A 57671-nucleotide genomic window follows, 5' to 3' on the forward strand; every position below is an offset into this window, starting at 1 on the left:
TGTTCGTATATAGTCTTGATTTACAACCTCTAACATACTAGAGCGAGTCATACGAGCGACGATAGCAGCTCCACCAGCACCAAGTGTGATAGCTGGTAGAATAATATGTTTGGCACTATCCCAGCCTGCTACAGGAAGCCAGTGTAACTGTACAGAGAATACATACATTAATAAAATTCCTAACCAGAAACTTGGAAGGGAAATTCCTAATAAAGCGACAACCATTAAGCCTACATCCATAAACGAATAAGGACGGATAGCAGAGATAATACCAGCAATAAGCCCCAGAACAATGGTAATTAAAATACTATAAAAGGCTAGCTCTATTGTAATTGGTAATCGGGAGGTGATTTCCTCGAATACTGGTTGATTATTTTTTAAAGAGTTACCCATATCTCCTTGTAGAAGATTTTTAATATAGTCTGTATATTGAACTGCTAATGGTTTATTGAGCCCTAAATTCTCGCGTAATTCTGCAACTGTTTCTTGAGAAGCTCCTTCTCCTGCTAAAATAATCGCTGGGTCCCCAGGAATCATCTGCATAATTAGAAAAACAACAAGCGTTACACCAAGTGTCACAGGAATAATTTGAGCTAGTCGTTTTAAGATAAATAATGTCATGTGTCTTCTCTCCTTTAATTTTTCATTCTTGGATCTAGTGCATCGCGTAAACCATCACCAAATAAGTTAAAGCCTAATACGAGTATAGAAATCATAATACCTGGGAATAGCGCCATATAAGGAGCAGTAAATAGGAAATCACGTCCGTTCGAAAGCATAGCACCCCATTCAGGAGATGGTGGCTGAGCACCTAAACCTAAGAATGATAGACCTGCTGCAGATAGAATAGCTGTTGCTAAGCGCATGGATGCTTGTACAATAATGGGTGATAAAATATTTGGAAAAATATGCTTTATTAGAATCGTCATATCATTTGCTCCAAGAGTTTTGACTGCATCGATATATTCTAATTTTTTAACTTCCATTGTTGAGCCACGTACAATACGAGCAAACATAGGAATAGAGAAAAAACCAACAGCAATTGTGACATTGATAAGGCTTGGCCCCAATGCACTGACAATAGCTAAAGCTAGTAAAATACCCGGGAAGGCAAGCATGATATCTAAAATTCGACTAATAATAGAATCAACCCATTTGCCATAATAGCCAGAAATAAGGCCTAAGAAGGTACCGATTGTACCACCGAATAAAACAGCTGAAATACCAACACCAATGGATAAACGTGATCCATATAAAATACGGCTTAAAATATCTCGCCCTTTGTCGTCTGTTCCCATTAGATGATCAAAACTTGGCCCTTGTAATTTTTGATCTAACTGTACGTCGTATGGATCATAAGGGGCTAATATGGGCCCAATCAGAAACATCAATATATATAGAAGAATGATGATGCCTCCTGCGACAGCTGCTTTATTTTTCTTGATTTTGTTTAGGAAAGAAACAAGATTCTTTTTTCTAGATGCCTTGCGTGCATTCACTAAAACAGAATGATCGATAGTAGTTGTTACTTTATTCATATCGAATACTCCTTTTCTATTTGATTTGATTTCAATTTAGTGAAAAGCGTAAAGAATGTAAATATTTTATGGCTTATTAGTCAGAAAATTTAAAAAACACGTAAATATTTTAAAAAACAAGTGAATTTTATTTCTTTATAATTCGAAATGTAAGGAACAAATCACACAAGGAGGAAATGTTGATGAAGAAAATGAAGTTGTTTTTATTCCTAGCACTAATGACTGTACTTATCCTGCAAGCATGCTCTACCGCTAGCAATAATAGTACGGAGGGTTCCAAAGAGGGATCAAAAGGCGTAGGAGGAGAATTAGTCGTTCTAAGAGCAGCAGATGCGACAAGTCTTGACCCTCATTTTATTACAGATATTCCATCAGCGAATATTATTCATGGCAAGGTATATGAAACACTTGTCGCTTTTGATAGAGATCGTAAAATTGTTCCATTACTCGCAAAAGAGTGGGAGCAAAAAGATGAAGTCACATGGACATTTACATTGAATGAAGGCATTAAATTCCATGATGGAGCAGATTTTAATGCAGAAGCTGTAAAAGCGACATTTGACCGAATTCTAGATCCTGCAACTGGATCACCACAGCGTGATAAATTATCGATGATTAATGAAGTAGTAGTAGATGATGAGTATGTTGTAACGTTGAGGTTAAAAGAACCGTATGCTCCACTTCTTTCTATTTTAGCAAGTCAAGAGGGTAGTATGATGAGCCCTAAAGCAATTGCTGAAGCAGCGGACGAATTAGCAACACACCCAGTAGGGACAGGCCCATTTGTATTTGAATCTTGGAAATCTGGTCAAGAAATTACATTAATTTCGAATAAAGACTATTGGGGAACTGTACCGAAAGTAGATAAAGTAACATTTAAAGTTGTACCAGAGGATTCTACTCGTCTAGCAATGATTGAAAGCGGAGAAGCGCATATTGCTGAACAAGTACCTGTAACAGAGATTGATCGTATTGAAAATTCTTCAACGATGAACTTATTCCGTGCAGAAGGACTAGCAGTAGAATTTATCGGCTTCAACGTGAAAGATAAATTATTATCGGATGTAAAAGTACGTCAAGCTATTAGCTATGCTGTTGACCGTGAAGCGATTATCAGCGGTATTTATGATAACGTAGGAACACTTGCAAATTCTGCAATGAGTCCAAAAATTATTGGATATTCTAGTGAAACGAAACCGTATGACTACGATGTAGTGAAGGCAAAAGATTTATTAAAAGAAGCTGGTGTTCAAGAGGGAACAAAAGTTAAATTACTGACAAGTGATCGTAAAGAGCGTATCAATATGGCGGAGGTTATTCAATCTCAATTAAAAGGAATCGGATTAGATGTTGAAATTCAAGTAATGGAGTATGGTGCATTTATTTCTGAAATTACGAAAGAACAGCACCAAATCTTTATTAGTGGCTGGGGTAATGCTACTGGTGATGCTGATTATAACCAATATAATCTATTCCACACTGCTTCTATGGGGCCTCCAGGAAACCATTTCTACTATTCAAATCCAGAAGTAGACAAGCTAATTGAGCAAGGACGTTCTGAAGCAAACCAAGAGGCACGTAATGAAATCTACAAAAAAGCAATGCAAATCGAGTTAGATGAGGCTGTGTATATTCCAGTACGTAACTACGAGCATTTAGCGGTTTATAGTAATGCTGTAAAAGGTTTCTGGTTAGATGCATCTAACTACACAATGATCAGTGGCGTTGAAATTGTAGAGTAATCAAATTTGGTGATAGACGGAAAATACCAATTGGGAGGAAACTATGAGTAAACTATTGCTGAAAAATGTGAGATTAGAAGAAGCATATGAGCGCGAAAATGAACACATTGTTGCTACTCGTACAGGTATTTATGATGTTCTAATAGAAAATGGGCATGTTCAACAAGTAGATAAGGATATAGTGGTTGATGGAGATGTAGAAGTGATAGATGCGCAACAGCAGCTATTAGTCCCTTCATTCCGAGAGATGCATATTCATATCGATAAAACGTATTTTGGCGGGGAATGGCAGGCACCGAGGCCCATTACTAAAGGGATTTTAACACGTATTGAAGAGGAAAGAACTCTATTACCACAACAATTGCCGACAGCTGCTTATCGAGCAGAGGAAATGGTGAAGTGGCTCATTTCACAAGGGCACACACATATTCGTTCTCATTGTAATGTGGACCCACAAATTGGGACAAAGCATATTGAAATTACAAAACAGGTTTTAGCAAACTTTCAAGATCAAATCACATATGAGATTGTGGCCTTCCCACAGCATGGCTTATTACGCTCCAATGTGGAGGGACTGATGCGTGAGGCAATGGCAATGGGGGCAACGCTTGTTGGTGGCGTTGATCCATCCATTGTAGATCGCAATATCGAAAAGTCATTACAAACAACAATGGGTATTGCACAAGACTATCATGCAGGGATCGATATTCATATTCACACCGCTAACACACTAGGCGAATTTGAATTTTATAAACTGATAGAGTTAACGAAACAAGCGAAAAAAGAAGGACAAGTCACGATTAGCCATGCAATGGCACTTGCTGATTTAGAACAGTCACGCTTAGAAAATTTAGTTCAAGCGATGGCTGAGGTGCAAATGGATGTTACGACAACTGTCCCAATCGATTTGAATCGTTCGACAATACCAATTCCTTATCTTTATAACAATGGTGTAAAGGTATCTGTAGGACATGATAGCTTAACAGATCATTGGTCTCCATATGGTACTGGTAATACGATTATGAAATTAAATGTCATGGCGGAGAGATTCCGTTTTATTGATGAATATTCATTAAGTCGCGCTTGGAAATATGCTTCTGGTGGTATCACACCATTGAATGATGCTGGAGAACGGGTTTGGCCTCAAGTTGGTGATAAAGCCAATATGCTGTTAGTGGATGGCGTGAGTACTGCCCATGTGATAGCAAGAAGATGTCCAATTACTACCGTCATTTCACGAGGTAAAATGATTCATCAACAGGATGTAGGAGAGTTGAAAGGAGAATTCAGATGAAGCACTGGCTTACAAATGTTCTACTTGAAACAGGAGAATATCTAAAGGAAAATGATACAGTTGGAACGAAAGTGGAGCTTTTTCACCTTGAAATTACAGATGGCTTCATTTCCCAAATTGTACCTGCAACAGAGGCAATCGATTCTCCAAATGAAGTCACAGATATGAAAGGAAAGCTGCTATTACCTGCCTTTAAGGAAATGCATAATCATTTAGATAAAACATACTTATCTTTACCGTGGAAGGCTTGTGTGCCCGTAAAGAATTTAAAGGAACGACTTGATCGGGAAGCACAAGAGCTAACCGTTCTTGCTACAACAGGTAAACAACGTGCGGCTGCAATGATTGAAAAAATCCTTAAGAACGGTGCGAATCACATTCGTACACATGTCAATATCGATCCATACATTGGATTAAAAAATTTAGAATGTGTACTAGCGGCATTGGACGATTATAAAGATGTCGTGACATCCGAAATCATTGCCTTTCCACAGCATGGTCTATTAAGAGATGATGTCCCTAAATTATTGCGTGAAGCTTTACGCAATGGAGCGACGATGATTGGTGGCCTAGATCCAGCGGGCATCGATAACTCGATTGAGCCTTCTCTTTATGAAGTGATGGATATTGCACAGGAATTTAATGTTGATGTCGATATTCATTTACATGATGGTGGCCATGTTGGGTTTTATACAATCGATAAATGGATAGATATTGTGGAGGAAGCCAAATATCAAGGAAGAACGGCGATAAGTCATGCCTTTTCACTTGGTGATGTATCAGTCATGGAACAACATAAAATTGCAGATCGTTTAGCGCAACAACAAGTAAAAATAATGTCAACAGTGCCATTTGATTTGCGACGATTAATTCCACCGATTGAATTACTATCAGAGCACGGCGTGGATGTCCACTTTGGTTGTGACGGCTTTTATGATTCTTGGAGTCCTAATGGCTCAGGAGATATTTTAGAAAAAGCGACTACTTTTGCAGACATTTCTCGTAAACTTGACGAACGCTCTATTCGACAAACATTAAAATATATTACAAGTGGTGTCACGCCATTAGATGCAAATGGTCAGAAGGTCTGGCCGAATGTGAAAGATGAAGCAAGTTTTGTATTCTTTGACGCAGTTTCAAGCGCTGAAGTTATTGCACGTAAACCATCCAACCGAGTGGTTATGTCTAAAGGTAAGTTTATTAACTAAGTATCAATCTAAATCCCCCTTATTTAGATAACATAGCAAACTAGAAAATTTCTAGTTTGCTATACTTATGTTTTAATAGAAAAGATGAATAAAGGAAAGGAAAGTAGATTTGTCATTACTTATGTAGAAATCTCTTTATATGCAGGTGCGATAAAATATGAAGCAATTAACAATCTATATGATTTTATTTAGCTGTGTATTTTTTTGGGCCAGTAATTTCATTATTGGCTCTATTTTAATTGAACATTGGGATCCTTTAACGGTCGCCGTTTTTAGATTAATTGTCATTGTTCTATTTTTAGGGGGGATTAGTTGGAAAGCAATTTGCCAAACAACATTTACGAGAAATGATCTATTGTTATTGATCCTTGCAGGAATATTGGGCGTTTCTATTAATCACTATAGCTTTTATGCTAGTCTCCAGCATACTTCTCCTATCACTGCTGCCTTAATCTTAGCCTGTGCACCGATTGTCACATCTCTACTGAATAAAATGATTTATCATGAATCACGTAACGGCATATTTTGGCTAGGTGCGATACTTTCATTTGTTGGTGTTGGCCTCATCATTACAAAGGGGGCACTTATCACCATTTCAATCGGTAAGGGTGAGGTGCTGAGCTTAATTACAATGCTAAGCTTTGCTTTGTTCCTCATTATTGTCAATCATCTTAGTCTGAAAATGTCTGCCCAGTCGATAACGTTCTATACAAATTTAATAGGTTTACTGGTGCTTGTGCCATTTTCATTTACTATTTTGCCGCAGACGAATTGGCAAGTTGCAATGCCCTACTGGTTATTGCTCATTTTATCAGCAATTATTATTCACGGGGTGAGTAATTTAATGTGGAATCAGCAAATGAAGGAGATTGGCTCAACGAATGCGTCACTGTTGTTAAACTTTGAGCCAGCTATAGCTATGCTATTAAGTGCATTATTTTTAAAACAATTCCCTACAAGTGTTCAAATATATGGTTCTTTATTAATTTTAGTAGGAATTTTGTTGTGTATTTATTATAAAGAAATTAAAATTTTGCTTTTGCTGAAAAGAAAAGCAAATTAAAAAATGCACTTTTCTGTACAGCATGTTAGAAATGATTTCTAGCATGCTGTTTTTCTGTAGATTGTATGTATTGTTTTTGTGCAAAAATAATATTACTTCAAAAAAATCCTCTTTTAGAATATTTCCATCATGTAGAAGCAATTGATACCGAGTTAACAGAATTTTATCTCTTATTCTTTGTATAAAAAATATATATTTGGATAATAAAAATCTTGTTGTATTGAAAGCATTTTATAAAATATTCATCCGCTGTATTGTGAATAATTTGTTATTTTATTAATTTAAGTAAAATTAAATTTTTTTATAAAAAATTCTGACCATTACTAAATAGAAAAATTTTGTCTATTACATTTATAAAATGCTCTTTTGTTCTATAAATTTCTATATACTACATATTTACTGTGCTTCTTTTTATGAGAGATACACATAATAATACTCCTGGTAAAATAAGACGTATACATTTATTGAATGTGAAAATATGCACAAATTTCATTATCTTAATATAATTAAATATTGTTTGAGGAATAGATCAGAAAAGTAATATTAGCTAAATGGTGTTATGTTTTTTGTAAAATAAACGTAGTTATACTTAGAGACTGTAAGGTTTGTGGGATATAACATATTAATAAAAAAGAGAAAAACTTTTTGGAGAAATAATATTTTTTAGAAAAACATCTTGCATTTGAATAATTCTAAGTGGTAAATTGTTTTACATGGACGTTCATAGAATTTTCACAGGTAGCAAAAGAGGGGAGAAATGAGAATTTATGAATAAAAATAGATGGTTAATTGCATTATCTGCAATCGCTATTCACCTTTCGATCGGTGGAGCCTATGCATACAGTGTATACAAGCTACCGATTGTCACAGAAATGGGATGGAGTGAAACAAAGGTAACGATTGCCTTTACCATTATGATGGGATTAGCTGGTTTCTCAGCTGCATTATTTGGTAGTTTAGTAGAAAAAATGGGACCACGTAAATCGGCGATGGTAGCAGCTGTCTTATTTGGAGCAGGACAAGCTGGGGCAGGTGTAGCCATTTCAATGGATTCTGTTGTTATGTATTGGTTAACGTATGGTGTTCTTAGTGGATTAGGAATGGGGATTGGCTATATTGCACCGGTATCAACACTTGTAAAATGGTTCCCAGACCGTCGTGGTCTAGCAACAGGTATGGCCGTACTTGGTTTTGGATCGGGTGCACTTATTACAGCACCAGTCGCAGCCAACTTAATGGAGGCAGTTGGCATTTCTACAACATACTTTATTCTAGGAGCAAGTTACTTCACGTTAATGATTTTAGGGGCTTCATATATAGCACCACCTAAGCCAGGTTATATGCCTGCTAATATGAAAGCGGCTGCTAATAATGGCAAGGATGTAGTTAAGAAAGATTTAGCTGTTATGTCAGCACGAGAAGCTGTTAAAACAAAGCATTTCTGGATGCTTTGGTCCATGCATTTAGTCAATGTAACGGCAGGGATTATGATGATTTCTGTTGCTTCACCAATGGCACAAGAAATTGTTGGTCTATCTGTTGCAGGTGCTGCCGCAATGGTAGGAATTATGGGGTTATTTAATGGTGGTGGCCGTTTAATTTGGGCTGCTGTGTCTGATTATATCGGACGTTCAAACGTTTTCGTTATTTTCTTTACAGCACAGCTAATCACATTTATCGTTTTACCACATACAACTAACGTAATTATTTTCCAAGCACTTATCTTCTTAGTTGTTAGTTGCTATGGTGGTGGGTTCTCAAATCTACCTGCATTTGCAAGTGATTTATTTGGAACAAAGCAACTTGGTGTGATTCATGGTTATTTATTAACAACGTGGTCATTGGGTGGAGTTTTTGGACCATTGTTAGTAAGTGCAATCAAAAATGCGTATGGAAGCTATATTCCTGTATTCTATGTATTCGCAGGTTTAATCGCTGCTTCGTTAATTATTTCCTTAACGTTACGTGCAGATGTTCGTAAGCAAACAGCTTTAAAAGCAGCGCAAAATGTTGGAGATGTTTCTGCTACACAATAATATGAACTTTCTTACTATATAGGTGTCATTTCGTGAATGGCACTTATATAGTTATTTTTTTGAAGTGATTGTTATATAACAATCATTATTTCTTTGTTTAATGTATAACAGCACATGTCTGATGTCAATAACATTACTGGAAATAAAGTGATTTCGTTATTAAAAGAGAAATTTTGTAACGAAATGCACAATGAGGGACAATCCGTTAAAAATTGAATCTTTTCTCAAAGATCAACGTATATAAAGTAATTAGGGAGGGATCAATCATGGGGAAATTTTCTTTAGATGAATTTGTTCATAAAACACAGCAGGACGATAATGACAATGATTATTTTGAATTGGAAACTGAACGTGTATTAGAGGTTAATCTCAACGGTGAAGTGTGGTCAAAAATGGGCGCTATGATTTCCTATACAGGTGATATTAAATTTGAACGTGAGCGCGTCTTGGAGCATGGTCTTGGCAAAATGTTTAAAAAGGCTTTAACGGGTGAAGGTACGCAATTGATGAAAGCTAGCGGAAAGGGCAGACTCTATTTAGCAGACCAAGGAAAGAAAGTAACTGTTTTTGATTTGAAAAACGACAGTATTTGTGTCAATGGCAATGATTTACTTGCCTTTGAGCCTAGCATCGAATGGGATATACGTTTGATGCGTAAAATGGCTGGCATCATGTCAGGTGGTTTATTTAATGTCACACTTCAAGGAACAGGGAAGGTTGCGATTACAACTCATTTTGAACCACTGACATTATTAGTGAAACCAGGTGAAACCGTATATACTGATCCACATGCTACTGTCGCATGGTCAGGCAACCTATCACCTGAATTTAAAACAGATATTAGCTTCCGTACATTTATCGGCCGAGGCAGTGGAGAATCCATCCAGATGGCGTTTTCTGGTGAGGGCTTTGTTATTATTCAACCATTTGAAGAAGTGTATATGGCTAGTGAAAGCTAAAAAAGCGCGTCCGTTTTCCACGGACACGCTTTTTCTTCTATTATAATGCCGCATGCATTCCTGCAATACGTCCTGTTACGAGGGCTGAAGTGATGTTATAGCCGCCTGTATAGCCATGAATATCAAGAATTTCTCCACAAAAGAACAGTCCCTCTTTTTTCTTTGAGGCCATTGTTTTTGGCTCGATTTCTTTTACAGAGACACCGCCACCTGTTACAAATGCCTTATCAAGTGACTGTGTGCCACTCACTGTTAACGTGAAGTTTACTAGTAAACGTGCTAGCTGACGAATTTTCTCTTGGGATAATTCAGCGCCCGTCAATTGAACATCAATATGTGCTCGTTCACATAAGAACAAGAGCCATCGTTCAGGTGCTATGCCTTTCCAAACATTTTTCACAGCTTTTTTCGGATCTTCTTTTATTAATTTATTTAAATATTGTAGACATGTTTCTTCATTATCATGTACCAGTGTTTGAATACGCATTGTCACGGGTTCATAGCCTGTTTTCATTAATTCTTTCACAACGAATTGACTACAACGCAAAATAGCAGGACCACTTAAACCAAAATGGGTAAAGAGCATGTCCATTTGATGGGTGACGAGTGTCTTGCCTTTTTTATTTAGCACGGAGACAGCAACATCACGCAGTGCTAGTCCTTGTAGCTCACGCGCTTGAATAAAATCTTCTTTTGAAATAATAGGGACTTCTGTTGGGAATAAGGTTGTGATTGTATGACCCGCACGTTCAGCCCAAGGATAGCCATCACCTGTTGAGCCTGTTTGTGGAACCGCCTTGCCACCAACGGCTACAACGACTGCTTGACTACGGACTTCGGTGCCGTCAGCAAGACGTACACCCAAAATTTTATCTTCATCCATTAGAAGCTTACTGACAGCTGTGTGTAAACGAACTTCAATATGAAGGCGTTGTAGCTGTCTAATCAGCGCATCCACGACATCTTGTGCGCGATTGGATACAGGGAACATTCTACCGTGGTCCTCTTCCTTTAGGGCGACACCAAGCCCTTCAAAAAATGCAATTATATCTTCATTATTATAAACGGTAAAAGGACTATAGAGAAAACGACCATTACCAGGTATATGCTTCACGATTTCTTCAACAGGCAAACGATTTGTAACATTACAGCGTCCTCCGCCAGAAATGGCCAATTTCTTGCCTAGTTTTGTGCCTTTTTCTAACAATAACACTTTCTTTTTACGCTCTCCAGCAGCAATCGCCGCCATTAAACCAGATGGGCCACCACCGATCACGATTACATCATACATAGTTAGAAACTCACTTTCTGTTCAAATTAGGAATCCTTCCTATTATACATGAAGTCTATATAGAGAGGGACTTTCTTTGACATTGAAAATAATAGAAAAGTGTTTTATAATTCTTTATCTCATCTTTTGAGATGAAGAGCTTATACAGTAGAATGAAACACAATATTCTTTGTTATACAAATGGATGAATGAAAGTTTTCCTTTATTAGCATTGTCAGCATGAAATGTATGTCTTTTCGTGCTATTATGGTAAAGGTTATGCACTAAATTATGAGGTGAAAAATAGAATGTGCGGATTTATAGGTTATATTAATGGAACAAATGTGATTGATCATCATCAGACGATAGAAAATATGATGAATACAATTATTCACCGTGGACCAGATAGCGGTGGTATTCATAGTGACGATAAAGTGACGTTAGGTTTCCGTCGATTAAGTATTATTGACTTATCAGACGTAGCGAATCAACCATTATATAGTGCAGATGGAAATATTGTGCTTGTATTTAATGGAGAAATTTTTAACTTCCAAGAGCTGCGTGCAGATCTTATTGAAAAAGGTCATACGTTTAAAACGCAGTCAGATAGTGAAGTCATTATTTATGGCTATGTAGAATATGGCGTAGATTTTGTGAAGAAACTGCGTGGGATGTTTGCCTTCTGTATTTGGGATAAAAAGAATGATTTACAATTCATTGCGCGCGATGGCTTTGGAATCAAACCATTGTACTACTCTGAGCATACAACAGACGGTACGTTTATTTTTGGCTCTGAAATTAAATCGTTTTTACCACACCCATCATTTATTAAAGAGTTAAATAAACAGGCACTTCGCCCCTATTTAACATTCCAGTATTCATCTATGGATGAAACATTCTTTAAAGGTGTCTTTAAATTACCACCAGCACACTATATGCTGATTCAAAATGGACAAAAGCAAATCGTGCAATATTGGGATAAAAAATTCCATGCAAAAGAAGCACCAATCGAAAAATATATCGAAGAAATTCGTTCAACTGTGAAAGAATCTGTAGAGGCTCATCAAATCAGTGATGTAAAAGTTGGTTCATTCTTATCGGGTGGTATTGACTCTAGTTATATTACGTCTTTATTACGCCCAGATAAATCCTTCTCAGTCGGGTTTGCGGACTATGAAGATATGTTCAATGAGACAAATCTTGCAAAAGATTTATCAGATACGTTGAATATTCAAAATGAACGTAGATACATTACCGCAGATGAGTGTTTCGAAGCTCTTCCTAAAATTCAATGGCATATGGATGAGCCGCAATCCAATCCATCTTCAGTGCCACTTTACTTCCTTTCAGAGCTTGCTTCAAAAGATGTAACGGTTGTCCTATCAGGTGAAGGTGCCGATGAAATTTTTGGTGGGTATGCTTGGTATCAAAACTCAGGTAGAATGCAAAAATACGAAAAATTACCATTAGGTCTTCGAAAAACATTACGTGGAATGGCAGAAGCCCTACCGAAAAATCAATACACGAATTTCCTTATTAAAGGTGCTCAAACAGTAGAAGAACGGTTTATTGGGGAAGCGGTAGTTTGGGATGAAGTAGATGCTATTAATGTTTTAAAGCCAGCTTATAAAAATGCCCCATCTGTAAAATCGATTACAAAACGTATTTATGATGAAGTACCTGGCGATGATGATGTGACAAAAATGCAGTATCTAGATCTAAATCTTTGGATGCCTGGTGATATTTTATTAAAGGCAGATAAAATGAGTATGGCGCACTCAATTGAATTACGTGTACCATTTTTAGATAAAGAAGTAATGGAGTTAGCTAAAAATATTCCATCAAGATACCGTGTGAATGATATCGATACAAAGTATGTTCTACGTCAAGCCGCACATCAGGAATTGCCAGAAGAATGGGCAAAGCGTCCGAAACTTGGATTCCCAGTGCCAATCCGTCACTGGTTACGTGAAGAAAAGTATTACAACATGGTAAAAGAAATGTTTACAACTGACTTTGCAAATGAATTTTTTGATACCAAACAATTAGTTGGCTATCTAGATGAGCATTACGAAGGGAAAGCAAATCGTGGTCGCTATATTTGGACGGCTTATGTATTCCTAGTATGGTATAAAAAGTTCTTTGTGGACATGGTATAAAGAAATACCTTAATCGGTGGGGATGTTCAATTCCTCACCGATTATTTTAAGGTCTTTTTTCATCAGATTTTCTTTGGAATGAACTTTTTGATGTATTTATGCGTCTCATTTCCTATAAATATGTTAAGATTACAGTTGGTTTACTTTTATTGCTCTTAGAGTGACAGCGCTTGCATAGGTGTTGTTTCAAAAGAAAAAGTTTTATAAGTATTCTTTGAAGTGTTACGATAATAATATTGATTTTACAATGAATGGATGGGTATGATGTCCAATTTAATGAAAGGTACTGCGATATTAACAATGGGGATGTTTTTATCGAAGGTACTCGGATTAATTTATATTTTTCCGTTTTATGCAATTGTTGGCGAGAAGAACATTGCGCTTTACCAATATGCATATATTCCCTATTCAATTATGTTGGCAATCGCCATTTCAGGTGCGCCAATAGCCGTCTCTAAATTTGTTTCCAAATATAATGCCATGGGGGATTATCAATCAGGTCGCAAGCTGATGAAATCCGGCATTCTAATTATGATGGTGACAGGTTTCGCAGCATTTATTGCCCTCTTTCTACTTGCAACGCCAATAGCAGGGCTTGTTATTAAGAGTGAGGAACAGGTCTTTACTGTTGAACAGATTGCTTCCGTAATACGATGGGTTAGTTTTGCACTAATCGTAGTACCATTTATGAGTCTATGGCGTGGCTTCTTCCAAGGCTACGACAAAATGGAACCTACCGCCGTTTCACAATTGGTGGAACAAATTGTGCGAATTGTTGTGTTACTTGGCGGATCGTTCTTAGTGGTTATTGTGTTTAAAGGGAAACCAGAGACAGCCATCTCCTTTGCTGTGTTTGCTGCATTTATCGGGGCAATCGGTGGATTAGGTGTTCTTTATTATTACTGGAAAAAATATCAGTCTGAATTTAACTTATTACGTAGTCAAAGTGTGACTTCCACACAGCTACCAATGTCCAATATTTATAAAGAAGTGATTACCTATTCCATTCCAATGGTGTTTGTAGGGGTGGCAAATCCGTTATTCCAATTAGTCGACATGCTTACGTTTAATGGAGCAATGACGTCTATTGGTTTAGCAGAAGTAACAGATACTTATTTATCGATGATTAACTTTATGACACATAAAGTGGTTATCATCCCTGTTATGCTAGCGACTGGATTTTCGATGGCGCTTGTACCAACGATTACAAAGTATTTTACACAGGGAGAGTATTTAGCGCTCCGCCATGCAATGGATAAGACCTATCAAATTTTAATCTTTATTACATTGCCAGCTGTTGTTGGTATTTCTCTGTTAGCCAATGAAATTTATTTTATGCTTTATTCGGAAAGTGAAATGGGAGCAACCATTTTAGCGCATTATGCACCTGTTGCGATTTTATTTGCGTTATTCCAAGTCACAGCAGCCTTACTTCAAGGAATTGATTTTCAAAAGTGGATTGTCTTCAGTTTATTATCTGGGATTTTCGTGAAGCTAGCATTAAATATTCCTTTAATTCGCTGGTTAGAGGCAGATGGTGCTATAGTTGCTACAGCTATTGGCTATAGTGTTTCAATTATCATTAATATGCTTGTGTTACGAAAAACGTTAAATTATCGATCAGAAATGGTTGTGCGTCGTGTCATGCTAATTGCTTTATTGACAATGGCGATGGCCATAAGCGTGCTGATTGTGCATAAATTATTAGAATTACTAATGGGTCCAGTTGATAGTAAATTCTCAGCATTACTATTCTCAATTATTTGTGCGGGTGTGGGTGCGGCTGTCTATGGCTTTTTATCATTACGCCTAGGCTTAGCCCAAAAGCTATTAGGTGAACGATTAACCCGTATTATGAGTAAACTGGGATTGAAATAGGAGTGGAACGATGCGTTTAGATAAATTACTAGCAAATATGGGGTATGGCTCTCGCAAGGAAGTGAAGCAGCTACTAAAACAAAAAGCTGTCTCAGTAGACGGTGCTTACGTCAAGGATGCAGCTTTACACGTAGACCCAGAACAGCAAATTGTATCAGTGTTTGGAGAGCGCGTTGTTTATACAGAGTTTGTTTATTTTATGATGAATAAACCGCCTGGTGTTATTTCTGCCACTGAAGATTTAAGAGATGAAACAGTTATTGATTTATTAGAGCCATTACATCAGCATTTTCAGCCGTTTCCTGTTGGTCGACTAGATAAAGACACAGAGGGCTTGCTTTTATTAACTAATGACGGTGTGTTGGCTCACAATTTATTATCTCCTAAAAAACATGTGCCAAAAGTTTATTATGCACAGATTGAAGGCGTTGTGACAGAAGAAGATGCCGAGAAATTTGCAAATGGTGTTGAACTAGATGATGGCTATGTTACAAAGCCTGGAAAGCTTGTGATTTTAAAGTCTGCACAGCAATCTGAAATAGAGCTAACGATTCAAGAAGGCAAGTTTCATCAGGTAAAGCGAATGTTTGAGGCGGTAGGAAAGCGTGTAACATATTTAAAGCGTATTTCTATGGGAAGCCTGACATTAGATGAAAATCTAGCGTTAGGTGAATATCGTGAGCTTACTACTGAAGAGCTAAACGGTTTACAAAACAATGATTAAACATATTAATCCTCGATGCCACACATAGCATCGGGGATTTTTATATACAGTAATAGGACTGTAACTGTATAATATGAAATGAGTTATTGTGATATAGTCATAGAATGTATCATATTTGAAATGTTTCCGAAAAGACGATGGTATAAATAATTAGAGGACAATTAAATGAAGAACCTGCGTATTAAATTATTACTATCTTTAATAGCATTTGCAGTCATACTTGTTGCTGTTATTTCATATGTAAACCGACAAATACTGGTAACAGAGATAGAAAAGCAAGTGAGCATGAATAAAATATTAATTGAAAATCATATTTTGACAGATATGCAAACTGTCGATAATGCCCATTTTTATTTTGATAATAATATTTCAGATAAAATGGAACAGGAGCTTAGACAGTTAAAAAACTATTACCATGAAAATCCTAATATAGCTACTTGGGATTTACAGCAAATGAAAAAGAAACATGGTATGGATATTTACATAGTGGATCAATCTAATACAGTGGTTTACACGACTTTTACCAAAGATATTGGCTTGGATTTCTCGCGTTGCTGTCAACGTTTTTCTGCTTTATTGGATGAACGGCGCGCTAGTGGCGAATTTTTTACAGATGGAATTGATATTTCAACATCAACAGGAGAATATAGAAAATTTGGCTATCTGGCAACACATGATAAGAAATATTTGCTTGAGTTAGGTATAGACCTACTAAATGATCCTGTCTTCCAAACCTTTAATTTTGAGAAAACTGCACAGTACTTAATTGGTAAATATATTGATTTAGTGGATGTGCAAGCAATTAATGCAGGAGGCGTTTTCTTTAATGATTCGAGATCGAAGAGAATCACTGTACAGGAGCAATCTAAGAAATTTCAAAAATACTTCGAGCTGGCAAAGAAAACAATGGAGCCAGTGGAGTATGAAAAGGTTTTAGACAATGGTTATATAGAAACCCATCGTTTTCTGCCCTATGAAGCAGAGACAGTGAGAGGGGAGTCTTCCAAAAGAATTGTCTATGTGAAATTTATCAATATCACTAAAATGGAAGCACTCCAAAAAAATTCAAAACAATTTTGGAGCTTACTGTTCATCGCCTTACTAACATCGTTTATTATGTTGCTAGTCATTAATAAAATTCTATCTAAAACAATACAGCTAGCTACCTTCGATCCGTTAACTGGGGTCTATAATCGTGCTACATATATCAGGAAAATTGATAATTTATTAAGAAAAAGAAAAATAAATGTGCCGGGTTTATTGTTAATTGATTTGGATAACTTTAAACAAGTGAATGATCAATTTGGGCATGTAGAAGGAGATCATATCCTCGTTGAAACAGCGAGAATTTTAAAGCGTGTTGTGAAACAAAGTGGCTTTGTCGTACGCTTCGGTGGGGATGAATTTGCCATTGTTTTATACGATACAACAGAGGAAAAGATGCAGCACATGGCAGAGGCCATTTTGACTCAAATAAGGTCCGTTAAGTATGATGACCATGCTAGCGAGAAATGGTCTGTATTATCTGTAAGCATGGGTGGAGCCATTTATAACCATGCTGAAGATACAGAAATGAGCTTATTTGAACGGGCCGATAAAGCGCTGTATCAATCGAAAAATGCTGGTAAGGATCAATACTCTAGTTATGCAGAGGTCGCTGCTGACGAAGGCTATAATAGTTAAAAAAAACGCCCCATTTTATCGATAGCAGCATTAGCTATTTTGATAGAAATGGGGCGTTTATTAATGAGCTGCTGTTTTGGTTCTATAAAAGATACAACTACATAAAACAAGTACAGCGATGACAGGAAACATCGCATTCATATAATGAGTCAATAGCCAACCGCCTATTATTGGGCCAATAAAGCCACCTAAATTTTTAAATTGCGCAGCGCCTAAATAGGTTGCCTTTTGAGTATCTGGCGCAATTTCATCAATCATGACGTTCATCGTAGGGAAGGCAAAGATTTCACCTATGGTAAATATAATCATGCCAATGATATAGAGCGTATAATTAGTGGAGAATCCAAACATAAATAGTCCAATAGCAAAGAACAGTACACCTACTACTAATGTTGCTGTAGATGAAAAACGCTCTGATATTATACTAATTGGTAATTGTAGTAGTAACACAACTGCTGCATTGAGAGAGATTAATAACGAATAAAGTTTTGCACCCTCATCAATTTTTAATTCGATAATTTGTGGTAGCGTTGAGTCAAATTGCGAGTAACCGATATTGATTAAAATGGCTCCCAATATGAAGCTAAGCAGCACACGATTTGTCAAAAGAATTGTGAATGTACTGAGTATCTTTGTTTGTGTAACCGCTTTGGGTTGCTGCATTTGATAGCGATTTAACACAAAAAATAAAAAAACAGCGTAAATAATATACATAAGCCCTGTCAGCATAAAAGGGATACTTGGACTGGATAGCTGTGAGATATACACGCCAATAATAGGACCAATAACCGCTGCAATATTGATGGCTGTGTAACGTAAGGAAAATAGTCTTTTTCGTTTATCAGCAGGTGTAAAATCAATCATCAATGCCTGTGTAGAAGGTTCAAAAAATGAACGACAAAGTCCATTCAAAGCATTGAATAGGATAAATAGCCAAACAACATGAACCGTTGAGAAGCCAAAGAACACAAGACTCCAAACAATAATTGTTAATAGAATAACGCTTTTTCTACCAAAACGATCGGTTAGATAACCCCCGAAAAATCCACCTACTGTGGAGATGAGTGGCGCGATACCAATTGTCAATCCAATTTGTAATGGAGAGGCTTGAATTTCATTATGTAAATAAATAGCTAAAAAAGGCATTGCCATAAAACTTGCAATACGCGTAAAGATTGTTCCACCTAAAATAATCCAAACTAATGGATGAAACAACTTCGACAAAGTCATAGAAAATCCTCCTCTCAACATTTAGAATGTTTCGAGTTTAACGGATTGTTAAGCAACTGTAAATAGTCAAAATAATCTTGAACGAGAACAACGCAGATAATGGCGCGTATATTTTTGTCGCTCTGCTAAAATGTGAAGCACAGATTGTAGGGCAAAAGTGAATGCTCTGGTAGGTGAGCGGAAGGAATATGTAAATGATCGCTTTATCAGATAGATGAACTCACTCTCCCCCTATAGAAGTCAGTAAGTAAAGTGGGAAAAAATCTAATAATCTTCTAATGACAAAAAAGAATGACCCCGACGAAAAGGTCATTCTTTTTCCATACACAATGCTTTACGTACAAAACGTAAAACTAAGACGTTAATTTTACTTTTTTCTTCGTCGTTGTCCATCTGCCTCGACTTGGACTCGTCACCAAATCGTTAAAGGCTAACACGTTCAAATCTCTTTGAACGGTGCGAGGAGTGATACTAAACTCTTCGACTAAATCCTGTGTAGACACGGTTCCTTTGTCTAAAATAAACATGTACACGTCTTTAATACGATTAAGCATTCGATCAGTAGTTGGTTTCATTAAATGAACCACTCCTTCATCTTAATTCTCTTGGCAAAGACTAGCGGACGACAATATGTGCGGAGTGCACTTAGGCTAATAAGTAGCTGCCTTAGACATCCCCTTTTCTAATTTTATAGTCAGAACAATTATTCTGATAACTTTATTATATAGAAAAACTACTTGATTTTCTAGTGAATGCAAGAGAAATTTACAATTGATATAAAAAATTTATACTGTATTTTGTGGGAATAGGTGAAAAACATGCTATATATGGTAGTGGCAGTAGAAGTGACTGAAAAATAGTTGTCAGAAAGCTGATTGTCATATATGTTGTAAGGTGTAGAATTATGTTAATACTTTGAAGGAGGTACATGGTATGGATTGGTTACAAGCTGCAAGAGAAAGGCAAGATGAATTAATACAAGAGTTACAGGAGCTTGTGCAAATTAATAGTGTGCTCGATGAGAATACAATAACTACTGAAGTACCTTTTGGAGAGGGTCCACTTCAAGCGCTTGAATGGTTACTAGCAAAAGGCCAAAATGAAGGCCTACTCACGAAAAATGTTGATAATTATGCTGGGCATATTGAAATGGGAACTGGTGAAGATTTACTTGGTATTTTATGTCATGTTGATGTTGTTCCGATTGGAGAAGAAGCAGATTGGACATACCCTCCATTCAGCGGAACAGTAGCTGATGGTAAATTATTTGCACGTGGTGCGATTGACGATAAAGGGCCTACGATTGCGGCATGGATGGCCATGAAACTTGTGAAAGATGCAGGTATTCCATTAGAAAAAAGAGTACGAATGATCATTGGGACAGACGAAGAAACAGGATTCCGCTGTGTCGACCACTATTTTAAACAGGAGGAAATGCCGACTATTGGTTTTGCGCCAGATGCGGATTTCCCGCTCATCAATGCAGAAAAAGGCATTGCAGAGCTTGTGTTCTCTCAAAATAAAGTAGGTGATGCAACGAAAGAACAACTACTATTATTTAATGCAGGAAAGCGTCCAAATATGGTACCTGATTTTGCAAAAGCAACGATTCAGCATGTAACAGCATCATTCGAACAGAATTTTCAAACATTTTTAAGCAAAAATCAGCTAGAAGGCTCTTTATTAATGGAGGAGTCTCGCTATATAATAACTATCAAAGGTAAAGCAGCCCATGCAATGGAACCAGATAAAGGTGTCAATGCAGCTGTTTATCTTGCAGCATTTTTACAACAAGAGTTGACGACAGAAGCAAGTAAACAATTTGTCGACTTTATTGCAGATGTTTTTTATCAGGATCATTATGGTAGTCAGCTCGATTTGCAGTTTGAGGATACAATGTCAGGACAAACAACATTAAATCCAGGGATCGTAAGCTATGATGTCCATAAAGGCGGTAGTTTAGTAATTAGTATGCGCTATTCTGTTTCCTATCCATTCGATGAAAAAATAACAGCAGCACAACGCTTAACCGTAGAAAAAGGGTTTTCTCTAGATATACAAGACGATTCTAAGCCTCATTATGTCAGCGAGGATGATCCATTCATCCAGACATTAGTAGCTATCTATAGACGTCAAACGGGAGATACAGAAACACCTTTATTATCAACTGGTGGTGGGACGTATGCACGTGTGATGAAAAAAGGCGTGGCGTTTGGCATGCTGTTCCCAGGGGAGCCAGATGTAGCGCATCGAGCAGATGAGTTTGTTGTCGTTGAAAACCTCGTAAAGGCAGCGGCAATTTATGCTGAAGCAATTGTTGAACTTGCAGGAAAAAAATAACTCAAAGACGAAAAGGATGAACAAAACATGGCATATTCATTATGGAATGATCAAATTGTTGAAGAAGGATCCATTGCGGTATCACCCGAAGATAGAGGCTATCAATTTGGTGACGGCATTTATGAAGTAATCAAAGTTTATAACGGAAATATGTTTACAGCACAAGAGCATATTGATCGTTTCTATGCAAGCGCCGAAAAAATTCGTCTTGTTATTCCTTATACAAAAGACGTTTTACACAAATTATTACATGAGCTCATTGAAAAAAATAATCTAGACACAGGGCATGTTTATTTCCAAATCACACGTGGTGCCAATTCACGTAATCACGTTTTCCCGGATGCAAGTGTTCCAGCTGTATTAACGGGTAATGTAAAAGCTGGTGAACGTGCATATGAAAACTTTGAAAAAGGGGTTAAGGCTACGTTTGTAGAGGATATTCGTTGGTTGCGCTGTGATATCAAATCTTTAAACTTACTTGGTGCAGTATTAGCAAAACAAGAGGCGGCTGAAAAGGGCTGCTACGAAGCTATTTTACATCGCGGGGATATCGTAACAGAATGCTCATCCGCAAATGTTTATGGGATTAAAGACGGTAAGCTTTATACACACCCAGCAAATAACTTCATTTTAAACGGCATTACACGTCAGGTCATTTTAAAATGTGCAGAGGAGATTAGTTTGCCTGTCGTTGAAGAACCAATGACAAAAGCTGATTTATTAACAATGGATGAAATCATTGTATCGTCTGTATCTTCTGAGGTTACACCTGTTATTGATGTGGATGGCAACCAAATCGGTACTGGAGTGCCAGGTGAATGGACGCGTAAATTGCAACAAGCTTTTGAAGCGAAATTACCACTTTCTTTGAATACAAAATAAAAGAACTATTTAAGAGAGCTATCGATAGGTAGTTCTCTTTTTTTATGGATGTAATGTTTAGTGTCGTCATGTAAAATAAGAAGGATAGTAATGAATAATTTTACAGATTGAAATATGTAGAATAATTGTCGATGTATTGAATACAATGCCTCTTTTCTACCAAAGCAATCAAGATAAAAAGAGAACTATAGATATGGTGAGTAAGAATGGAGTGACCTTTACATGGCACAATTAGTGAAATTACAAGATTATATTTCACGTTATCAAATTGATTTAGCGAGATACCCAACACAATTTGTACGCCTAAAGAAAAACCAATGGGAGCGCATTAAACGACAGTGGGAATTGGGAGAAGATATTAGCGAGTGGCAACATGTTGATAATGAGGCAGAAGCGGAGGCTTACGAGGAAAAAGAACGTTTTTCTTTCATAAAAAAATTGTTTGCTGGAAGACAAAAGGAAGCAACGGAGGATGTTGAAGAAGTAGAAATATCAAATGAGCTTGTTAGTGATGAGGATATAATTCCTGAAGAAGAAACGACGCTCACATTTGAACCTAAAATTGTCTATGCACCACAATCCATTCATGAGCTAAAACGAATGTTTATTGATCAATTTTTTCATTTTCAAATGAAATGGGCCAGTTCAACATTACGAGAAAAATCATATGTAGATCCTCGTTTTATGCGTGACTCCTTGCTTCGTATGTTATTGCAAACATTGCCAGATAATTATCTATTGTTTTATTATCCGATACTACAAATTAGAAAAGCCCCTATAGAGCTAGATGTAGTGTTAATGTCGCCGACAGAGTGTATTTGTATTACGGTCTTAGAGGCTGAAAATCAAGCTGTATATGTAGGTGGCAGTGATCGCTTCTGGATTAAAAAAGTAGGGACGAAGGATTCTAAAGTTTTGAATCCAACAATTAACTTAGGGCGGATGGAATCGGTACTGTCACAATTATTTAAACAGGAGGATATTGATATGCCCATCCGTAAGGTTGTGCTATCTCGTAATGGGTATTTTGATTATCCTGGTTCACCATTTGGGGTTCGCTTTGTTGATCGTCGAAATTACCATGAATGGATAGAGCATTTAAGAAAAGTTTCCTCCCCTATGAAGCATATGCAAATCCGAGCTGCACAGACCATTTTAAATACAGTCCAAACGACCTCCTTTAACCGAGATATTTGGCAGCAAGCTCCACAGCCAACAGAGGACTGATTATGAACACTCTATTTATTGTCAATGAGGCCGCAGGAAATGGAAAAGGGAAAAAGGTTTGGCTGCAACTTCAACAGCAACTCACGATTCCTTATCAAGTGGCTTTTACTGAATATGCAGGACATGGACAGGAAATCGCTCAACAATGGGCACACCAGCAACAAGAGAAGAAATTGCTTGTTGTTGTTGGTGGTGATGGCACCATTCATGAAGTAGTTAGTGGTGTTATACATAATAAATACATCATAATTGGTGTAGTTCGTGCTGGCTCTGGTAATGACTTTGCACGTTATTTTCACACCTTTTCCAATGCCCAGCAAATCGAGGATTATGTAAAAACTACCTTGGCTAATGCGAGAATGGATGCAGGGATCGTTCAGATTGGTAATCAACGAACAGAAATATTTGTTAATAATGCTGGCATAGGCTTCGATGCATATGTGACAAAATCAATTAACACTTCTCGTCTTAAGTTTTATCTCAATAAGATTGGGCTAGGGAAACTTTCGTATGCTGTCGCTGTAATTAGAGGATTATTTCGCTTTGAACGCTTTGATGTAATGATACGTTCAGGGGAACATGAATGGCAATTTCAGCAGACATGGTTTGTGGCGATGAGTAATCAACCTTATTTTGGAGGAGGCATGAAAATATCACCTGCCGCAAAAGCGGATGATGGTAAAGTTGATATAACGATTGTACATGGTATTTCACGTATCAAATTATTACTTGTATTTGTCACTGTCTTTTTTGAAAAGCATACAAAATTTAAAGAAGTTACTTTTTTACAGGGGCAGGACTTTGATCTTATCGTAGCAAATAAGGTTGACTATCATGCGGATGGTAATTATATTGGCATTGTCAATCAAGGGACAAATATTCACTGTACAATACAACAAAATGCTTGGCAGGTTATTGTCAAGGATTCATAAAAAATATCATTGTGCAATAATTTCATGCGAATTATAAGGGAATACGTTATACTATTAAAAAATCAATAATTTCACAGGAAAGAAATGAGGAACAACATTGAGATTAAGAAATAAGCCTTGGGCAGAGGAAATGATTACAGATCACCCAGAGGTGATTATTCCAAATCCTGAAGACTTTAAAGGAAATTGGCAGGCTGTTTTCGGCAATGACAACCCTATCCATATTGAAGTAGGCTCTGGAAAAGGACAATTTGTGACTGGTATGGCTTTGCAAAATCCTACGATCAATTATATCGGCATTGAACTTTATGATAGTGTGATTGTTTGTGCATTAGAAAAAGTGTTAGAGGCAAAGTCTCCAGCGAATTTACGTTTGCTAAAAGTAAATGGCGCAGATTTATATAAATTCTTTGACAAAAACGATGTATCACGTGTATACCTGAATTTCTCAGATCCTTGGCCAAAAACACGACATGCAAAAAGACGTTTAACGCACGGGGATTTTTTGAAATTATATGAGTCGATTTTAGTGGATAACGGGGAAGTCCATTTTAAAACGGATAACCGAGGTCTGTTCGAGTATTCTTTAATCAGTATGTCTGAATATGGGATGTTATTAAAGTATGTATCTCTCGACCTACATGCAAATATGCCAGAGGATAATGTGATGACAGAATATGAAGAGAAGTTTTCTGCAAAAGGGCAGCCGATTTATCGCTTAGAATCGCAATTTATCACTAAATTGTAGGGGGAGTATGGATGGATCAGTTACAGTTTCACAATATGTCATTATCATGGCTAAACGGGGGTGTTACATGCCTAGATGGTGGTGCGATGTTTGGTGTTGTACCAAAGCCACTTTGGTCTCGCAAATATCCAGTCAATGAAAAAAATCAAATTGAATTACCAACAGAACCTATCCTTATTCAATATGAGGGCAAAAACTACCTCATTGATACGGGTGTAGGCTTTAACAAATTAAATGAAAAGCAGCTTCGAAACTTTGGTGTAACAGAAGAATCTTCGTTAGCAGATAGCTTACAAGAGTTAGGATTAACGACATCAGATATTGATGCAGTATTAATGACGCATTTACATTTTGATCATGCTGGTGGTTTAACGCAGTGGGAAGGGGATGTACTTGTACCAACTTTCCCAAATGCCAAAATTTTTGTAACACAAATTGAATGGGATGAAATGCGTAACCCAAATATCCGTTCTAAAAATACTTATTGGAAAGAAAATTGGGAACCAGTTCAGCATTTAGTTGAAACCTACGAAGGGTCATTGGAAGTAGTACCTGGAATCGAAATGATTCATACTGGTGGTCATAGTGAGGGACATGCTGTCATCAAGCTAACGCAAAATGATGAAGTGTTATTGCATATGGCAGATATTATGCCGACTCATGCTCATCAAAATCCATTGTGGGTATTAGCCTATGACGATTATCCAATGACAAGTGTATTTGCAAAAGAGCGACTGATGAAAGAAGCCCTTGCAAATAACTATGGCTTTATTTTCTATCACGATGCTTATTATCGTATGATTCGATGGGATGAGTCAGGCAAAGAGATTGTGGATAAACTAGAGCGTAGTAGACAAGCTGTTATTACATTTTAATAGAGCAAGCTAAGGCGAGGTAGTTGGCATATAAAATGTCAATACCTCGCGTTTTTGTTCGTGAACAGGATAGAAAATATGATACACTTAACACGATACTAAAATACAAAAGAGAGTTGAAATAAACATGGCAACTGAACAACCATTTTTACCCGTTTTACTTGGATCAGATATGAATGCATATGGTATGGCACGTGCGTTTTATGAAGCATACGGTATTAAACCACTTGTCTTAGGACGTTCTCATTTAACAGCAACACAAGATAGCCATATCCTACAATTTCAAGAAATAGACCGTTTAAATGAACAAGATGTTTTTGCACCTGCCCTTGCAGAAGTTGCAAAAAAATATGCTGATAAAAAACTATTACTTTTAGCATGTGGGGACGATTATGCTAAGCTGATTATCAAAAATAAGCCAGCGTTACAAGAGCATTTTACCGTACCGTATATCGATGAATCGTTGATGGATGAAATTTTATTGAAAGAAAATTTCTATAAAATGTGTGATCAATATAATTTTAAATATCCAGGTACAACAACGGTGACAGCTGATAACTATGAAAACTTTACACCACCATTTGCTTACCCGATTATTTTAAAGGCTTCAAACTCAGTAGAGTATTGGGCTTGTAAATTCCCTGGGAAGAAAAAAGTATTTGTTGCTCATGATGAAGCGGAAAAAACGGCTATATTAAAAGCTATTTATAGCTCGACTTATCAGGATACAATGATTATTCAAGAATTTATTCCTGGGGACGATTCCTATATGCGTGTGTTAAATGCCTATGTAGGGAAGGATGGAAAAGTGAAGCTGATGTGTCTCGGTAATCCTATTCTAGAAGAACATTCTCCTGAAGGAATCGGAAGTTATGCAGCCATCGTGACAACCTATGATAAAGAATTAATGGATCAAGTACGTTTCTTCCTAGAGGATATCGGCTATACAGGTTTTGCGAATTTTGATATGAAATTTGATATTCGAGACAAGCAATATAAACTTTTTGAAATCAATTTACGTAATGGACGTTCTAGCTATTATGTAACGGCAAGTGGTCATAACTTAATGAAGTATGTAGCGGATGACCATATGTTAAATATCGAGCAAGATGTCACATATGTGCAGGACAAGCATTTATGGATGATTATTCCTAAAGGTGTATTGTTCAAATATGCATCGAATGAAAAGCTCAAACTAGAGGCAAAAAAATTAATTAGTGAAGGGAAATACACAAATTCTCTTTACTTTAATGAGGATATGAATGCGAAGCGTTGGGTGAAACTAACACTTAATAATTTAAATTATTATCGTAAGTATAAAAAGTACTTTAATAATAAAGGTTTATCTGAATAACATAGAAAAGCCATCTCCAATTCATGGGATGGCTTTTCTTGTATATACATAATTAAACTTCTGTTAGCTCCACGACAACACCAGAGCGTGCATCGGCAGCAAATTCGAATGTCTGCATCTTACCTTCATGCATACGCGAAATCCCTCCGCGATATACTGGGATAGTAATAATACCGTTTGTGAAATCTTCAGTTTTCATAAAAATCCAAGAACCATCAATCGGTGAATCCTTTTTAAATTCTCTTTTTATGTTTTCAAGTACTTGTCCTGCAGGTACGAACGGAGAAACTTTTTCACTAGCTTCTTTAATAATGACTGCGGCAGCTAAGCCAGTTGCGACACCAATTAAAAAATCACGTAATTTCATACTTTTTTCCTCCTTTTTCTATACCTTTATTTTAGCATAGCCTATAGAGTGAATGCACGTTCACAATTAAGCAGATTTAGGAAATGTATCAATATTTCGAATTCGGAAATAATTGTGTTACAATAGGCAAGGAAGAATATTCTACTTCGTGGGGAGAGAGTCATCATGAATGAGGAAACATTACAATTATTTAAAACATTAACAGAATTACCAGGCGCTCCGGGTAATGAACACGCAGTACGCGCGTTCATGCGTTCTGAGTTAGAAAAGTACTCGGATGAAATCGTTCAAGATAATTTAGGGGGTATTTTTGGTGTTAAGCACAGTGATGTTGTGGATGCACCGAAAATATTAGTTGCTGGTCATATGGATGAGGTAGCATTTATGGTTACTTCTATCACAGATAATGGAATGATCCGTTTTCAAACATTGGGCGGCTGGTGGAATCAGGTTATGCTTGCACAGCGAGTAGAAGTATATACGAAAAATGGGGCAATTCCTGGTGTTGTTTCATCCATCCCACCACATTTATTAACAGATGCAGAACGAGCGAAGCCAATGGATATAAAAAATATGCTTATCGATGTTGGTGCTGATAATAAAGAAGATGCTATGTCTATGGGTGTTCGTCCTGGACAATCCATCATTCCAATTTGTCCATTCACACCAATGGCAAATCCGAAGAAAATTATGGCTAAAGCTTGGGATAACCGCTATGGCTGTGGCCTAGCGATTGAATTAATGAAAGAAGTACAGCACGAAAAATTAGCTTCACATTTATACTCAGGTGCAAATGTGATGGAGGAAGTTGGCTTACGTGGTGCACAAGTATCAGCAAACATGATTAAACCAGATTTATTCTTTGCACTAGATGCTTCTCCTGCCAATGATATGTCAGGTGAAAAAAGTCAATTTGGACAGCTCGGCAAAGGCACTTTACTTCGTATTTTAGATCGTACAATGGTTACACATCGTGGTATGCGTGAATTTATTTTAGATACGGCCGAATCAAATCATATCCCTTATCAATACTTTGTCTCCCAAGGTGGAACAGACGCTGGTCGAGTGCATACGGCAAACGATGGCGTTCCAAGTGCAGTTATTGGTGTATGCTCACGTTATATTCATACATCAGCGTCAATTATTCACATTGATGATTATGCTGCTGCAAAAGCATTAATTGTAGAATTAGTGAAAAAAGCAGATCGTTCGACATTAGAGACAATTCACGCTAATGTATAAGAAGCAAGGAAGATGCCTTTTAGAGGCATCTTTTTCTATGGAAAGAAAGTGGGGATTAGATGAAGATAGCAATTGGCACAACTAATAAAGCCAAAACAGAAGCAGTTGAAGTAATTGCTCGAAAATACTTTGAGGATTCTCTCTTTACTCATGTCAAAGCTGCTTCAGAAGTATCAGATCAACCGATCAGTAATGAAGAAACTAGATTAGGAGCAATGAATCGTGCTAAAAACGCATTGATTTTAACGGATGCAGAATTATCATTTGGCTTAGAAGGTGGCGTAACTGAAATTGATGATGAAATGTATGTTTGTAACTGGGGTGCATTAACAGTGTCAGACGGAACAACATTTACAGCTGCTGGCGCACAAATTATACTGCCCAAAGAAATTGCCCAGGAAATAAGAACTGGTGGAGAACTTGGACCGATTATGGAGCAATATACAAAGCGTCGAGATATTCGTCAGGGTGCAGGTGCTGTAGGTATTTTTACGCAAGGTTTAGTAAGTAGACAGATGATGTTTGAGCATATTGTCTCGCTTTTAGTTGGTCAATATTTGTTCACATTTTCACAAAAATAGTTAAATGGAATTAGTGGTAAGAGGATAGTTAGGTTGCATCTTATGAATAATTTTTTTAAAATAGAAAAAAGTTAGTAGTGAAAGGAAGAGAGATATGCTATTTTCATGGCTAAGAGCAATTGGCCTAATGCTTTTACTTCTTGTCCTTTCTGGCTGCAATCAATCTATTGATGATCAAATTGCTAATGGGCTGCAATTAACGGAGAAGGTTTTTGCTGAAGAGCCAGAAGAACATACAGTAGAAATTGGGGATATCAAATTATACTTACCTTCAAACTTTAAAGTTGAAGACAGTTCAGATGCTTATAATATTGTAATTTCAAAAGGAAAAGAAAGCTACATTCTTTTTATCAATGATCGTGAAGCACAAGACAGTAAACTTTATTATAGTCTTTTAAAAGAAAATGAGGCGGACAAAATTATCGAAGAGTCGACTTTTGATAAGGATGGTCGTTTTGGTTTCACAGCGGTTCTAAAAACGGACCAAGAAAATGAAATGGAGCTCATTGTTAGTAGCGGTGGTGTGAAGATGTCAACCATTTCAAAGGCTAAACAAATTGAAAATAATTTGCGTGAGATGACGAAAATCGTTCATTCGGTTAAGATGAAGTAAATAGAAGGATTGAACAGAACGGTTCACAAACATGTGAGCCGTTTCATTTTGAAGTTAGGATGTGAAAAAGATGAAGCAAATGAAGTCTGAACAACTAGTCGAGCTATTAAAAAAGCAATTAACTGAAGAGAAATATGAATTTCATTTTGATAAAAAGTACGATAAATTACGCTTGAATCATAAGACGATTGGAAAAGGGATGGAGCTCTCCTTACCTGGGATCTTAGCAAAATATAATGAGAAGCAAGAGTCGGCGATTGAAGAAGTTTTATATACAATTGAGCAAACCTTTAACGCGATGGTACAAGAAAAGGAACAGGGTTTCCAAACGACTACACATATTTATCCCGTAATTCGTGCCACTTCTTATCCACAGGCATCGAAAGAAGGGCATGCCTTTATTACAACTGAGCATACAGCTGAAACGCGCGTCTTTTATGCGCTCGATTTAGGTAAAACCTATCGCTTTATTGATGAATCTATGCTAGAAGCCTTACAATTAACTGTAGAACAAATTCGAGAAATGGCACGCTTTTCGGTGAAACAACTACCAACCGCCTATAAAAAAGATGAAGTAGCAGGTAATATTTTTTATTTTGTCAATGTGAATGATGGCTATGATGCTAGCCGGATTTTAAATGAGAGCTTCTTAAAAGAAATGCAGGCACAAGTGGAGGGCGATATGACACTATCTGTGCCGCATCAAGATGTATTAATTATAGGTGATATTCGTAATGAAACAGGGTATGATGTATTAGCACAGATGACCATGCATTTCTTTGCAGTCGGGACTGTACCGATTACGTCATTATCTTTTATTTATGAAGATGGGGAACTAGAACCGATCTTTATCTTAGCAAAAAACAGAGTGAAAAAGGAGCAAGAATAACAATGAATGTATTTTACAACAAAGAGCATGTAGGAGATGTCTTACTAGTTCAACTAGCAACAGAGGCTATTGTGAAAACGGAAGTAGAACGTGCTGGTGATATTGCTATTTTAAAGGAAGCTCAAACGGGAGAAATTAAAGCCTTTAATTTATTTAATGCGAGCAGTTACATCCAAACAGATGCAAAAGGCTTAGTAGAAGTGACACCAGAATTAGTAGCACAGCTAGCAGTGGCAATCGAAAAAAATGGAGCTAATATTAATCTTGATGTTGATTTTTCACCAAAATTTGTGGTTGGATATGTAGAAACAAAGGACAAGCATCCTAATGCTGACAAATTGAGCATCTGTTCAGTGAATGTTGGAGATGAGATATTACAAATTGTGTGTGGTGCCCCTAATGTTGAAGCTGGTCAGAAGGTAGTTGTAGCGAAGATTGGTGCCGTAATGCCTTCAGGTATGCTTATTAAAGAAGGAAATTTACGCGGTGTTGAGTCTTACGGCATGCTTTGTTCAGCACGTGAATTAGCGATTCCTAATGCTCCATCTGAAAAAGGAATTTTAGTATTACCTGAGGATGCTATTGTAGGTAGTGCTTTTGAAGCACCAACTAAATAAAAATCCCTCTATTTAAAAAAGAAATTATTAAAATTTAAATGTTTTATCATGATATTATTCCTTGTATCAAGGTTAAATGCCCTAAATCGTTATGTTACTAATATGCTAGTAGCATAACGATTTTTTTGTTTAGAATGAGCCTCTAAATGCAAGTTTCAAGACCGTTTTTATGGTATGCTTTTTGGTGTAGACATTGAGCTATTGAATAATTTAAAACTAGACAATGCTATAAATGAAGTGTAAGAGAAATGAGTGAAACGAAGTGAACTGGTTTAAAAAACAAATTAGTAAATTTATTAATAAAGATGATGAAGACTATGAGTATGAAGAATATTATGAGGATTATGGAGAAGTTCAGTCGGAGCAATTACATACACAAAAAGAACCAACAATCGCTAAGCAAAAGACTTTCCGTTTCCCTTTGATTGACGATGATGAAGGTGAGACATCCTACACGTCCTCAAAAGACATGTTTGATCAAATGGAAGATGATGATTATGGACAAATTCGGGATTTATCGTTACCAAAGCATTTAAATCATCATATTGTCGATTCTAGTGTTTATGATGTAGAGGTTTCAGGAATTCGGGATTTACTAGCAAATCGCTCTAAACGTACAGGTCGAAAAACAATGATGAAAAGTCAGCCTTTAGAACAAGAATTTCGTTCAAGAGCAAGCTTAGTGTTTCGAGATGCACAAAATGAAACAGCTAATTTAAAGCCTATGACTGCACCTACACCAAAAGAAAAGAGTCAGCGAAAAGAACAAAAAGTTGAAAATATTGTACCAGAGAATCGCAAACGATTTGTTCCAACAGATGTGCCTTCACCTGTCTATGGTTTTGCAAAACCAAGTCCAATCAAAGAATTATTAGATAAAAGAAAAGAAGAATATGAGAAGCAAGAAACCGATGTACAGGCAGTTGAAAAGGTAACTGTTGCAAAGCCTTTAAAAGAAGCGACAACAAATGAGGTAAATGAAAATATAATAGAAGAAAAAGAGCCGGCTAGCACAAACCAAACGGTTGTAACAGAGCACCATGCAATCATTCAACCGAAAGAGCTATCGACAGTAAATGAACCAATTATTTTTGAGGAAGAAGTGTTAGTTGAAGAGAACGATGATAAGGAAGATTTATTGTCAAATGTAGCTGTACCTCAAACGACTTCTTTTGCTATGGAGTTTGACGAGCAAGTGAAGGAAGCTGTTGGGCAAGATCAAACAGTTCAACAGCTTTCAGCAGATCAGTCTGAAATCCATGTCAAAGAAATGATTGTGGAACAAGTTCAAATTGAAAATTCTACGATCCATATTGGAGAAGTTACTGTCGTTCAACCGTCAATGGATGACCAATCTCCTGATACTGCATCGAGAGAAGAAAAAAGTCGAATTCCATTTAATGTACTAATGTTAAAAACAGATAAAGAAAAATGGAGAATCCAACAGCAATTGAAGATGGCTCAGCAGCCTCTACGTGTAGAGAGCGAGCCAGAAACAGAGAAAAACAAACTAGTGGATGTGACGGTAGAAAAATCTTCGTCCTTAGACAGCATGACAACAAATGAAATATACGTCTCACAACCAGAAGATGATCATGATTTGCATATCACAGAGAATGTTCAATCGAAAATAGATTTCCCAGTGCAACTTGATGATGTAGAAAATGTTACTTCAAAAAGCAGTACTCAAGAGCCTGTGGCTGTGATTACAATGGCTCCTGTTACATCAATGCCAGATATCTCAACAAATGAACGAATAGAAATCGAAAAAGCAGCTGCTGCTGAAATTTCTGCAACTATTGAGCCAGAGCTTGAGTTAGAACCAGAACTCGAGTTAGAACCAGAACTTGAACTAGCTTCAGAACTGGAACAAGTATCAGAACCAGAACTAGCTATCGAACCTGAAGTAGTTTCAGATATTGTAGAGTATGTTCCAGTAGAATCTGTTGAGAATCAAGTAGTACCACAAGTAGTGGAAGCTGAGATACCAGCAAAGCCTGTACACGTCTATCAAAAGCCTACGGATGAATACCTAGAGCCACCAGAGGAAAAAACACAGGATACGGATTGGATGGAGCAACAGGGCGACACATTAGTCGAAGCACTATCTTATTTCCAAGTTTCTGCGCAAATTGAATCGATTATGCAAGGCCCTGCTGTTACTCAATTTGAAATAACGGTGAGCCATGGTACAAAGGTTAGTAAAATTCGAAACTTAGCAGATGATCTAAAACTTGCCTTAGCAGCAAAGGATATTCGTATTCAAGCACCCATTCCTGGGAAAAGCTCGATCGGTATTGAGATTCCAAATCGAGTATCACGAGCTGTTCGCTTATCTGAGGTAACAAATAGTGCCTCCTTCGTTGAGTCAGATTCACCATTAGAAGCAGCACTAGGACTTGATTTGACTGGAAAGCCTGTTACGTTAGATTTACGTAAAATGCCACATGGTTTAATTGCTGGTGCAACGGGTTCAGGTAAATCCGTTTGTATTAATTCTATTTTGGTTAGTTTATTATATAAAGCTGCACCACACGAGCTAAAACTCATGCTGATCGACCCTAAAATGGTAGAGCTGGCGCCATTTAACCATATTCCGCATTTAGTTAGTCCTGTCATTACAGATGTAAAGGCGGCAACGGCTGCGCTGAAATGGGCAGTAGAGGAAATGGAGCGTCGCTATCAGCTCTTTGCTCATGCAGGTGCACGTGATATTACACGGTATAACGCCATAGCGGATAAAAATAAGGAACATAGCCTAAAGTTGCCTTATATTTTAATTGTCATTGATGAGTTAGCTGATTTAATGATGATGTCTCCAGCAGATGTAGAGGAGGCCATTTGCCGTATTGCTCAAAAGGCACGTGCATGTGGTATTCATTTAATTGTTGCAACGCAAAGACCTTCTGTGGATGTTATTACAGGGTTAATCAAATCAAATATTCCTACACGTATTGCCTTTGCTGTTTCCTCTCAAATTGATTCTCGTACCATTTTAGATGGGCAGGGAGCAGAAAGGTTACTTGGTCGAGGGGATATGCTATATTTAGGTAACGGTATGTCAGCGCCAGTGCGTTTGCAGGGAACTTTTGTTACAGATGATGAAATTGAATCGATTATTGAGCATGTTCGTGAACAGGGTGAACCTGATTATATTTTCGATCAAGAGGAATTATTAAAGAAAACAGAGGTTTCTGCAGAACAGGACGATTTATTTGAAGATGTTTGCCGATTTGTCTATGAGCAAGGGGGGGCTTCTACCTCATTGATTCAACGAAAGTATCATATTGGCTATAATCGTGCTGCTCGTTTAATTGACATGTTAGAATCACATGGTTTTGTTTCAGAAGCAAGAGGAAGTAAGCCACGTGAAAGTTACATTACAGAAGAAGATTTAATTACTATGTTTGAATAAGAATTGCATTGTTTTCGTCTAGATTATCTAATTTACGTCGAATTTAGTTTTTTTAGAAAAGTTACACATCTATCCTTGTGCATAAAAAGTGCTATAATAGACAAGATGTGTTGAATAGTACGTATTTTTTAACACTTGTGAAGGTATTAATACCTAACCATTCGTGAAATAATACGATACACCTAATAGATGATAGATGGGATATTGAAATTCCCGGGGGGTTTAATTAATGACAGTTTTTCATTTCACAGGCATTAAAGGTTCTGGCATGAGTTCGCTTGCACAAATCTTATTTGATGCTGGTGAACAAGTACAAGGCTCAGATGTCGATAAATATTTCTTCACGGAGCAACCGTTACGTGAACGTAATATTCCAATTTTTACATTTAATGCAGATAATATTAAAGAAGGTATGACAGTGATCGCAGGTAATGCATTTTCTGATGATCATCCTGAATTAGTACGTGCTCGAGAAATCGGTGTAGAAGTCATTCGTTACCATAAATTTTTAGGTGAATATATTGGCAACTATACATCCATTGCCATCACAGGTGCACATGGTAAAACATCTACGACTGGTTTAATGGCACATGTGGTAGGTGGCTATAAACCAACATCTTATTTAATTGGTGATGGTACTGGTGCAGGTCATGAAAATGCTGATTTCTTTGTGATGGAGGCGTGTGAATACCGCCGTCACTTTTTAGCATATAATCCTGATTATGCTGTGATGACGAACATCGATTTTGATCATCCAGACTACTTTGCTAATATAGAGGACGTATATTCTGCATTTCAATCATTAGCATTACAAGTGAAAAAAGCAATTATAGCATGTGGTGATGATGAACAGCTTCAGCGTATTCAAGCAAAAGTACCAGTTGTGTATTATGGATTTGGTGCTGAAAATGATTTTGAAGCACGTAATGTTGAAAAAACAACTGAGGGTACAACATTTGATGTTTTTGTACGTAATGAATTTTATAGTACTTTCTTTATCCCATTATTTGGAGATCATGCTGTTTTAAATACATTGGCGGTTATTACGCTATGTGAATATGAAGGCATTTCTCCAGATATTATTCAGGAGCGTTTACACACATATAAAGGTGTAAAAAGACGTTTTACTGAGACCGATATAGGGGATAATGTTTTAATAGATGACTATGCACACCATCCAACGGAAATTCGCGCGACGATTCAATCAGCACGCCAAAAATTCCCTGACCGTGAGCTAGTTGCGATTTTCCAACCACATACATTTACACGTACACAAGCTTTTTTACAAGATTTTGCGGATAGTTTGAGCCTTGCAGATACAGCCTATTTATGTGATATATTTGGCTCTGCGAGAGAAACGCAAGGCGCGCTTTCTATCCATGATTTAGCGTCACTTATTGAAGGCAGTGCAGTGATTACCACTGAAGGAATTGATATATTAACAAAACATAATGGCGCTGTATTCTTATTTATGGGCGCTGGTGATGTTCACAAGTTCCAAGATGCTTTTGAAAACGTGCTTAAAAACAATGAAACAGCTTAGTCCGTAGGGGTTAAGCTGTTTTTTCTCAAATTTAAGCAGGAATTCCGTTTTTTTTGTCGAAGATAGGGAAAGTAATAGTAAAGACAATTTACTAGCAGGAGGTCAACTTATGGAAGTGATTTTGTATATTGCAGCCATTATTGCTGCAATCGGTTTTTTAATTTTATGTGTGAGCGTGGGCATGACATTATTCTCGCTTAAGTCCATCCTAAACAGCTTAGCTGGAACATTATCTGGGATTGAAGGCCAAATGGAAGGCATTACACGCGAAACAACGTCCTTATTATCAAAAACAAATAGCTTAGCAGAGGATATTCAACATAAATCTGAACAATTAAATTCAGTGGTTCAAGCTGTTAAAGGTATTGGTGACTCCGTTAATGGTTTAAATAATTCTGTTCAGCAGATTACTACTTCTGTTTCTAAAAGCGTAGAACAAAACGAAGAAAAAATTGCACAAGTTGTACAATGGAGTAATGTTGCGATGGGTATTGCGGATAAATGGAAAAAACGCAAAATCATCGAGCAGGAATCGGTATCACCAGATGCCTATGCATTTGAAACTGTGCAAGTAGAAGAAACACCAAAAAGAAAATGGGGTCGTAAAAAATGATAATTATTCAGTGAGTATTCCATGCTGGCTGAATAAAAATAAAGTCTTAGACATATAAGTTGAAGATGCATCTGTGAAAGTAGATGGACAACCAGTCTAGACAAATTTGATAATTAGATGGGGAGGAATTGTTGCATGACAACTCAAAAGCCAAATTTTAACGAAGTGAAGGAACAGCAGCTTGAAAGTTCTTTGCCTCAGCTTTATCATCCGCAAGACTCTATTTATGAAGAGGAGCGTGTAAACATGAAGGATTTTGTGATTGGCGCATTAGTTGGTGGAATCGTAGGGGCCGCGGCAGGTCTACTGTTAGCTCCAAAATCAGGAAAAGATTTACGCAGTGATGTGGCAGTACAAGCTGTTCAGCTAAAAGATAAGAGCGCAGACTTCTCGACAACTGCAAAAGATAAAACAGTTCAACTTTCTAAACAAATTCAAGAGCAATCTACACAATTAGTAGAGAAAGTAAAAACACTAAAAACGGCAAAAGCACCAACTGTTTTTGATGATGGTACGGTTTCCTTTGAAGGGGAAGAACCATTAGAGGATTACATGCCAAGTGAGGAACCAAAAGCTGAAGAAAAGACAGAAAAAGCAGATCAAAAAGAAGAAACAAATGAAGAAGTACGTGCATAATGCATAATATAAAGGGATACGTTACAAGATAAAGTTGTAACGTATCCCTTTTTTAAATGATAGGTGTAGCTTCTAATATTATTTCTAATTGATCTCCACCAAATATTTCTGTATCAAAGCTCGCTGGCTGACCATTTCTTAAAATCGTAAAATTCCCCTTAAAGGCACTCGGTAGCTGCCAATTAGAGAAGCGGAAAACATCTTGATAGATCCAACGACTGCGATCCTTTTCTTTAAATACTAAAGTCGCTCCATTGTGTACAGTGGACTGTGGTGACACAACCATTTTATTAACAATCGCTTCATTTGCAGTCTTCTTTAATTCTAAAACTTCCTGTTGGAAATGAATGATGATTTTATCCTCTAGCAAAAGATTCATGTGGTCCGCGATATGTTGTACGGTTGGTAGAGATGGTTGGTGGAAGCTTATCACGTCCCCATTTTTTACAGCATAGCTCAATTTGGCTACCTTTCCATTAATCATTAGCTGTGGAGAAAATTCTGGTAAATATAAAGGTTGTCCATCAACTTGAATCGTATAGGATTCAAATTGCTTTAATAAATGCCAATTATTAGTGATTTTAAATACATCCTCAATTGTTTCGGCTATATCAAAAACGACGGTATCACGATCATTTAAAACTGTATCGAGTGATGCAGAAGAGCTATTGACTGTAATTTTTGGCTCAATCACATATTTGGTGTTTTGGATTGTCACTGTCTTTATTGCTGCATCATCGATAAGATCTCTTACTGTAGCCGTCGCCTGCTGCCCATCTTGGCCTTCTATTAACTGAATGGCATCTCCAGTTTTAATCAGGCTTTTTGTTGATGCCTGTTGTCCATTTACCAATATTTCAGCAGGCTGGCCATGCCCACCTGGTATAAAAATGTCCTGTCCGTTAACACTGATCGATAGCCCATGCCCTGGTTTTCCATATAATTGCTTTGCGCGAATATTTGCAGCTAGAAAGGCATCAGCCACAGTCATTTCTTTTAGTTCAAAAAGGCGAACCACTTGATTATTGACTGTTAAACTCATATATTGAATCGGCATCTTTTTAGCAGCAATGGCAATACCAATAGGCGTGACTAATTCAGGTGAGGCTTTAATGTGTTCTTCTTTTGTTAAGTTTTGAATAGCATCAATACCTCGAACAGCAATACGATTAGCTGGTAAATCTAGAACTTGACCTAGTTCTGTAGTTAGGTTGGGTGTTAAGCTACCTCCACCAACCAGCATAACGGCTTTGGGTGCTACTCGGTTATTGAGTCGTAAAATTTCTTCTCCGATAGACTTCGCCAACTGTTTTACTGCAGGTTCAATTGCTAAAAAAACTTCTTCCTTAGGATAGAACTGATCAAAGCCTAGAATATCTTGAATCAATATCTCTTCAGAGGTTTGTAGTTGACGTTTAGCCTCTTCGGCTACAGGGAAGTCTAGCAAATAGTAGTCGCTTAAAGCTTCTGTTATTTCATCGCCAGCTGTTGGTACCATGCCGTAAGCCACAACTGTACTTTTATCCGTAATGGCAATATCCGATGTTCCTGCTCCTATATCAACAAGTGCCACATTTAAGCGACGCATCGTTGGAGGAATCAACACATTAATGGCAGCGATCGGTTCTAACGTCAATGCTTCCATCTCTAAATCAGCTCGTTTAAGAGCGGCAATCAGTGATTCCACCACTACCCGAGGCAGAAACGTTGCAATCACTTCGATTTGGGCTTCATCTCCTTGTTGATCCAACAGGCTTCCAATTTCCTCGCCATCCAAGCGATAATACAGGACTGAATAGCCTACACAATAATAATGGCTAATTTTTGCATCCTCTTTCTGTTGCAAAAGTTGCTGCTGTGCTTGTTGAACAGCCTGAAGTTCCAAGCGACTAATATCTTCTTCAGTAAAAATAGGTCGATTACGTATATTGATGGTCACACTCGCTTGTTCAGTTTTCAAAGATCGACCTGCTGCAGCAACACTTACCTTTGTGAGCGGCCCGTGTTTCTCTTCAAGTTCACGTTTTATTTCATTAATTAAATCTGCCACATACATGACATTATGTATTTGTCCATCTACCATGGCACGTTCTTTATGCTCTTTTACTAAAATATCTTCCACATGAAAATGGTCATTTTCTTCTTGGAGAATAATCCCGACCACTGAGCGTGTGCCAATATCAAGTGCGAATAATTTAGAACTCAATGTAATCGCTTCCTTTCGCGTCATACTTGAAAATAATTTAGCGAGTTGAAGCGCTAAATTAAAAATGCGTGACATTCTGAACAACATTGATTATAATAATGCTATTATCTAAAAATGTAACATACATTTCAGAGTTCTGAAAGTGTCTGTCATGAGGAGAGGAGCAAGAAAGCATGAGCCAAAAAGATTTAGAAAGCTTACGTAGTCAAATAGACGGTTTAAACTTAGAAATTCTTCGTCTAATTAATGAACGTGCAGCTGTAGTTGATGAAATCGGTAAAATTAAAGAAAAACAAGGTGTGAATCGCTATGATCCACTGCGTGAAAGACACATGCTTGATCTTATTAAAGAACACAATCAAGGTCCATTAAACCAAATGACGGTTGATTATATATTTAAGCAAATCTTTAAAACAGCTTTAAAACAACTTGAAGCTGATAAAAAGAAAGAGTTGCTAGTATCTCGTAAAAAGAAATCAGAAGATACAATTATTAATATCAATGGTGAATTAATTGGACAAGGAAAGCCATCTTTCGTATTCGGTCCTTGTGCGGTTGAATCGTATGAGCAAGTAGCAGCAGTTGCCGCTTCTATTAAAGCAAAAGGTGAGAAGCTAATTCGTGGTGGTGCTTATAAGCCTCGTACTTCTCCTTATGACTTCCAAGGTCTTGGATTAGAAGGTCTGAAAATCTTAAAACGTGTGTCAGAGGAATATGGTTTAGCTGTTATTACAGAAATCGTGACACCAGGTCATTTAGAGGAAGCATTGGATTATATTGATGTCATCCAAATCGGTGCACGTAATATGCAAAACTTTGAATTATTAAAAGCAGCAGGTGCAACAAATAAACCTGTTCTATTAAAACGAGGTTTAGCTGCAACAATTGATGAGTTCATTCATGCAGCAGAGTACATTATGTCTAAAGGAAATGAAAACATTATCCTTTGTGAACGTGGTATCCGTACTTATGAAAAAGCAACTCGTAATACATTAGATATTTCAGCCGTACCAGTTTTAAAACAAGAAACGCATTTGCCAGTATTCGTAGATGTTACACATTCAACAGGACGTCGTGATTTATTATTACCATGTGCCAAAGCAGCTATTGCAATCGGTGCTGATGGCGTCATGGCAGAAGTGCATCCAGATCCATCTGTTGCATTGTCTGACTCACAACAACAAATGGACATCCCAACATTTGACGCATTCTATGAAACACTACAAAAATTCATGAAAAATCATGAAATTCATGCTTAATTGTTAACAGCGAACACCGCTTGCTTACTTCGGCAGGCGGTGTTTGTTATATCGTGACAAAATAATGTCTAGAATAGGACTATTAGTACTTGGTTTTTACGTAGTTCTTCTTGAAAATAATATGAAAATTATCGTATGATAAGGCTATAATAGGAAAAAAGGGAGGCACGTACGATGACTGTTACAATTTATGATGTTGCAAGAGAAGCAAATGTTTCTATGGCAACGGTCTCTCGTGTAGTCAATGGTAATCAAAACGTAAAACCAGCAACACGAAAAAAAGTACTAGAAGTAATTGAACGATTAGAATACCGACCAAACGCAGTAGCGCGAGGTTTAGCAAGTAAGAAAACAACAACAGTTGGCGTGATTATCCCAGATATTGCAAACAATGTTTATGCGGAGCTGGCTCGTGGTGTAGAGGATATTGCCACAATGTATCGTTATAATATTATTTTAGCCAACTCAGATCAACATGAAGATAAAGAGTTACAGCTACTGGATACCATGCTTGGAAAACAGGTTGATGGTATTGTGATGATGAGTGATGAGGTTACAGAAAAAATGCAGCAAACGATGGATCATTCGCCAGTACCAATTGTGCTTGCAGGCTCTGTGGATGAATCTCAAACAATTGCAACTGTGAATATCGATTATTTCCAGGCGGCTTATGAAGCTATTTCATTACTTATTCAAAATGGCCATACACGGATTGGTTTCGTAACTGGCCCACTTTCGTATACAATTAACGGAAAATTCAAGCTAGCAGCCTATAAGAAAGCATTGCAGGATGCTGGTTTACCAATAGACGAGGCATTAATTGCCGCAGAAGAGTCCAGCTATGATATGGGCTTAGAGGCTTGGGAGATTTTATCTGCTCTTGAACAGCCACCAACTGCTTATTTTGCAGGAAGTGATGAATTGGCCATCGGTTTAATTCATGGCGCTCAAGATGCGGGCAAAAATGTTCCAGAGGATATTGAAGTTATCAGCTTTGAGAACTCTAAGTTAGCACGAATGGTTCGCCCACAGCTAACAAGTGTCGCGCTACCGCTTTACGATATTGGGGCTGTTGCAATGCGCCTGCTGACAAAATTAATGAGTAAGGAACCTGTCGAGGATGAGGCGGTCATTTTACCACACCGTATTGAACATCGACAATCTGTCAAAAGTAAATAATGATACCTAACACGTAAATCGCTTATGAAGGATTTGCGTGTTTTTATTTGCTGGATGGAACGTCAAAAATAGAGGATAGTGTTTCAAAAGTGAGGGATAGAACAAAAGAATAGATGGATATACGACCAAAAGCAGTGGAAAGCTCTTCCATCCAATAAAAAAGCCCCACGAATATCGTGAGGCCAAGAAATTAATCCCGTCTTTCATTCCGAATAATATGTAGCGATTTGGCTAACATTTGAGCATTCTTTTCTTCTATTTCTGCTTTACGAGGAATCGGCTCATATAAAGGAATCGGGTCCTCCCAAGTTGGAATAAAAGGAACAGGAGCTTCTGGTTGCCAGCGATCAAGCCATGCTTGAGGGAGTGGCCCCATTGGTAACGCTTGGTCTGTCATTTCCAACCATAACATGGACCAAGCACGAGGCACCACTCGCCAAATATCGTAGCCACCACCTCCAACTGCAATCCATCGACCTTCACAATATTCATGTGCTAATTGATGAGCAAGCTTAGGAATTTCACGATAAATATTCATTGTTCCATGTAAATGTGTTAATGGATCAAAATAATGGGCATCTGCCCCATTTTGCGTTAATACAACATCTGGCTTGAAAAATTCAAAAATCTCTCGCATTGACTGTTCATAGATCTCTAGGAAACTTTCATCCTCAGTAAATGCATCCATTGGAAAATTAAAGGAGGTTCCATAGCCTTGACCATTGCCACGCTCGGTAATATTTCCGGTTCCAGGGAATAGATAACGACCAGTTTCATGGATGGACAGTGTACAAACAGTAGGATCCTCATAAAAGCTCCATTGGACACCATCCCCATGATGAGCATCTGTATCTACATAAAGTACACGAGCGTTGTACTTTTCCTGCAAGTAACGAATAGCCACTGTGCTATCATTGTAAATACAAAAACCTGATGCACGACCACGGAAACCATGATGGAGACCTCCACCAAGGTTAAGGGCATGTTCGGCTTTTCCTTCCATTACATAATCAACAGCCGTTAAAGTTCCACCAACTAGCTGTGCACTTGCTTCATGCATATTTTCAAAAATGGGAGTATCTTCAGTGCCAATTCCATAGCTTTGACATTGAGCTTCTGATAATTCACCATGCCCTGCTTTTTTTACGATATCTATATATTTTGAATCATGTGCAAGCAATAGCTCTTCTTCCGTTGCAACACGTGCCGGTACAATATCTACATCATCGAGAGCATTAATATTTTTTAGTAGATCCATAGTTAGCGTCAAGCGTTTATGATTGAAAGGATGTGTATCTGAAAATTTATATCCGAGTTGTTCTGGCGAGTATACGAATACGGCCTTTTTCATTATAGCGAAACACCCGGTAAATTTGGCCATAGGACATCAAAGCCCTCTTTGCGTAGATCTTCAATCATTGCTAAAGGATTTAGTGTTTTTACTCGGACGCTTAAAATTTTGTTTTGTGTATTTTCAGAGTCAGGATAAACTAAGACGCTTTGAACATTGGCATGATGTTGATGAAATATTTTTGTGATTTCAAATAAAACTCCCGGTGTATCGGATACCCGAATCTCGATTTTTGACCCAGGCTCTGTAGCACCAGTCAGCTCTATATATGTATAGAGTAAATCGGTTGTCGTAACAATGCCTACCAATTTTCCTCCAGAGACGATAGGTAAACAGCCTATTTTCGATTCGTAAAACGTAAGTGCTACCTCTTCAACAAAATCTAGTGGATGACCTATCAGGGGGTCTTTCACCATGATATCCTCTACTTTTGCATTAAAAATAGGAGAGTTTGGTTCATCCTGCAAAGATGAGGGCAAGACCTCTTTAATATCTCGTTCAGTAATTACACCTAAAACGTGGCGTTCTTCATCTACAACTGGTAAATGACGCACTTTCTTTTCACGCATTAACTTTAGTGCCTCCTGCACTGTATTGGTAGGAGCTAATGTATAAGGCTCATCATTCATAATTTCTTCTACAATCATATATGCATCCCCTTTGTATTAGTTTTAATACATGAAACGATTTCTAAAACGAAGTCTATCAAATCTTTCCATTGTCTCAGGAGGCACCCGTTTTCCTTCGCGTGCCATCAGGCAATTGGCTGGATGTGATGTAATTTCAGGATCATCTGTTGCAAAATATTCGAAACCAGCGGAGCTCATCATTTTCTCCATCATTTTGCGGTAATCCCAAACATTTAAACCTGTGCCTTTTAAATCCCAATGCCAATAATACTCGGTAGTAATCACAAGATAATCTTCCATTTCATCCCCCATAAATGAAACGGCTAGTAGTGCCTTACCAGCACCGGTACCACGGTAGTCTGGAATGACTTCAATGGCACCTAATTCAATCATGTCATCGATACGATCTTCTGCCCATCGTTCAAGTGGATCAGGGTAGAGATAGGTAACATAGCCTACAATAATATCTTCGTTTCGAATAATAATAATTCGGCCTTCGGGTAGTCCTGCAATTTCTATAATGGCCTGCTGTTGCTGTTTTGGAGGTCTGAAGGCAACCAAGCCTTCATGGAATGAATATGTAGCTAATTTTTCTGGAGGCACAGGTCCTTCCACATACACAGTACCATGCTTTGTTTCCTTTGTGACAGAAAAAAAAGTTTTTTTATGTTCCATAATTACACCACCTGAGTTTAATAATTCCATTATAGCTGATTTCTTGCGTAAAAACGCTTATTTTTGCAAAATATACCTGTATTTTTGGAAAAATAAAAATATTGAGACAATCTATCCAAATTCGTGTAAAATAAGATTATATTGCTTCTGTTATTTAACAGCTAAAAGTAGTGCTATAAGGGATTCGAACATTAATACTACGGCTAACTGTTATATAACAAATGCTACATATCAATTTTGCTTTTGAAGAATTCTCTGAATTTCAACAGGGGGGATTGTTGAAATTTAGTCAAAAACAAAAGCAAAGAAAGGGGTATTTTCATGGGGATGAAAATGAAAGAGAAGTTAATGGCTTTACCTGGTCAACATCATTTAACAAATTATGAAGAAGTGGCAAAATCTCATAATTGGGCAGATACGGAAAAGGCATTTAGTTGGAGCGAAACAGGTTTAGTGAATATGGCATATGAGGCTATTGATCGCCATACAGAAACACATCGCAAAAATAAGGTGGCACTGTATTTTAATGATGGTAAACGGAAAGAGGCATATTCATTTAATGAAATGAAAAGGTTAACAAACAAAGCAGCGAACGTTTTTAAAACCACTACTAATCTGCAGAAAGGTGATCGTTTATTTATTTTTATGCCTCGTTCACCTGAGCTTTACTTTTCATTATTAGGTGCATTGAAAATGGGGGTTATTGTTGGACCATTGTTTGAAGCTTTTATGGAAGGCGCGGTGTATGATCGACTTGCAGATAGTGAGGCGAAAGTATTAGTCACGACACCGGCATTACTGGAACGTGTACCTTTAGCAAAATTGCCTAAACTGGAGCATATCTTTTTAGTAGGGGAGGATGTTGAGGAAACAGCTCAAATCCTTGACTTTAGTAAACATTTAAAAGAAGCTTCAGCTCATTTTGAAATAGAGTGGGTAGACAGAGAAGATGGGATGATTCTTCACTATACCTCTGGTTCAACAGGTGCTCCAAAGGGCGTATTGCATGTCCATAATGCAATGATTCAGCAATATCAATCGACACAATGGGTACTTGATTTACGTGAAGATGATATTTATTGGTGTACTGCCGATCCTGGATGGGTTACAGGAACAGCCTATGGCATCTTTGGTCCGTGGTTAAACGGTGTAACAATGTTAATCGTCGGAGGAAGATTTTCACCACAAGCATGGTATCAGGCTATTGAAGATTATAGTGTGACAGTTTGGTATAGTGCACCAACAGCGTTCCGTATGCTGATGGGGGCAGGGAGTGGCTTGCTTGAAAGCTATGATCTAACATCTTTACGCCATGTGCTATCTGTTGGTGAGCCTTTGAATCCAGAAGTTATTCGCTGGGGAGTAGAGGAATTAGGGCATCGTATACATGATACATGGTGGATGACAGAGACAGGAGCCCATATGATTTGTAATTATCCATCAATGGATATTATGCCAGGTTCAATGGGGAAACCTCTTCCTGGTATTCATGCGACGATTGTAGATGATGCAGGTAATGAGGTGCCACCTTTTACAATGGGGAATCTAGCTATTCGTCGTGGCTGGCCTGCCATGATGCGCCAAATTTGGGGCAATCCAGAGCGCTATGAATCTTATTTCCTCAAAGGAGAATGGTATGTATCTGGAGATTCAGCCTATATGGATGATGAAGGTTACTTCTGGTTCCAAGGGCGTGTGGATGATGTCATCATGACGGCGGGAGAACGCGTAGGACCATTCGAAGTGGAAAGTAAACTACTTGAGCACCCAGATGTCATTGAAGCAGGTGTTATTGGGAAACCAGATCCAGTGCGTGGGGAAATCATTAAAGCGTTTGTATCCTTACGTGAGGGGGTTGAACCCTCTGATGCATTAATTGAAGATATACGTGATTTTGTGAAAAAAGGTTTATCTGCACATGCAGCACCACGTGAAATTGAATTTAAAGATAAATTGCCAAAAACACGTAGTGGTAAAATTATGCGTCGCGTATTGAAAGCTTGGGAATTAAATTTACCAACTGGTGATTTATCAACCATGGAAGATTAAGTAACTATCTAAGACAACAATTGATATTTATACAACATGTGCATAAAAAGAAGGCAGGGATTCATTCGATGAACGAAAGGATTCTTGCCTTCTTTTTTCTGAAATTACAATGATATAGAAGTGGTGTAAGGTCGAATAATATCTATTTAAAAAAATAGTTAATTTAATAAAAATTCAGTTGACTTAATAAATATGCAGACGTATACTATTTTTAACTTATTTCAGAGGTGAGTGCAGTGAAAGTAGGTATTGTTGGAGCAACTGGATATGGTGGACTAGAGCTTATTCGTTTTTTACATAATCATCCAGCTGTAGAGCAGATTGATTTATTTACTTCTTCAGAAGAGGGTGTTCAATTTTCTTCCAAATTTGGTCATCTTGTTAAGATAGCTGATACACCGTTACAAAAGATAGCGTATGACACTTTAGCAAAATTTGATGTTGTTTTTACAAGTACACCATCTGGGGTGACAAGTGAGCTATTACCGCCTTTGGTTGGGAAAGGACCAAAGTTAATCGATTTATCTGGTGATTTTCGCTTAAAAGATCTCGCAAGCTATGAAACCTGGTATGGCAAAAAGGCTGCACCGTTCCATAGTGTTCAACAAAGTGTGTATGGTTTAACAGAATGGAATACAGAGCTTATACGTCAAGCAACACTCGTTGCCAACCCGGGTTGCTACCCAACCGCAGTTTTATTATCCTTACTGCCACTTGTAAAAGAGCGTTTAATTGATCCTAGTTTTCTAGTTATTGATGCAAAGAGTGGCATTTCAGGAGCTGGCAATAAGCCCTCACAAACTACCCATTTTAGTGAGACAAATGAGAATTTCTCGATCTATAAAGTAAATACACATCAACATATTCCCGAAATTGAACAGGCACTTTCCATGTTTGCTCAAGCAGATACAGCAATTACTTTTAATACGCATCTGGTTCCAATGACCAGGGGAATTTTGGCGACATCCTATGCACCGGTAATGCAGGGAATTACAGAGGCGCAATTGATCTCTTGCTTACAGGCAACCTATGAAAATCATCCATTTGTTCGAATCGTTACGGATGCATCTAGTTTAGGGACAAATCGTGTCAAGGGATCAAATTATTGTGACATTCTAGTAAAAGTAGATTCTCGTACAAATCGTGTCACAATTGTTAGCGTAATTGATAATCTTGTCAAAGGAGCAGCAGGGCAAGCTATCCAAAATATGAATGTGCAATTTGACTTACCACAAACGACAGGGCTAGATGTCGTACCGTTCTTTATTTAACAGCATGCAGGAAACTGTATGCTTCTCTTATTTATTAATCTAAGGAGGAATTTCGGATGACAGTTAACACTTCAACGAATGTAATGAAAAAACTATCAAGTAAAAATATTGTTTCACCAAAAGGCTTTAAGGCAGCAGGATTACACTGTGGTTTAAAGCATAAGAAAAAGGATTTAGCTATTTTAGTAAGTGAAGTCCCAGCAAGTGTTGCAGGTGTTTTTACAACAAATGCTGTGCAAGCAGCGCCATTAAAAGTCACGAAGGAAGTTGTTTATGCAACTAAGAAAATGCAAGCGATGATCGTCAATTCAGGCAATGCGAATGCTTGTACAGGTAAACAAGGTGTAAAAGACGCCCAAACAATGCAAGCGCTAGCTGCTGAAAAATTAGGGATTGCGCCAGATTTGGTGGGTGTTTGCTCGACAGGTGTTATTGGAGAAATGATGAAATTAGAGCCAGTAGCAAACGGTATTCTACAGTTAGAGCCAAAGGACAATTTAGAAAGTGCTATTGACTTTGCACAGGCTATTTTGACAACAGATACCGTCATGAAAAACACAAGCTATAGTACAACTGTGGATGGCAAGGAAGTTATTATTGCAGGTGTAGCAAAAGGCTCAGGTATGATTGAACCTAATATGGCAACAATGCTAGGCTTTATTACAACAGATGCCAACATTGAATCTGATGTATTGCAGGCAGCTTTATCGACGATTACTAATTTAACATTTAACGCTATTACAGTTGATGGGGATACATCTACTAATGACACAGTGGTAGTGTTGGCTAATGGCTTGGCAGGGAATGATTCTTTAACACCAGAGCATCCAGATTGGCAAAATTTCTATTACACTTTACAAACAGTAGCGGAAGATTTAGCAAAAATGATTGCCAAAGATGGTGAAGGGGCAACGAAGCTTATCGAAGTGGAGGTTGTTGGTGCAATTTCAGACGAGGAGGCACGTAAAATTGCAAAAACAGTCGTTGGTTCACCACTTGTAAAGACTGCTGTTTTCGGCTGTGATGCTAACTGGGGGCGTATTATTGCAGCAGTAGGGTATAGTGGCGCAACAGTGGATCCAGATAAAATTACCATCCAAATCGGTGGTGCTACTATGGTAGAAAACGGTGAGCCAATTCCTTTTTCTGAGGATGAGTTAATTCAAATTTTAAAAATGCATGAGGTAAAAATCTATGTGTCTCTTGGCGTGGGTGATGGTAAGGGGCATGCTTGGGGATGTGACTTAACATATGACTATGTCCAAATCAATGCATCATACCGCTCGTAAACGTATGGTCATAAAGCTTGGGGGCAGTACACTGGAAGGTTTAAATGAGGCTTTCTTTGATAATTTTAAAAGATTACAAGAGAGTGGAGTAGAGCTGATTATTACCCACGGGGGTGGGCCAGCCATAAATCGAGAACTAGCTGCTCAAGGCATACAATCGCATACATTAAATGGAATACGTGTCACGAATGAGGCTGCTATTAAGGTTGTCCAGTCGACCCTAATAGGCCAAGTGAACACTGCATTAGTTCATGAGTTAACAACAGCCGGTATAGCAGCCATCGGATTAAATGGCTTTGATGGTCAGCTAATGGTCGTAGACTTTTTAGATCAAGAGACTTATGGCTATGTTGGAGCTATTAAAAATATCAATACTTCCTTATTGGAAGCTTTAATGGGTGTAGGGATTGTACCTGTTATTGCCTGCGTAGGTGCGACCGAAGCAGGTCAGGCTCTTAATATTAATGGCGATACGGTAGCAAGTGAAGTTGCTTTAGCGGTCGGAGCAGATAGCCTATTACTTGTTACGGATGTGAGTGGAATCCGTATTCAGGATGAATATCAAGCAATAGCTACACCTACTCTTATAGATCAATGGACAGAGCAGGGTCATATTTACGGTGGAATGATTCCGAAAGTACAAGGAGCGATCGACTGTTTAAGAGCAGGGATTCCTTCCGTACAAATCGTGGGCGCAACATTAATTGGTACAACGATTGTAGCTTCAAGTGAACTTCATTCTTTCTAGTGTTCTAATAGGATAGCTTGAGAAGTATAGTTGTTGAAAGAAACTATTTTAAATGATAGTGGAGATGATAACATGAGTGTTTTATTCGAGAACTACGGCAAGCGTCGTGCACAAATTGTCAAAGGTCAAGGGACAATTGTTGAGGATTCAACAGGGAAGCAATACTTGGATTTTACTAGTGGCATTGCTGTGGTGAGTCTTGGTCACGCCCATCCAGCTATTGTACAGGCACTTCAAGAGCAAAGTGAACAGCTATGGCATATTTCAAACCTTTTTGATATACCAGGTCAGGAAAAGGTGGCGGAAAAATTAATTGCTAATACACACTTTTCACATGCCTTCTTCTGTAATAGCGGGGCTGAGGCTAATGAAGCGGCCATTAAATTAGCTCGTAAGCATACAGGCAAACATCATATTATTACATTTGAAAAATCATTCCATGGTCGTACCTTTGGAGCTATGTCTGCAACAGGTCAAGGCAAAGTACATAATGGCTTTGGTCCACTCGTAGAAAAATTTTCGATTTTGCCATTTAATGATGCTGTTGCACTTGAAGCAACCGTTGATGATTCTGTGGCAGCTATAATGCTAGAGATGATTCAGGGAGAGGGGGGCGTCAATTGTGTATCAGCAGAATTTGCAGCAGCTATTGCAAAAGTCTGTAAGGAGCGAGGTATACTACTAATTGTTGATGAAGTGCAAACCGGTATTGGACGAACAGGAACACGTTATGCATTTGAACAAACTGTTCTAATGCCACATATCATAACATTGGCAAAAGGCTTAGGTGGCGGTTTCCCTGTTGGTGCAATGCTAGGAACTGCTGAGCTTCATGCTACATTTAGTCCGGGAACACACGGTACAACTTTTGGTGGAAACCCTCTTGCGATGAATGTTGCACAAGCCGTTTTGAGTCATGTATTTGAGCCAGATTTTTTACAGCAGGTACGAGAAATATCTGCCTATTTTGTGGCGCAACTAAAGGCTCATTTACCTTCTAGCTATACTGTTCAAGGAAAGGGTCTCTTGCTAGGGATTGGTTGTGGGGACACGGAAGTAGCGCCTTATATCGCGGCAGCAGAACAAAGTGGCCTTTTATTAGTGGGGGCAGGGCCAACTGTTATTCGTCTCTTGCCTCCATTAACGGTCACAAAGGAAGAGATTGATAAAGCAGTAGCTATTTTAAAGAATATATTACCGTGATACACTTCAGTTTAGCAATGAAAGTGAAGCATCAGTGGCAAAAAGATTGAGACATAATGGATAAACAAAGAATCTGCTAGAAGCTAGCAGATTCTTTGCATTATCAATGCTATTGTAGCTGTTTTACTAATATTGACACTAATTTTGGTAGCCAATCCTCCAGCTGACTAAACGTAAATCCTGCCTTCTCTGCCTTTGCATTGGACATATACCAATCAGCAGGCACCCCATAAGGAGACTGGGACTCCTCGTCACCACCAATGAGGGAAATTTTTGCGCGCTGACCACTTGCTTCTTCGATTAGAGCAATGAGGTCTTTGAGAGATATGGCCCCAGATGCCGTAGCATTGTAGGGTCCCTCAATAGGGGTAACACCCGAAAAGTATAAAAATTCAGCTGCTTCCTCATCTGTAATATAGCTCATCTTTGCATCAATGTTTGGTAAAGTAATCGGCTGATTCTGCAAAATACGTTCAACGTGGAAATGTAAACGACGTGTATAGTCATCTTCGCCCATCACAATTGGGAAACGTACAGCTACGACTGGGAATGAAGCTTCTTTAAATAAGACAGCCTCCGCTTGTCGTTTTCCTTCCCCATAAGAAAATTCCTCTTGATGTCCCATGCGTATTTGATATTGGTATGGATCAAAGTCTTCTTCCTTTTTCACCTTACCATCTACCTCATATGTTGAAAGAGTAGAAGTAAAGACCAGCTTTTTCGTTTTCTCTTTTAATATCTCGCAAATTGCTATTGCCTCATTGGGCGAATAGCAAATATTATCATAGACAATGTCCCATGTTGTATTGGCTAGTGCCTGTGCTAACGCATCCCGATCATTACGATTTACTACTAACTGCTTAACATTTGTACCAAATGGATTGCCACTTTGACCTCGTGTTAAAATCGTTACATTATGTCCATTTTGAATACAAAGATCCACTAGCTTTTTTCCAAAAAAACGTGTGCCTCCTAAAATCAATATGTTCATATATTTCCACCCCTTCAAAATAGTAGTCCTCTTTATAATGACAAAAAAACAGACTTACTACAATTTATAAGTAATATGCAGTAAGTCTGTTAAATTGATTATCTAATACAAATGCTTTTCCCTAGGAGGATAATAGACTATCGCCTTGACGTTTCAGATGGAGTAGTAGTATTACCATTGTCTGCTCCGTTTGAGCCATCTCCTGGGTTACCAGTCCCATCACCATTGCTTCCAGACCCATTACCATTATTGGAGCTATTGCCGTTATTACCAGATCCATCACCATTATTAGAACCGTTACCGTTATTACCAGATCCGTTTCCATTAGAAGAGCCATTGCCATTACTACCCGAACCGTTGCCATTGCCATTCGTAGGTGGCGTTGTTGGTGGTATTGGTTCTTGGTCGTTTTCCTCTGGGTCAGGTTCCTTTTCACTACCGCCAGTAGACACAACATTCGATTGTGGTGATGTTAAGCCTGTAATATCTACAGCGACCACTACATAAGCTTGTCCACTAGCAACCGTAATGCTTTGTGTTGACTCTAGTACGGATTTTACAAGCGTATTACCACCATTCGTAACGTTGTAGATACGATAACCAACAACATCATTCGATGACTCTGACCATGATAATGTAGAGCCATTTACTGAAGCCGAGACTGCTGCTGGAGGGCTACCATCTGCTGGGAAATCAACAGCTGATACAGATGAATTCGACAATGTTGAATTCTTTGGTAACAGACTAGCAGGGTTACCGCCAAGTCTTCCTAACATTCGTTTAATAAACTCTTGATTAATGCCTGCACCACCTGCTTTTACAAATTCTGCTGGTGTATTTGGCAACGCATTATAAGTTTTTCCTTTAATCGTCACAACACTTGAAGAGGCTAAGCTATCATCAGGTTGAGATGGTAAAAATACCTTCGCATTAAATAAATCTGAGCGTACAAGACCTGCGCTAGCACATGCTGCAGAAGGAGCCATGCCAGAAATGCCACAGAATGACGCAGTTACAACATTTTTAGGCGCCTTAAAGCTTGTTGGTGGATCGATTAGCTGAGGGTCCGCATCGTAAACCGCATTCATTAAAGTACCCCATAGCTTATTCACACGAACGCTTGGCTGTAAATAGGTGTTGTTAAATGCATAAAGTGAACGAGGTTGATCGTAACCCATCCAAACACCAAGAGATACATTTGGGTTATAACCAACTAACCAAACATCTTTATATTCTTGAGAAGTCCCTGTTTTTGCAGCGAAATCAGAAGAGAATTTTAATGTATTTCGTGCCATTGTCCCTGTCCCTTTAGTGAGAACATCACGTAACATATCTGTCACGATATAAGAGGTTTCTGGACTAAATACTTGAACAGGCTCTACTTCATGTTGGTAAACAATATTTCCTTCTTGGTCTTCAATTCGATCAATCATATAAGCGTCAATGAATTGGCCACCATTTGCAAAGGTAGCGAAGGCATTTGTATTTTCTTCAACAGTAGTTCCTTCCCTTAAAGCACCGATCCCAGTTGCAAGGTTAGTAAAATCGTCTGGATGTAATTTTGAGAAGCCCATTTTTACTAATAAATCTGCAGGGCGTCTACTAATAATATCGTTATATAAACGTAGCGCTGAGATGTTTTGAGAATCTGCTAAAGCTTCACGTGCTGGGATAAGACCTCTCTCATCACTCGTAATATAGTTACTTGGACTCCAAGAACCGATAGAGAATTTCACGTCAACTAATGGGCTACCCGCACCGATTACACCATACTCAATGGCAGGACCATAAACAAGTAAAGGTTTCATTGTAGAACCGTTAGAACGATAAGCTTGTGTTGCATGGTTTACTTGAGTTGTTTTAAAGTCTCGACCACCAACAAAGCTTAAAATGCGACCTGTCGTATTTTCTATTAAAATACTACCTACTTGTACTGGCATCTCAATATCAATCTCTTCACCAGTAACAGGGTCCTTCCCTTTACCAGTATACGTATGACCATAATACTTGAAGTCCTTTGCTGCTTTTTGCATCGCATCATACATATCTTTATTAATGGTTGAGTAAATACGATAGCCTTTTGAACGAACATCACGATCTGCTAAAATCGTATACTTATCTTTTAATTTTTTTTCTGACTTTAAGCGCTCTGGGTCAATCCCATCATCTTTTGCTAGTTTTTCTGCAATAATGTCTTTTGCGCGAGCTTCAAGCTCATAAGTCAGCCAAGGATAACGATCCTCCGCGCGCATTTCTGGTCCGCGGAAATCTGCAGCAATATCATAGTTTAACGCTTCATTATACTGTGCATCGTCAATATAGCCAGCTTCTTTCATACGATAAAGTACTGTTTTCATACGATCAATACCAGGTTTCAAAGCTTCTTCACTTTTCAGTTCACCAGTATTTGTAAATGGTGTATAAGCGAATGGCGCCTGTGGAATACCAGCTATGTACGCAGCTTGAGGAAGAGACAATTCTTTTGCTTTTACGCCAAAAATCCCTTCAGCAGCTGTTTCAACACCTGCAATATTTCGTCCTGAAGAGTTACGACCATAGGGAATAATATTTAAATAAGCCTCTAATATTTCTTCCTTCGTCATAAAGTGCTCTAAACGCATCGCCAGTAAAATTTCCTTAGCTTTACGTTCATAGGATACTTCATTTGTTAGTACTTGGTTTTTAATAAGCTGTTGGGTAAGTGTAGATCCACCTGTCTGCGTAGCAGAATTTGTAACATCTTGTAATAACCCACGAATAACCGCTTTTGGTACAATTCCATTATGCTCTCGGAAATATTCGTCTTCTGTTGCCAGAACAGCATTCACGACCTCTGGTGCCACATTGCTAAGCGAAGTTTCACGTCGGTCTAAATCTGTCCGTAATTTCCCAATATAAATATCGTTGGCAAAATAAATCTCACTGGTTTCCTCATAGCTAAAAATTTGATCACGCAGCTCTTGTTTTGAGCGTAACGGTTCTTCTTTTACAAGAGAAGCAAAATAACCAGCTCCAACTGAACCGACAAATACAGTGCCAACCAATGCAAAGACTAAAAATAGTAAAAATAAGTTCCAGGTAACACTACCTGAAATACGTAATTTCTTCATCCATTTTTGTTCAAGTAATTCATCGATCTTTGCATTGATTTTTTCAATCCAATCTTTCAATGTATCGACCTCCTAAAATCTTGTCTATTATAGCACATATTGTTTTAGCACGAACATAGTTATTGACATTGAAAAAGAATCGTATAGAATTATGTTTATAGTTTTCTGGTGATGAAAAGTTTGCAGTAGTGTCTATATTCCCTGTTTAGAGAGCCAGTGGTTGGTGAAAACTGGTCATAATGTAGAGACGAATTACGTGCTTGGAGCTTAGACGTGCGCGCCTGCGATAAAGGCGGTTGAATGAAGTGGAAGGTGGATGACATCTTCAAGCTGGGTGGTACCGCGTTAGTTTGTAACTTAACGTCCCTGCATGCAATTGTTTGCGTGTAGGGACTTTTTTTATTTAAATCTGTCCATGCACGTAACGAATTTTAACCATTTTAGGAGGAATGAACATGACAAACGAATTATTACAAGATTTAGAATGGCGTGGTTTGCTCTACCAACAAACAGATGCAGAAGGCATGGCAAAACTATTAGATGAGCAATCAGTATCTTTATACTGTGGAGTAGATCCAACAGCTGACTCCATGCATATTGGCCATATTGTGCCATTGTTAACACTTCGTCGCTTCCAAAAAGCAGGTCACCGTCCGATTTTACTTGTCGGTGGTGCGACAGGAATGATCGGTGATCCATCTGGTCGTTCAGAAGAGCGCCAATTACAAACAGTCGAGCAAATTGATAAAAACGTCCAAGGAATTCGTAGTCAATTAGAACGTATTTTCGAATTTGCGGAAGATGGCAATGGAGCTCAGCTGGTGAACAATCGTGACTGGATTGGAAATATAAACACAATTGAATTTTTACGTGATTACGGGAAATTAATTAACGTAAACTACATGTTAGCGAAAGATACGATTGCTTCTCGTCTTGACACAGGAATCTCGTTTACAGAGTTTGCCTATACGTTAATTCAAGGTATTGATTACAATCATTTATATAATCACTACAATTGCCGTATTCAAGTAGGTGGCTCTGACCAATGGGGGAATATTACAACTGGTTTAGAGGTTATTCGTAAAACACATGAGGAAGAAACAAAAGCCTTTGGTATTACGATTCCTTTAGTAACAAAAGCAGATGGTACAAAATTTGGTAAAACAGCGGGTGGTGCTGTATGGTTAGATGCGAAGAAAACATCTCCTTATGAGTTCTACCAATTCTGGATTAATGCTGCGGATGCAGATGTCATAAAATACTTAAAAATCTTTACGTTCCTTTCTCGTGAAGAAATTGAAGCTTTAGCCGTTTCTGTAGAGGAGGAGCCACATTTACGTAAGGCACAAAAGGCGCTAGCTGAAGAAATGACTCGTTTAATACATGGTCAAGAAGCATTAGAGCAAGCTATCCGTATTACGGCAGCTTTATTCTCAGGAGATTTAAAAGCACTGTCGGCTGAAGAAATGAAGGATGCTTTTAAAGATGTTCCTTCTATTGAAATGGCGAAAGAGGACAAAAATATTGTTGATCTTCTTGTGGAAGCAGGCATTTCATCTTCAAAACGTCAAGCACGTGAGGATGTATCAAATGGTGCAATTAGTGTAAACGGTGAAAAGGTAACAGATTTAGAATATGTAGTCGATGCGAAGGATCGTTTAGAGGATGCATTCAGCATTGTCCGTCGAGGTAAGAAAAAATATCATATGGTGAAATTTGTATAATTTCGATGAGCAAAACCACATCCCCAAAAAAGAGGGGATGTGGTTTTTTTATCATAAAAAGCTTGGAGATTTTATTTCTTCATATTGTTTAGGATGCAGTATTTTTGCAAGCTTGATAGCACCTTCAATAAGTCGTGGAGAAGGGCGACAATACAGCCATTCTTCCATTACATGAAGCTGTTCTAATTGAACGGCATGTAGCTCTTTAGCATATGGACGTTTTAATAAATTAGCAGGTTGGATACGTTCAAATGCTACACCAACCCAAGCCATCATGATATAGTCGGGCTTGCGTTCAACAACATCAGTCCAATCTGTTTGAACACTAG

47 protein-coding genes and 1 other annotated feature (2 of these 48 running past the window's edge) are annotated in these 57671 nt (G+C 37.9%); of the genes, 34 read left to right on the forward strand and 13 right to left on the reverse strand.

Annotation, left to right across the window (positions count from 1 at the left end; genetic code table 11):
• Nucleotides 1-621 carry the 5' portion of a nickel ABC transporter permease gene (gene nikB, locus V1L66_RS06200; RefSeq protein WP_333005416.1) on the reverse strand. The gene continues 300 nt to the left of window position 1, outside the view, so 621 of the gene's 921 nt are visible here — the first part of the coding sequence; the start codon lies at nt 619-621; the stop codon falls past the left edge of the window.
• A 14-nt stretch (nt 622-635) separates the two neighbouring features.
• Nucleotides 636-1538: an ABC transporter permease gene (locus tag V1L66_RS06205; protein WP_016992565.1), complete on the reverse strand. Its 903-nt coding sequence runs from the start codon at nt 1536-1538 to the stop codon at nt 636-638.
• 182 nt (nt 1539-1720) lie between these two features.
• Here V1L66_RS06205 and V1L66_RS06210 point away from each other — a divergent pair, with 182 nt between their 5' ends.
• From V1L66_RS06210 to V1L66_RS06235, 6 genes are all read left to right on the forward strand, one after another.
• Complete coding sequence (locus V1L66_RS06210; protein ID WP_333005417.1) at nt 1721-3280, forward strand: glutathione ABC transporter substrate-binding protein; 1560 nt, start codon at nt 1721-1723, stop codon at nt 3278-3280.
• A gap of 43 nt (nt 3281-3323) precedes the next feature.
• Complete coding sequence (locus tag V1L66_RS06215) at nt 3324-4574, forward strand: amidohydrolase family protein (RefSeq protein ID WP_333005419.1); 1251 nt, start codon at nt 3324-3326, stop codon at nt 4572-4574.
• Nucleotides 4571-5782: an amidohydrolase gene (locus V1L66_RS06220; protein ID WP_333005420.1), complete on the forward strand. Its 1212-nt coding sequence runs from the start codon at nt 4571-4573 to the stop codon at nt 5780-5782. The genes V1L66_RS06215 and V1L66_RS06220 overlap by 4 nt, the downstream gene beginning before the upstream one ends.
• A gap of 157 nt (nt 5783-5939) precedes the next feature.
• Complete coding sequence (locus V1L66_RS06225; protein WP_036078437.1) at nt 5940-6845, forward strand: DMT family transporter; 906 nt, start codon at nt 5940-5942, stop codon at nt 6843-6845.
• Between the two features lie 767 nt (nt 6846-7612).
• Nucleotides 7613-8881, forward strand: a complete 1269-nt coding sequence (locus tag V1L66_RS06230) for an OFA family MFS transporter (RefSeq protein ID WP_004226054.1) — start codon at nt 7613-7615, stop codon at nt 8879-8881.
• Nucleotides 8882-9147: 266 nt separating this feature from the next.
• Nucleotides 9148-9840, forward strand: a complete 693-nt coding sequence (locus V1L66_RS06235; RefSeq protein WP_016991793.1) for an AIM24 family protein — start codon at nt 9148-9150, stop codon at nt 9838-9840.
• A 40-nt stretch (nt 9841-9880) separates the two neighbouring features.
• On the opposite strand, the gene V1L66_RS06240 is transcribed toward V1L66_RS06235, so the two are convergent.
• Nucleotides 9881-11131, reverse strand: a complete 1251-nt coding sequence (locus V1L66_RS06240) for an NAD(P)/FAD-dependent oxidoreductase (RefSeq protein WP_333005422.1) — start codon at nt 11129-11131, stop codon at nt 9881-9883.
• 287 nt (nt 11132-11418) lie between these two features.
• Here V1L66_RS06240 and asnB point away from each other — a divergent pair, with 287 nt between their 5' ends.
• The 4 genes from asnB (at nt 11419) to V1L66_RS06260 (ending at nt 17554) form a co-directional block, all read left to right on the forward strand.
• Nucleotides 11419-13269, forward strand: coding sequence for an asparagine synthase (glutamine-hydrolyzing) (gene asnB, locus V1L66_RS06245; protein WP_333005424.1), 1851 nt, complete (start codon nt 11419-11421; stop codon nt 13267-13269).
• Between the two features lie 264 nt (nt 13270-13533).
• Nucleotides 13534-15147, forward strand: coding sequence for a polysaccharide biosynthesis protein (locus V1L66_RS06250; RefSeq protein WP_016991790.1), 1614 nt, complete (start codon nt 13534-13536; stop codon nt 15145-15147).
• 10 nt (nt 15148-15157) lie between these two features.
• A complete protein-coding gene (locus tag V1L66_RS06255; protein ID WP_016991789.1) occupies nt 15158-15871 on the forward strand; it encodes a pseudouridine synthase in 714 nt (237 codons plus the stop codon).
• A 165-nt stretch (nt 15872-16036) separates the two neighbouring features.
• Nucleotides 16037-17554, forward strand: coding sequence for a diguanylate cyclase (locus V1L66_RS06260; RefSeq protein WP_333005426.1), 1518 nt, complete (start codon nt 16037-16039; stop codon nt 17552-17554).
• Between the two features lie 60 nt (nt 17555-17614).
• Here the strand turns inward: V1L66_RS06260 and V1L66_RS06265 are convergent, their stop codons facing one another.
• Both V1L66_RS06265 and V1L66_RS06270 read right to left on the reverse strand, forming a co-directional pair.
• Complete coding sequence (locus tag V1L66_RS06265; RefSeq protein ID WP_333005428.1) at nt 17615-18784, reverse strand: MFS transporter; 1170 nt, start codon at nt 18782-18784, stop codon at nt 17615-17617.
• 353 nt (nt 18785-19137) lie between these two features.
• Complete coding sequence (locus V1L66_RS06270; RefSeq protein WP_004226074.1) at nt 19138-19359, reverse strand: DeoR family transcriptional regulator; 222 nt, start codon at nt 19357-19359, stop codon at nt 19138-19140.
• Nucleotides 19360-19717: 358 nt separating this feature from the next.
• On the opposite strand from V1L66_RS06270, the gene pepV reads away from it, so the two are divergent.
• The 7 genes from pepV (at nt 19718) to V1L66_RS06305 (ending at nt 27142) form a co-directional block, all read left to right on the forward strand.
• A complete protein-coding gene (gene pepV / locus V1L66_RS06275; RefSeq protein WP_333005432.1) occupies nt 19718-21124 on the forward strand; it encodes a dipeptidase PepV in 1407 nt (468 codons plus the stop codon).
• Between the two features lie 27 nt (nt 21125-21151).
• Entirely contained in the window at nt 21152-22006 is an 855-nt protein-coding gene (dat, locus tag V1L66_RS06280) for a D-amino-acid transaminase (protein ID WP_048393484.1), read from the forward strand.
• Between the two features lie 222 nt (nt 22007-22228).
• Nucleotides 22229-23233, forward strand: coding sequence for a nuclease-related domain-containing protein (locus V1L66_RS06285; RefSeq protein WP_036078419.1), 1005 nt, complete (start codon nt 22229-22231; stop codon nt 23231-23233).
• A 2-nt stretch (nt 23234-23235) separates the two neighbouring features.
• Nucleotides 23236-24165: a diacylglycerol kinase family protein gene (locus tag V1L66_RS06290; RefSeq protein WP_333005435.1), complete on the forward strand. Its 930-nt coding sequence runs from the start codon at nt 23236-23238 to the stop codon at nt 24163-24165.
• A gap of 97 nt (nt 24166-24262) precedes the next feature.
• Nucleotides 24263-24913 carry a tRNA (guanosine(46)-N7)-methyltransferase TrmB gene (gene trmB / locus V1L66_RS06295; protein WP_016991781.1) on the forward strand — a complete coding sequence of 217 codons (651 nt, stop codon included), beginning with the start codon at nt 24263-24265 and terminating at the stop codon, nt 24911-24913.
• Nucleotides 24914-24924: 11 nt separating this feature from the next.
• Nucleotides 24925-25788, forward strand: coding sequence for an MBL fold metallo-hydrolase (locus V1L66_RS06300; protein WP_016991780.1), 864 nt, complete (start codon nt 24925-24927; stop codon nt 25786-25788).
• 127 nt (nt 25789-25915) lie between these two features.
• Complete coding sequence (locus V1L66_RS06305) at nt 25916-27142, forward strand: hypothetical protein (protein WP_016991779.1); 1227 nt, start codon at nt 25916-25918, stop codon at nt 27140-27142.
• Between the two features lie 52 nt (nt 27143-27194).
• On the opposite strand, the gene V1L66_RS06310 is transcribed toward V1L66_RS06305, so the two are convergent.
• Nucleotides 27195-27509, reverse strand: a complete 315-nt coding sequence (locus V1L66_RS06310) for a hypothetical protein (RefSeq protein ID WP_016991778.1) — start codon at nt 27507-27509, stop codon at nt 27195-27197.
• Nucleotides 27510-27674: 165 nt separating this feature from the next.
• Between V1L66_RS06310 and V1L66_RS06315 the strand changes: the two genes are divergently transcribed.
• The 9 genes from V1L66_RS06315 to V1L66_RS06355 all read left to right on the forward strand — a co-directional run bounded on the left by V1L66_RS06315 (nt 27675) and on the right by V1L66_RS06355 (nt 37658).
• Complete coding sequence (locus tag V1L66_RS06315) at nt 27675-28751, forward strand: M42 family metallopeptidase (protein ID WP_036078412.1); 1077 nt, start codon at nt 27675-27677, stop codon at nt 28749-28751.
• 59 nt (nt 28752-28810) lie between these two features.
• Nucleotides 28811-29332 (forward strand): DUF84 family protein, encoded by a 522-nt coding sequence (locus V1L66_RS06320; protein ID WP_016991777.1) that lies wholly within the window; start codon nt 28811-28813, stop codon nt 29330-29332.
• Nucleotides 29333-29426: 94 nt separating this feature from the next.
• The gene (locus V1L66_RS06325; protein WP_016991776.1) at nt 29427-29945 is read left to right on the forward strand and encodes a hypothetical protein; all 519 of its coding nucleotides are present in this window, start codon (nt 29427-29429) and stop codon (nt 29943-29945) included.
• Nucleotides 29946-30015: 70 nt separating this feature from the next.
• Nucleotides 30016-30834 carry a DUF1444 domain-containing protein gene (locus V1L66_RS06330; protein ID WP_016991775.1) on the forward strand — a complete coding sequence of 273 codons (819 nt, stop codon included), beginning with the start codon at nt 30016-30018 and terminating at the stop codon, nt 30832-30834.
• A 2-nt stretch (nt 30835-30836) separates the two neighbouring features.
• Nucleotides 30837-31451, forward strand: coding sequence for a YtpR family tRNA-binding protein (gene ytpR, locus V1L66_RS06335; protein ID WP_016991774.1), 615 nt, complete (start codon nt 30837-30839; stop codon nt 31449-31451).
• Nucleotides 31452-31713: 262 nt separating this feature from the next.
• Entirely contained in the window at nt 31714-34866 is a 3153-nt protein-coding gene (locus tag V1L66_RS06340; protein WP_333005442.1) for a DNA translocase FtsK, read from the forward strand.
• Nucleotides 34867-35095: 229 nt separating this feature from the next.
• The gene (gene murC, locus V1L66_RS06345; RefSeq protein ID WP_312123731.1) at nt 35096-36409 is read left to right on the forward strand and encodes a UDP-N-acetylmuramate--L-alanine ligase; all 1314 of its coding nucleotides are present in this window, start codon (nt 35096-35098) and stop codon (nt 36407-36409) included.
• Nucleotides 36410-36518: 109 nt separating this feature from the next.
• Nucleotides 36519-37022: a DUF948 domain-containing protein gene (locus tag V1L66_RS06350; RefSeq protein WP_016995594.1), complete on the forward strand. Its 504-nt coding sequence runs from the start codon at nt 36519-36521 to the stop codon at nt 37020-37022.
• 135 nt (nt 37023-37157) lie between these two features.
• Nucleotides 37158-37658, forward strand: a complete 501-nt coding sequence (locus tag V1L66_RS06355) for a YtxH domain-containing protein (protein WP_016995595.1) — start codon at nt 37158-37160, stop codon at nt 37656-37658.
• Between the two features lie 52 nt (nt 37659-37710).
• On the opposite strand, the gene pilM is transcribed toward V1L66_RS06355, so the two are convergent.
• Nucleotides 37711-39864 carry a pilus assembly protein PilM gene (pilM, locus tag V1L66_RS06360; RefSeq protein ID WP_016995596.1) on the reverse strand — a complete coding sequence of 718 codons (2154 nt, stop codon included), beginning with the start codon at nt 39862-39864 and terminating at the stop codon, nt 37711-37713.
• A gap of 173 nt (nt 39865-40037) precedes the next feature.
• On the opposite strand from pilM, the gene V1L66_RS06365 reads away from it, so the two are divergent.
• Nucleotides 40038-41123: a bifunctional 3-deoxy-7-phosphoheptulonate synthase/chorismate mutase gene (locus tag V1L66_RS06365; protein WP_036078406.1), complete on the forward strand. Its 1086-nt coding sequence runs from the start codon at nt 40038-40040 to the stop codon at nt 41121-41123.
• A 174-nt stretch (nt 41124-41297) separates the two neighbouring features.
• A complete protein-coding gene (ccpA, locus tag V1L66_RS06370) occupies nt 41298-42302 on the forward strand; it encodes a catabolite control protein A (RefSeq protein WP_008176748.1) in 1005 nt (334 codons plus the stop codon).
• Between the two features lie 190 nt (nt 42303-42492).
• On the opposite strand, the gene V1L66_RS06375 is transcribed toward ccpA, so the two are convergent.
• The 3 genes from V1L66_RS06375 to V1L66_RS06385 are packed head-to-tail and all read right to left on the reverse strand — an operon-like array spanning nt 42493 to nt 44957.
• Nucleotides 42493-43653, reverse strand: a complete 1161-nt coding sequence (locus tag V1L66_RS06375; protein WP_036078403.1) for an acetoin utilization protein AcuC — start codon at nt 43651-43653, stop codon at nt 42493-42495.
• Entirely contained in the window at nt 43653-44300 is a 648-nt protein-coding gene (locus V1L66_RS06380) for an acetoin utilization AcuB family protein (protein WP_016994384.1), read from the reverse strand. The genes V1L66_RS06375 and V1L66_RS06380 overlap by 1 nt, the downstream gene beginning before the upstream one ends.
• A gap of 24 nt (nt 44301-44324) precedes the next feature.
• Complete coding sequence (locus tag V1L66_RS06385) at nt 44325-44957, reverse strand: GNAT family N-acetyltransferase (protein ID WP_036078398.1); 633 nt, start codon at nt 44955-44957, stop codon at nt 44325-44327.
• 321 nt (nt 44958-45278) lie between these two features.
• Between V1L66_RS06385 and acsA the strand changes: the two genes are divergently transcribed.
• The 5 genes from acsA to V1L66_RS06410 all read left to right on the forward strand — a co-directional run bounded on the left by acsA (nt 45279) and on the right by V1L66_RS06410 (nt 51517).
• Nucleotides 45279-47006 carry an acetate--CoA ligase gene (gene acsA, locus V1L66_RS06390; RefSeq protein WP_409072214.1) on the forward strand — a complete coding sequence of 576 codons (1728 nt, stop codon included), beginning with the start codon at nt 45279-45281 and terminating at the stop codon, nt 47004-47006.
• 236 nt (nt 47007-47242) lie between these two features.
• Nucleotides 47243-48277: an N-acetyl-gamma-glutamyl-phosphate reductase gene (gene argC, locus V1L66_RS06395; protein ID WP_333005449.1), complete on the forward strand. Its 1035-nt coding sequence runs from the start codon at nt 47243-47245 to the stop codon at nt 48275-48277.
• A gap of 56 nt (nt 48278-48333) precedes the next feature.
• Nucleotides 48334-49566, forward strand: a complete 1233-nt coding sequence (argJ, locus tag V1L66_RS06400) for a bifunctional glutamate N-acetyltransferase/amino-acid acetyltransferase ArgJ (protein WP_333005451.1) — start codon at nt 48334-48336, stop codon at nt 49564-49566.
• The gene (gene argB / locus V1L66_RS06405; RefSeq protein WP_036078391.1) at nt 49529-50314 is read left to right on the forward strand and encodes an acetylglutamate kinase; all 786 of its coding nucleotides are present in this window, start codon (nt 49529-49531) and stop codon (nt 50312-50314) included. Before argJ ends, argB begins: the two co-directional genes overlap by 38 nt.
• A gap of 72 nt (nt 50315-50386) precedes the next feature.
• Nucleotides 50387-51517 (forward strand): acetylornithine transaminase, encoded by a 1131-nt coding sequence (locus tag V1L66_RS06410; protein WP_333005453.1) that lies wholly within the window; start codon nt 50387-50389, stop codon nt 51515-51517.
• 109 nt (nt 51518-51626) lie between these two features.
• Here the strand turns inward: V1L66_RS06410 and V1L66_RS06415 are convergent, their stop codons facing one another.
• Both V1L66_RS06415 and V1L66_RS06420 read right to left on the reverse strand, forming a co-directional pair.
• Entirely contained in the window at nt 51627-52508 is an 882-nt protein-coding gene (locus V1L66_RS06415; RefSeq protein WP_036078389.1) for an NAD-dependent epimerase/dehydratase family protein, read from the reverse strand.
• Nucleotides 52509-52645: 137 nt separating this feature from the next.
• Nucleotides 52646-55678 carry a transglycosylase domain-containing protein gene (locus tag V1L66_RS06420; protein ID WP_333005455.1) on the reverse strand — a complete coding sequence of 1011 codons (3033 nt, stop codon included), beginning with the start codon at nt 55676-55678 and terminating at the stop codon, nt 52646-52648.
• Between the two features lie 102 nt (nt 55679-55780).
• Nucleotides 55781-55989, forward strand: a binding site (T-box leader).
• An 84-nt stretch (nt 55990-56073) separates the two neighbouring features.
• On the opposite strand from V1L66_RS06420, the gene tyrS reads away from it, so the two are divergent.
• Entirely contained in the window at nt 56074-57342 is a 1269-nt protein-coding gene (gene tyrS, locus V1L66_RS06425; protein ID WP_016991583.1) for a tyrosine--tRNA ligase, read from the forward strand.
• Nucleotides 57343-57393: 51 nt separating this feature from the next.
• On the opposite strand, the gene V1L66_RS06430 is transcribed toward tyrS, so the two are convergent.
• On the reverse strand, nt 57394-57671 hold the final stretch of the coding sequence (locus tag V1L66_RS06430) for a cobalamin-binding protein (protein WP_016991582.1). Its footprint extends 526 nt past the window's final position; only the last 278 of its 804 coding nucleotides appear in the window; the start codon falls outside the window, past its right edge — the gene reads right to left on this strand; its stop codon occupies nt 57394-57396.

Source organism: Lysinibacillus sp. IITD104 (genome assembly GCF_036698265.2).
GTDB classification, from domain to species: Bacteria; Bacillota; Bacilli; order Bacillales_A; family Planococcaceae; genus Lysinibacillus; species Lysinibacillus boronitolerans.

Excerpts from the sequence above, each read along its gene's own strand:
- V1L66_RS06205 (WP_016992565.1), bottom strand. The coding sequence starts at position 1,538 with ATGAATAAAGTAACAACTACTATCGATCATTCTGTTTTAGTGAATGCA.
- V1L66_RS06210 (WP_333005417.1), top strand. The coding sequence starts at position 1,721 with ATGAAGAAAATGAAGTTGTTTTTATTCCTAGCACTAATGACTGTACTT.
- V1L66_RS06215 (WP_333005419.1), top strand. The coding sequence starts at position 3,324 with ATGAGTAAACTATTGCTGAAAAATGTGAGATTAGAAGAAGCATATGAG.
- V1L66_RS06220 (WP_333005420.1), top strand. The coding sequence starts at position 4,571 with ATGAAGCACTGGCTTACAAATGTTCTACTTGAAACAGGAGAATATCTA.
- V1L66_RS06225 (WP_036078437.1), top strand. The coding sequence starts at position 5,940 with ATGAAGCAATTAACAATCTATATGATTTTATTTAGCTGTGTATTTTTT.
- V1L66_RS06230 (WP_004226054.1), top strand. The coding sequence starts at position 7,613 with ATGAATAAAAATAGATGGTTAATTGCATTATCTGCAATCGCTATTCAC.
- V1L66_RS06235 (WP_016991793.1), top strand. The coding sequence starts at position 9,148 with ATGGGGAAATTTTCTTTAGATGAATTTGTTCATAAAACACAGCAGGAC.
- V1L66_RS06240 (WP_333005422.1), bottom strand. The coding sequence starts at position 11,131 with ATGTATGATGTAATCGTGATCGGTGGTGGCCCATCTGGTTTAATGGCG.
- asnB (WP_333005424.1), top strand. The coding sequence starts at position 11,419 with ATGTGCGGATTTATAGGTTATATTAATGGAACAAATGTGATTGATCAT.
- V1L66_RS06250 (WP_016991790.1), top strand. The coding sequence starts at position 13,534 with ATGTCCAATTTAATGAAAGGTACTGCGATATTAACAATGGGGATGTTT.
- V1L66_RS06255 (WP_016991789.1), top strand. The coding sequence starts at position 15,158 with ATGCGTTTAGATAAATTACTAGCAAATATGGGGTATGGCTCTCGCAAG.
- V1L66_RS06260 (WP_333005426.1), top strand. The coding sequence starts at position 16,037 with ATGAAGAACCTGCGTATTAAATTATTACTATCTTTAATAGCATTTGCA.
- V1L66_RS06265 (WP_333005428.1), bottom strand. The coding sequence starts at position 18,784 with ATGACTTTGTCGAAGTTGTTTCATCCATTAGTTTGGATTATTTTAGGT.
- V1L66_RS06270 (WP_004226074.1), bottom strand. The coding sequence starts at position 19,359 with ATGAAACCAACTACTGATCGAATGCTTAATCGTATTAAAGACGTGTAC.
- pepV (WP_333005432.1), top strand. The coding sequence starts at position 19,718 with ATGGATTGGTTACAAGCTGCAAGAGAAAGGCAAGATGAATTAATACAA.
- dat (WP_048393484.1), top strand. The coding sequence starts at position 21,152 with ATGGCATATTCATTATGGAATGATCAAATTGTTGAAGAAGGATCCATT.
- V1L66_RS06285 (WP_036078419.1), top strand. The coding sequence starts at position 22,229 with ATGGCACAATTAGTGAAATTACAAGATTATATTTCACGTTATCAAATT.
- V1L66_RS06290 (WP_333005435.1), top strand. The coding sequence starts at position 23,236 with ATGAACACTCTATTTATTGTCAATGAGGCCGCAGGAAATGGAAAAGGG.
- V1L66_RS06300 (WP_016991780.1), top strand. The coding sequence starts at position 24,925 with ATGGATCAGTTACAGTTTCACAATATGTCATTATCATGGCTAAACGGG.
- V1L66_RS06305 (WP_016991779.1), top strand. The coding sequence starts at position 25,916 with ATGGCAACTGAACAACCATTTTTACCCGTTTTACTTGGATCAGATATG.
- V1L66_RS06310 (WP_016991778.1), bottom strand. The coding sequence starts at position 27,509 with ATGAAATTACGTGATTTTTTAATTGGTGTCGCAACTGGCTTAGCTGCC.
- V1L66_RS06315 (WP_036078412.1), top strand. The coding sequence starts at position 27,675 with ATGAATGAGGAAACATTACAATTATTTAAAACATTAACAGAATTACCA.
- V1L66_RS06320 (WP_016991777.1), top strand. The coding sequence starts at position 28,811 with ATGAAGATAGCAATTGGCACAACTAATAAAGCCAAAACAGAAGCAGTT.
- V1L66_RS06325 (WP_016991776.1), top strand. The coding sequence starts at position 29,427 with ATGCTATTTTCATGGCTAAGAGCAATTGGCCTAATGCTTTTACTTCTT.
- V1L66_RS06330 (WP_016991775.1), top strand. The coding sequence starts at position 30,016 with ATGAAGCAAATGAAGTCTGAACAACTAGTCGAGCTATTAAAAAAGCAA.
- ytpR (WP_016991774.1), top strand. The coding sequence starts at position 30,837 with ATGAATGTATTTTACAACAAAGAGCATGTAGGAGATGTCTTACTAGTT.
- murC (WP_312123731.1), top strand. The coding sequence starts at position 35,096 with ATGACAGTTTTTCATTTCACAGGCATTAAAGGTTCTGGCATGAGTTCG.
- V1L66_RS06350 (WP_016995594.1), top strand. The coding sequence starts at position 36,519 with ATGGAAGTGATTTTGTATATTGCAGCCATTATTGCTGCAATCGGTTTT.
- V1L66_RS06355 (WP_016995595.1), top strand. The coding sequence starts at position 37,158 with ATGACAACTCAAAAGCCAAATTTTAACGAAGTGAAGGAACAGCAGCTT.
- V1L66_RS06365 (WP_036078406.1), top strand. The coding sequence starts at position 40,038 with ATGAGCCAAAAAGATTTAGAAAGCTTACGTAGTCAAATAGACGGTTTA.
- ccpA (WP_008176748.1), top strand. The coding sequence starts at position 41,298 with ATGACTGTTACAATTTATGATGTTGCAAGAGAAGCAAATGTTTCTATG.
- V1L66_RS06375 (WP_036078403.1), bottom strand. The coding sequence starts at position 43,653 with ATGAAAAAGGCCGTATTCGTATACTCGCCAGAACAACTCGGATATAAA.
- V1L66_RS06380 (WP_016994384.1), bottom strand. The coding sequence starts at position 44,300 with ATGATTGTAGAAGAAATTATGAATGATGAGCCTTATACATTAGCTCCT.
- V1L66_RS06385 (WP_036078398.1), bottom strand. The coding sequence starts at position 44,957 with ATGGAACATAAAAAAACTTTTTTTTCTGTCACAAAGGAAACAAAGCAT.
- acsA (WP_409072214.1), top strand. The coding sequence starts at position 45,279 with ATGGGGATGAAAATGAAAGAGAAGTTAATGGCTTTACCTGGTCAACAT.
- argJ (WP_333005451.1), top strand. The coding sequence starts at position 48,334 with ATGACAGTTAACACTTCAACGAATGTAATGAAAAAACTATCAAGTAAA.
- argB (WP_036078391.1), top strand. The coding sequence starts at position 49,529 with ATGACTATGTCCAAATCAATGCATCATACCGCTCGTAAACGTATGGTC.
- V1L66_RS06410 (WP_333005453.1), top strand. The coding sequence starts at position 50,387 with ATGAGTGTTTTATTCGAGAACTACGGCAAGCGTCGTGCACAAATTGTC.
- V1L66_RS06415 (WP_036078389.1), bottom strand. The coding sequence starts at position 52,508 with ATGAACATATTGATTTTAGGAGGCACACGTTTTTTTGGAAAAAAGCTA.
- tyrS (WP_016991583.1), top strand. The coding sequence starts at position 56,074 with ATGACAAACGAATTATTACAAGATTTAGAATGGCGTGGTTTGCTCTAC.